Source organism: Phaeodactylibacter xiamenensis (assembly GCF_000759025.1).
GTDB lineage: Bacteria > Bacteroidota > Bacteroidia > Chitinophagales > Saprospiraceae > Phaeodactylibacter > Phaeodactylibacter xiamenensis.
Window position 1 is genome coordinate 57,672 of record NZ_JPOS01000012.1, and the last position, 57,671, is coordinate 115,342.

A 57,671-nucleotide genomic window follows, 5' to 3' on the forward strand; every position below is an offset into this window, starting at 1 on the left:
CCGGATTTGTTTCCAACCAGGGCATCACGCTCAATCTGGTCGGCAAGCCTGTAAGCACGGATGAGCAAATGCTTCCTTTAGATGCTGTAATGGTCTTCCCGAATCCAGTCAACACAGGTGTGCTGCACGCACAGCTCCGCAGTGATCAGCCGGGAATGATCAAACAAATGGAACTCTTCGACCAAGCTGGGCGTCTTGTTGACAGCTATGCCCCCAACGCACGCAGTGGGCAACTTAATGCAAGCGCACTTCCTGCAGGACTTTACCTGCTGAAAGTGAAGACGGACAAGGGCTTGCAGGTGATGAAGATACAAGCAACACGATAAAGAGCCAAACAGGTACAAATGAGTACCTTGGAAATATAGAAAAAGAGAGCTTTGAGAGACTATCCGATTCTCATAATAAGGGGGGCTGGGAAGCCAGCTCCTTTTTTTGAGCCGGATCCGAACTATAGTTCTCCAAGGCGAGATTAATGCATTTTGACTTGCTCTTTTTTCCGCTCGCTGCGTTGAAAAGCCTCGCCGTCCGTACGGATGCCTGCGTTTTTCGCCTTGCGAGCGAAAAAAATACCTGCGTCAACTTTGCACAAATCCTGCCTTGGAGAACTATAACTTAGTTTTACACGCTTCTTGTTTAAAATACTCTCCGGCACAATCCGGAGAGTACTTTCTAGGAAATCTGATACCTTTTTGGAACCTACCCCACTGTTTTTACCCTTTTCGGTTCCAAAATACCTAAGAATAGACTGTTTAAACCTGGAAACTTAGACATTTGATTAGCTGACCCCCAGAGGGTCAGCTTTTTTTTTGCCCCCACTTTACCCTTACTGATAATACCCTTATCTTCCCTCCTGTCCCAATACCCAAACTACCACAAAGCATGAAGTATTCTTTTTTTCTTGGAGCACTCCTCCTGCTGACTCATCTCGCATTGGGGCAACAACGCTGGGCTATAGGGGGAGTCACAGGGACCACCGTCCTTCAGGGAGATTTGTCTGGCTCCAGGTTTGGCGACTTCGACAAAATGGGTGTGGTTGCAGGTGGACAGTTGCGTTACCAGTTCCAGCCTCATTTCGCCCTTAGGCTTCAGGGCGTCTCAGGCGACCTCGTTGGCAATGACAGGAACAACAGAGGTATCGCATTCCGCACACTGTTTACAGAAGGCAGCACCTTACTGGAGTGGCACTTCCTGCAGCACGAATACCATACTTCAAGGTGGTCTCCCTATCTTGGGCTGGGCATGGGGCTAATCTTTTTTGAACCAAGAGTTGATTTTCTTACAAACCGGCCGGAGGGTAGTCTTCCTGCAGGTGCAGAGGCTGATATACAGGCCGACAAAGGGAGTCCGCAGTGGGTTATTCCCGGTTGCCTGGGGTTTACTTTTGCCATGAATGATCACTGGGAACTAGGGGCCGAAGCGAACCTGCGCGCCAGCTTTTCTGACTACCTGGATGGGGTCAGCCAGGCTGCCAATCCGGAATTCAGCGACTGGTACTTAACCACTACCCTGTCACTGACCTACACCTGGGGCGAAACAGACCGCGATGGGGATGGAATACCAGACGAATCCGACCGTTGCCCGGACCAGTTTGGAAATGCAAAATTCCAGGGATGCCCGGACACCGATAATGACGGCATACCCGACCCTGATGATGCCTGCCCCAATCAGTCCGGTTATCTTGACGGATGCCCCGATAGTGATACAGATGGGGTACCGGATTTCATTGATCAGTGCCCCTACCGCCCGGGGCCACCGCAGCAGGCGGGGTGTCCGAATACGGATACCGATGCCGATGGTGTGCCGGATGAAGAAGATAAATGCCCGGAACGCCCCGGGCCATCGTCAAGAGCGGGGTGCCCGCCGGAAGATATCGACCACGATGGCATTACCGATGAGCACGATCAATGCCCTAAAATAGCAGGCACAAGAGCTCATTTCGGATGCCCTCCGCTCTCCCCTCCTGAAGCTTACACCCTGGAAAGCCTCTTTTTTCCAGAAGGAGATACTCAGCTCAACCAAAGCCAGCAGCAATACCTGCGCGAAGTAGCCAGCAAGTTGATGGCACAAACCGGCCAATTACTCCTGTTGCAAGGTGTAGCAACGGGATCGGAAGGTCTGGCAATTGCCCGAAGCCGCACTGAGCAAGCCTATAATTACCTCTTATCCTGGGGTGTAAGCAAAAGCCGCATCAACTACGGTGTTTACCTCATTACCCCCCAAGCTGGAAGAGAAACAGCAGCCCGAAGAGTGAGCCTGCAATTCATCAAAGAATAGCGTGCACTGAACCAATCAAAAACTCATACTGTTTCTTTCCATCAAAACAGCGTATATGCCACTAAAACCTAATCAGCGTTCCAGAGCCCAGGAATCACGGGCAGCTATCCAACGGCTTTATATTGCCATGCGCCATCTCTTTATCCGGGGGAATTACAAACCTCTGGGTGTTTCCGGCGAAGCCATTATTGAGGCACTTACACAGTTGCGGCCGGAGATTTACGGCTCTATTAATGACCCTGAGCGAGTGGAACTTGATGGGCTGCTGTATGTCTTTCAACGATTGCCCAGGGGCATTGAGGAATGCCGGTACATCAAACTCATTTCCCGGGAAGGATTTGAGGATAGCAATTTCGAACCCATCGTCCCCAGCAAGCGCCGCCGCAACAGCTACCGGATTGACGACGCACAGATGTACATCGAGATGACCAGGGGGCGAAGCGATATCTATGACATCCTCACTCATCTGACCTTCATGTATATTGAAGCTGAAAAGATCAGGCGCAACAGTGAAGACCATAGACAGCGTAAACGCCGCGAATGGGAAATGCTGGAGAAAATTGTAACCAAGGAGGAAAAAGGAGAAGAATACAACAAAGAAATTGCTTATACCTACCTCAGCACCCTGCTGGGCCGCACCTACGAAGAGACCGTGGATGCCTGCCAGCGTTTCTCGAGCGCCTCTGATGTCAACAGCGTTTTCCACATTACCTACTGGCTGGGCAAGCTCGCCACCGAAGAAGCTATGGATGAAGGCGACCGGGAAATCAGCTTCTCCTCCGCACTTCGCGAAAAAATCGGCCACCACTATTACGGTGACCTCTGGGCCCGAAATGTCAAGTCGGCACTATTGGAGCGCAACCTGCTCAGCCGACCGATCCATATTATTAGTGCCAATCTGCATAGCGTAATGAACACCCTCTATGCCAAGGCTGCACTACGCACGAAGAATGAAATTGAAGACCTTGCCCGGGAGCTGAGTGAGCCCGTCAACAAAGAAATGCGCCAGCGCGTACAAAAATATGCCGTACGCAATGGAATGATACAGATTGATGACACCAGCGGTACCAACATATCCGTACAAATTATTGATACCGCGCAGCTCAACCTCTCCGGACTGCCTGCTGAATTGAAAAAAGACGAATCACACATCTCCAGCGAAAAGCCGGTTATCCTGGTGATGGATTATGCGTTTGGCGAACAGGCCTACGAGACGATGGACGAGCTCCTGAAGCCCTTCGAAAAAGAAAACGGTGAGGAATTCCCCCTAAATGTACAATCGATTTCCATCATGGGAAAGGCCGGTATTTTGGAAGGCGGCAAGGGGGACATTATGATCCCGGATGCCCACGTTTTTGAAGGGACTGCCGACAACTACCCTATTGAAAATGAGCTAAGCCCGGAGGACTTTCAGGGCAGAGGGCTACGTGTCTTCTCCGGGCCAATGATCACCGTGATGGGCACATCGCTCCAAAACCGGGATATACTGAGATACTTTCTAAAATCCTCCTGGAAAGCAGCTGGCCTGGAAATGGAGGGCGCTCATTACCAAAAAGCGATACAGGCTGCCTCGAAAATCCGAAAAAGCATCAATGAGCAAGTCTCTTTACGGTATGCCTACTACGCTTCAGACAACCCGTTGATCTCCGGGCAAACCCTGGCTTCAGGCAGTCTCGGTGCGGATGGGGTCAAACCCACCTATCTTATTACCATTCAATTCTTAAACCGGATTCTGAGCCCGGCACCTGGTCAGCCTGAACCTAAAGATCAGGCTTTGTAACGGCGGCTCCACCAATAAGAGATAGCCCCGACCAGAAGATTTGCAACCCCCATAAGGCTTTCCCCGGGTTGGTCATGAATCAGGACTGCAATCACCCATACACTGATTGCTAAAAAGATGATTTGTACCCAGGGATAGCCGGGGCTGCTGTACCCGACCTTCCCATCACGCCACCGCACCCATAGCAACCCGGCTACAGCCAGCGTGGTAAATAGCTGCAGCACAAAACCACTGTACAAAAAAACCCGGTCAAACGGGCTGCTCAGTACCATAAACAAGCTGATACCAGCCTGCATCCAAACTGCTCGTACTGGTACCCCACTTAGGTTATCCTTTGCAAAAAAGCGCCAGATGGTGAAATCATCAGCCATGGCTCGCACTACTCTTGGGCCTACCCAAATATTCGCACTGATGCTCGAAATCAAAAACATGGATATGAACAAAGATATCAATTGCCCGCCTGTAGAACCGAAAAGAATGTGCGCAACGATTTTCCCCACCTCAATTTGCCCATCGAGCTGCTGCACGGAGGCCTGGTACAGGAAGCCGGCCTGCAGCAGTACATAAAGCAGACTTACTACCAACGTACCGAGGATAAGCGCTTTGGGAAGATTGACGGCAGGCGTCCTGATTTCTTCTACAATATAGGCAGCCGCATTCCAGCCAGAGAACGAATAGGTCACATAGACCAACCCAACCATAAAGGCAGAGGTGCCAATTTCCAGCTCTAAGGAAGCCTCCGAAAGGGCAGTACCTTCCGGCGCAGGCAACACGAAACAAGCCACAATAAAAACCAACATCAACAGCAACTTCACTGCTGTAGCTCCATTCTGAAAATTGCTGCTCTGCCGGATACTAAAGGAGTGCGCCAGGGAAATCAGCACAATCACGCCTACCGCCAGGAATTCTGGGCTGACCGGCAGAAAATCCTGAGCATACTGCCCCATAGCCATCGCTGCCAGTGCCACCGAAGCAGCAAAACCAACCGTAAGCGATACCCATCCGGCAAGGTAGCCTAAAAATGGGTGATAAATATGGTAAAGGAAATTATACTCCCCGCCCGACTTGGGCAGCCGGGTCCCTAATTCTGCATAACTGAAAGCGCCCATCAGGGCGATTAGCCCTCCCAATACCCACAGCAAAAGAACAGACCACACACTATCGATCTTTTCGATTTGCAACCCAAGGCTGGTGAATACCCCAGTCCCAATCATATTGGCCACGACGATAGCCGCAGCACTTACCCATCCTATTTTCCGACCCTTGGAGGCGTGCATTTTTATTGCGTTCGATATTGAACAATGATCATAGTCCGGTTGCTGTAAACAAATAAAGGTATCAATATTAGCACCAGCAGACTTACTTGTATTTCATCCATAACGAAATGATAACATATTACCAACCGATGCAATGGTTAACACCCAAAACATCCTCCCTGCTGCACTATCCGGAAGCAGAACACCTTACCTTTAGCTGTCAGCCCCGATTGGCTGCTCGCCATTGGTGCGAATGCAGGGAGGCGCAGGTTTCTCTGTCCCGGACTACTTACTGACCAACGATCTTAAAAACAGTTCACGATGTCTCCACAAAATCTGACTTTTGAAAATGCAGAAGGAGTTTCCCTTTCGGCACGGCTGGAGCTGCCGGCCCATCAGCATCCGCATACCTATGCCCTGTTTGCCCATTGCTTTACCTGCAGCAAGCAATTCACGGCTGTTCGTAATATCGCCCGGGCATTAACCCTTGAAGGCGTTGGAGTGCTTTCCTTTGACTTCACAGGGCTGGGAGAAAGCGAGGGAGACTTTGCAGATACCAATTTCTCTTCAAATATTGAGGATTTAGTGCAGGCAGCTGCTTTTTTAGCCGATGAATACGAGGCCCCTGCCCTACTGATCGGGCATTCTCTCGGGGGCGCAGCTGTACTACGTGCAGCCCATGAAATCCCCTCCGTAAAAGCCGTGGTAACCATTGGTGCGCCGGATGCCCCCGACCACGTGCAGCACTTATTCAGTGAACAAACAGACGCCATAGAAGCTGATGGCCTGGCTGTAATCAGGATCGCTGATCGCCCGTTTACAGTAAAAAAACAGTTTCTGGAAGATATCCGGACGCATAACCTGGAGCCCTACATCAAGCGGTTAGACCGGGCGCTGCTAGTGCTCCATTCTCCTCAGGATACGATCGTGGGCATCGAAAATGCCAGAAAGATATACGAGGCAGCTATGCACCCTAAAAGCTATATCTCACTGGATGGTGCTGACCATCTGCTCACGGAGAAAAAGGACAGCCGGTATGTTGGAAATGTCATCGCTTCCTGGGCAGAACGCTACCTTGACTTTGAAGAACGCCGCGCACTCCGTTCAGATAAAGATGTGGCAGCCCGGCTGGGGCAGGCGGATGCATTTACTACAGAGATTACCGTACGTAAGCACGGACTGACCGCAGATGAGCCCCCGGAGGTTGGGGGGAATGATTTTGGCCCCTCACCTTACGAGTTTTTGTCGGCTGGTTTGGGTGCCTGTACGGCAATGACGTTGCGCATGTATGCCAAGCGAAAAAAATGGCCTCTGGAAGAGGTGATTGTTCACCTGGAGCATAGTAAGAATCATGCCGAAGACTGCCAGAACCCTGACCAACCGGACAGCAAGATCGACCATTTTGAGCTCATCCTGGAACTCAACGGCCCGATTTCTGAAGATCAAAAAGCACGGATGCTTGAAATTGCTAAAAAATGCCCCGTTCACCGTACGCTACATGACCCCGTCAAAATAGCCGCAAAGCTAAAAAAATAGCGATCTACAAAAGTGCAGGGCCCCGGTACCAAATGGCTACCGGGGCTCTGACATCCAGTTACTGGCTTTTAATGACTGGAATTACCGGAGCAGCGTGATATTGCCCTGACGAGTAAAAACCTGATCGGGCTCGCCTTCCTCTCCGGGACAAACTATTCTCATATAGTACCCGTAAACGTCAGGTGGCAGGTCTTCTCCCCCAAAGAATCCGTCCCAGCACAGATTCTGCATATCATTGCTGCGGAAAACCTCTTGCCCCCAGCGGTTGTAAATCATAAGTTCTATTTCGGAGAACTGATCCATCACTTCGCTTTGTACGCATACCTGATCATTGTTCTGATCACCGTTCGGTGTGAAGGCATCTGCGATAAAGACCTTGTCCACTTCACAGCGCTCACAGGTCCCTACGTCCACTGTGGTCGTTAGGGTATCCCGGCAGACTTCACCGGTCACAATCACCTGAAAAGTCGATGGGCGCAGTGGTTCTGCATCGGTTATTGCTGCATCAGGATTGGTCAACCGGTCTTCCGGTGTCCATTCATAGGTACAGTTGTCACATCCAACGACCTCAAGCGTGGCAAAGTCCCCTGTACAAATTGAGGTGTCACCACCAACAATCGCGAGGTCGAGGGCTTCCACTTCAATTTCTATACTGGCCGTATCCATAGCACAGGCATTTTCCGCTATAGCAAAATAAGATACCAGCCCTGCACGGGTCGGTGTTACCCCAATCACCTCTCCCTCTCCTATGAATACAAAGGCTTCGTCATACCAGGAAATGGTAGCAGCCACATCCTCAGGGTCCAGGGCTGCTTCGAGGCTGGCTTCATCGCCCAGACAAATCAGCAGGGAAGGCGTATTGATTTCCAACATCAAATCTTCAGGTACATATTCCACGACAATCGTATCGCTGCTTACGCAACCCAATTCAACTAGGTTGGCGATGTAAATGCTGGAGCCGGGCTGAGGCATAATTTCTATAGAAATGGCCGTATCAATCACATTCCCCTCCCCATCGGTCCACACTACAGCTTGCCCAAGCGGTGCCAGGGCATTCAGCTGAATGGCAAAGGAATCGCAGACCACCAGGGTGTCCACGGAAGGAATGATTTCAATAGCAGCACTATCGATCGTCACCTGAACCAGTGTGTCAGCAACTACGCCACAACCATTAGTTGCCTCAAAAATGAATGATGCGGTGCCTGCTTCTGCCCCAACGAGCACAAGACCTTCGTTAATGGCTACCGTATCTCCATTTTCATTCTCCCAAACGAAGGGATAATCGTAGTCGCCCACCGTCACACTAAGCGTGTCATTCAGGCACATGAGTACCGTATCAGGCAGGCTCGGTGGCAGTACCGGTGGAATCGTATCCACCATTACAGTTACGGTATCTGAAATAGTGCAGTCCAGACCGGGAACACTTGCTATGTATTGGCTGATACCTACAGGTGGGGTCACACAAAGCTCACCGCCCGTACCCAACAGCGTACCTTCAAGGTCGGTCCATTCTATGCATTCATCCGGCAAACCGGTAACCGTAGCCGTCAGGCAGGTATCCATTTCTACCGGAGTACATAACAAGACATTTACATCTGGCTGCACATCAACCGTCTGCTCCGGCACCACGTACACAATCACCTCGGCCGAGGTCATGCCGCAAGCATTGGACGCGCCGAACTCGTAGCAGAACTCGCCGGCCTGGTCGCCCAGGATGATTATCTCGTCATTGGCGACCGGGATCTCCGCGCCGCCGCACGCTGACCACGTGTACGGGAAGCCGTAGCCGCTCAGGTCGATCACCGCTTCGTCGCCTACGCACAGCTTTAGTGTGTCCGGCAAAGCGACCGGTGGGGGCGGCGGAAGCGTCTCCACCACAATCGTTACCGTATCGGACGTGATGCAGCCCAGCCCGGGAACGCCTGCGATGTAGTAGCTCGTGCCTTCCGGCGGCGTCACGCATAGCTCGTTGCCCGTGCCCAAAACGTTGCCGTCAAAGTCCGTCCATTCTATGCAATCGCCCGGCAGGGCCGTTACTGTTGCCGTCAGGCAGGTGTCGGTAGCCACTGGCGCGCATAGCTCGATTTCTAAGTCTGGCTGGGCATCAACCGTCTGCTCCGGCACCACGTACACAATCACCTCGGCCGAGGTCATGCCGCAAGCGTTGGACGCGCCGAACTCGTAGCAGAACTCGCCGGCCTGGTCGCCCAAAATGATTATCTCGTCATTGGCGACCGGGATCTCCGCGCCGCCGCATGCTGACCACGTGTATGGGTAGCCGTAGCCGCTCAGGTCGATCACCGCTTCGTCGCCTACGCACAGCTTCAGTGTGTCCGGCAAAGCGACCGGTGGGGGCGGCGGGAGCGTCTCCACCACAATCGTTACCGTATCACTCGCGCTACCACATGTCAACTGTGGCGTACTCGCAATATATTGGTTTACGCCCTCCACTGGCAGTACAGACAAGGTAGTCCCTGTACCCAAAATAGCCCCATCTTCACTTGTCCAGGTAATATCGCTATCTGCGAATCCATCCGCAGTGGCAAAGATGTCAATGGCAGTGTTGACCGGTCCGCATAAAGCAATGGTAGAGTCTGGTTGTGCATCTATTACTGGTTCCGGAACAACGTACACAATCACGTCCACTTCCACCGTATCACAGGCATTAGAAGCGTTAAAACTATAACATGCTTCGCCTAAGGCAGTGGCATTAATTTCAATTTCGTTGCTATTTTCCTGAATCAACTGACCATCACAAGCAGACCAGCTGTAAGGGAAACCGTAGCCGCTCAGATCAAATACGGTATCCTGCCCAATACACAGGGTAAGGGTATCCGGCAGTGCAGGAGGCGTCATCGGCAGATTATCCACGATAACCGTTATGGTATCGGGTGTCACGCAAGTAAGGCCCGAAACACTGGCAATGTAATGGTTTAAGCCCACGCCCGGTGTTACACAAAGCTCGCCTCCGGTCCCCAGTATATTCCCATCCAAGTCTGACCATTCTATGCAGTCATCAGGCAAATCGATGACCGTAGCCGTCAGGCAGGTATCCGGAGCCGGCGCACAAAAGCGCAAGGTATCATTAGGTTGTGCATCAACCTGTTGTTCCGGAACCACATAGACGGTGATTTGCTCTTCAATCGCCCCGCAAGCGTTGGATGCGCTGAACCGGAAGCACTGTTCTCCTGCTTCGTTGCCGCTGATTTCAATAGTATTATTATTCACCGGGATTTCCTGCCCCTGGCAGTCCGACCATACATAAGGGTAACCATAGGTACTGAGATCTATGAGGATGTCATTACCCACACAAATCTTCAGCGTATCCGGAAGCCCAGGAGGCAGCGGTGGCACGAAGTCATCCACTACAATAGTCACGGTATCTGTGGCGGTACCACAAGCTGCACTAATACTGGCGATGTAGTGGCTGGTCCCTGTGGCAGGCAAAACGCTAAGCGTACCTCCTGTACCCAATGCGTCCCCATCTTCGCTAAACCATGCGATGGCATTCTGAGCAAAACCTGGTGCGGTAGCCGTCAAAATTAAACTGTCCGTTACAGGGGCGCATAACTCGATCGTAGTATCCGGCTGGGCGCTGATTTCAGGGGCTGCAATTATAAAAACGATTACCTGCTCTTCTACCTCACCGCAAATATTAGAAGCAGAGAAGGTATAGCAATCTTCTCCTGGTTGGGTACCGGAGATTTGGATTTCGCCATTATTGGTAGCTATAACCTGACCATCACAGCTGGCCCAGGTGTAAGGGTGACTGTAGCTACTCAAATCCAATAGAGTATCCTGGTTGATACAAATGGTCAGTGTATCAGGCAAATCAGGTGGCGGCGGCGGCATCGCTTCCACAACTATGGTAACGGTGTCAGCCGTGATACAATCCAGACCGGGTACATTTGCGATATATTGGCTCGTTCCCTGCGGAGGCGTCACACACAATTCGCTACCGGTCCCTAAAAGGTTTCCACTAAGATCCGTCCATTCTATACAGTCGTTTGGCAGACCAATTACCGTTGCGGCCAGGCAGGTATCCGGTGCGGGTATGCAAAATTGAATAGTATCGTTAGGCTGTGCATCTGCAACTTGTTCAGGTACAACGTATACGGTCACTTCGGCTTCTACCGTGCCGCACTCATTAGAAGCGCTAAACCGGAAACAAGTCTCTCCAACAACATCGCCTGAAACGATAATGCTGTCTCCTGATACCGGAATGGACTGACCGTCACAATCGGACCAGGTGTAAGGGAATGCATAATCGCTTAGTTCAATAACAGCTTCATCGCCTATACAAAGCTTGAGCGTGTCTGGTAATGCCGGAAGTGCAGGCTCAGTATCCACCTCGATAGTTACGGTATCACTTACCTCACCACAGACAGCAGACAACGTAGCTACATATTGGCTCGTTCCTGCTTCGGCTTGCACCATCACCATTCCACCATTGCCTAAGACAGCGCCATCGGAGGCTGTCCATACAATCATGCTATCAGGATATCCTGTGGCGGTGGCTGTCAGTTCCACCAGATTACCCTGATCCGTAATACACAAGGAAAGTACACCATCAGGCTGTGCATCAATACCCGGAAGCGGGAGTACCGTTACCAGAGCGTTGGTTTGCGTGATGCCCACCGGGCTAAATGCAGTAGCCGTGTAGGTGTAGCTGCCGGGGGATAAGCCACTAATTAGAAGCCCGGAGCCCTGACCCGCTGTTTGGCCCTGCGCATCATTCCACACGATACTGTCAATTAGAATAGTATCCGGGATAATAGTAGCCATTAGTGTTCCCTCTTCCCCCTCGCAAATTTCAACATCTGGCACGCTGATGGTGTAGTCCGCCTCAGGTGGTGGCAATACCGGGAAGGTGAGGGTATCCGGGCAACCGTTGACTTCGCCTACAACCGTATAAGGAGATGCGAGGTCATCAGCAGCCAATATAAAGGTGTCATTCCCATCGTCATCAACGACAGTGCCATCATTTTGGAACCAGGTGTAAATCGCCTCATCGCTATCGGAAGAAACGGTGATGGTGATTTCATCCTGTCCAAACTGGAAAGCATTCCCATCCACAGACAGATTCAACCCCGGGACGAAATCGATCACCAAGGTATCTGAAAACGATCCACAGTTGGGATCGGTAATATTTAAGACGTAGGTAATATCTTCTGTAGGTGTAATCACAGGATTGCCAATCGTGGAGTCGCTAAGCCCCGTAGTGGGAGACCAGCTAAATATCAGGTTAGGGTTAGTTGCATTCTCAAAAGAAGGCTGGAAAGTATCCCCTTCACAAACGACTACTTCCTGCTCCTCTATACCTCCGGACAAAGCGCCGCCTTCCACTGCAACAGTATCAGAAAGTGGGCAATTGTTGGCATCCCGTACTGTGGCAATGTAGCTGCCCTCGTTCAGGTTCGATGCGTCAACAGGATTGCCGTCCAGATCGGTCACTTCCAGGGTGTAGGGAGGCGTTCCACCTGTGGCTGCGTTCAGGGTAATGCTCCCGGGGATGATGTTCCCAGGCTCGCAGCTTCCGTTAAGGACAGTCAATTGTGCTTCCAGTGTTACCGGTTCCACAGACAACATAAATTCACAAAAGCAATTATCCGCCGAACTGATGCGTCTTATTTCGTAGTCTCCATATTGTACTTCGATGAATACGGCCTCATTTCCGGGTACCGAAGCCAGCAGGAATCCGGCATTGACCTGCCGGACCTGATAAGTCTCATTTGCTGTGCCGCTGCCATCAAAGTACAGATATGCCGGATCACCCGGGCAAACCGGGTCAAAGACTGACCAGCCTTCGTTGCACTCAAAGCCGGGCGTATTCAGCTCGATCGAGGCTTCGGCCTCACATACAAACCCATACTCCACTTTTACGGTATACAAGCCAACAGGAAGCCCCTCAAAAGTGTAAGGGTTATTATTGGTAGTAATTTCCAGTCCATCATTCAAGATAATGGTGTACGGAGGGAAACCTTCTTCCATCGTCACCGTGATTGTTCCATCATCGCTACTGCAAAGGGAAGGTGGCGTAGCTGTGAGGGAGATGGGCTCCTGCGCCTGCGGAATGGTAACCGGCAGGGAGGTAAGGCAGCCTGCTGCATCTCTGACTATAAAGGTGTAATCGCCAGGGGCGAGGCCTGAAATACTGACCGTACCATCTGCGCTCAATGTGTTGCTGCCGCCATCGCCCCAGGAAATTTGGTAGGGCGGTGTGCCTCCGCTTATATCCAGCTTGACGCCGCCCGAAAGCGTGGCACAATTGCCTGCCGTTATGCTTCCGACCTCTACAGCTGGGCCTTCTTTGGTGTCAATGACTACTTCTGTCTCGATGAGGCAATCCCGTAGCGCCTGATCTTCCAGCAATTCACTAATCCCAATGGTCACTTTGTAAACACCAGGTGCCAGGTTTTCAGCAGTGGGGCCAGTGCTGACGCCTCCTTCCCAGTTGTAAACAAACTCCGTTCCCGCAGGCAGGCCTACCGGTGTTACGGTAGCTGACCCATTGCTTTGTCCGCAATCTGCATCAATGGAAATCCAGGTGACCTGAAAATCCGGGCAAACGGCATCGCAAACAAAATCAGGAAGGGCGGGAGAAATGGTATCTTCCTCTATACCATAAAACGGCAACTGCAGGCTATGCGAACCTGATGTTGCCTGCCATTCACAAAGTGCACTGGCATCATTCCAGGGGTACAAAGACTTACTCCACCCGGAGGTACTGCACCCTATGGCAAGGAGCAGCACCAAAAGCCAGCTTCGGTTAAGGTTTACTAATCCGATATGTATCATTGTTCGGGATTTTTTCGCGTTTCGTTATTGGTTTGGGTACAGTCTTCGTCAAGGTCAAAAAGGGAAAGTTTTGGGGCATTTTGCTCAGGCAGTACCACCTTGAGCTCTACCCGACGGTCAGTTGCCGCCGCGATATTATACTTTCCGTCTTCATCTCCTCCCGGTACATTTCCACTGGCTTTGGACTCGCCCAGGGGCTGCGGGAGGATCCGCACTTTAGCATCTGAGCCTTGAGGTCCCATCAGGTCACCAAGTATTACACCATTAAACTCTTGTTTCTCCATGTATTCCTGAATGCACTGTATCCGCCGTAGCGCAAGGCTGTCATTGTAAATTTTGTTGCCCCGGGCACTACAGAGACCTTGTATTTCAACCTGAATATGCTGGTCTGCCTCAAGTTCAGCAGCTGCCACAATCAATGTTTTGGACAGCTCAATCAGTGCATCCCTGCCTTCTTCAATATCTCTTTCAAAGAAGAGGCGGATCCGGCTTTGTACTGTATCCCTGTCGGGGTTGTTCTCAAAGTAGGTGGTGGCTAAAGCCAGATATTCATCGATGGCGTCATCAAAGGACTGATCTGTAACGCTTGTATATCCCCTGAAGCCGCCTTCAACACGGCCGGCGCGGTCTGGTTTGTCGTTATGGAAATACACCCGGACCTCCCGGCGCTGATCGGCAGGCAGGGGTATGTCAATTTCCTGATAGCAAACTTTCTGGCACTGCGTTTTGGGGAAGTAAATGCCTTCAAGCGTATCTGGGTATAAAGTGACAACTCCGGGAAGCACCCCCGGAATGGTGCGCTCAGCAGAATCCACTGAAATACCAATATTATAAGCCCGATCAAAAGCCAGCCGGTAAAGGCCAGACTGCCCTTCGACTGTACTGAGGAGATTGCCGCTCTGGTCTTCAACGGTAACATCGCCAATTTCAATTAACTCTCCATCCAGAAAGAAACCCGTGGAAACCGCCAACTCCACATAATCAGGCAGCAGATTTATAATGACACTAGCGGTCTGAGCCGTATCGAAGTGGGCAAGCCTCAGGTCAATAACAGTATCCATCATGGCTCCAATAGATGGGTTGGAAGCAATCACCCGGTACTGCCGGTATTGCCTGACAGCCAGCGTTTCCGCTATATCATCCATCGTGGCCGTATTGAGCAGGGTATCCAACTGCCGACAATCTGAAATATCAATTACTTTCAGCTGTGTCTCCTTGTACCCTCTGGGTTTTTGGTCGCACTGTATGACTTCTACGTACAGTTCCCGGTCCAGCTTTCTCTGCCCGGTAAATATATCCTGGCAGCAGGCATCAATAGCTTCATCAAAGCGCCTTGACCGCGGCCGGTCAGAAGACAAATATACAGTGCTACCTTCCCCGGAAGCAAAGAAGTACATATCATTGAAGCCAGAGTTGTAAGGTGCGCCCAGGTTGTCCGGCTGCGACCAGCCCTCCTCCGTTTTCAGCGATTTAAACAAATCATACAACCCATAGCCCGGAGGGGCATCAGAGCTAAAGTACAGTGTACTGGACAACTGATGATAAAAGGGCGTGGATTCATTCCATTGAGAGTTTACTGGTTCACCAAGGTTGGTGATAGTACCTGCAACCCCTGAGGACTCATCGAAGCCTGCCTGCCAGATATCCAGCCCACCCAGCGTACCGGTACGGTCAGAAACGAAGTAAAGCACTACGGCATCTGTAGCACAGTCATAACCAAAGGCAGGCTGTGTGGTCGTAAAACCACCGCCCTGATTAATGTCCATCAGCTGTGGGTCTCCCCAAATGCCGGGACCTTGTGACTGCCGCTTGTAGAGCTTACAAAGAATCGAGTCTTCGACTGATTCGCAAACAGAGAAGACCATCCATTTACCGGAAGGGCTTATGGCCCGGTGAAGGGTGAACTGGTCTTCTTTGTTGAATGGTTCGGTAGTTGGGAGAATCGTCAGCAGGGTATCTGTCCCGCCTGTGTCCAACGGAGCAAAAACGGCCCGTAAATTCTTGGCATAAGTAGTGGACTGCCGCTTTCGCCTTAAGGGGTTACTGTCAAAACGCAGGGAGGAAAAATAAAGGGTATCTCCCTCCAGGACAGGAGCAAGGTCGGAGTAGCCGGAGTTGATTCTATCGCTTGTCAGCCGGTGCAACGTATCTCTTTCCAGCCAGCCATTACGCTCAATACTATATTCGACTTTTTCAATGCCAGCGGCGGCAGCTACGCGGTACCGGTTCTGTAAAACCGGGTCTGCGCTTACTATTGAGCTCAATTCGGTTTCCACTTTCTCAAAGAGTTCTTTGGCAAGTTGGTAATCCGCTTTACGCTCTCCCTTGGACAAGAGCAACTGCGCACGGTAAAAAACGGTACGGGCATAGATGGAATCTATACGGTTGTTATCCTCAGAGGAAACCATCAGGTTAGCGAAAACCGAATCTGCTTTGGAGAAGTAGTTGAAGCGCTGAGCCGAGAGTCCGTACTGAAAAGCAAGAAGCCGCTGCGGGCGGCTGTACTTCTCATCATCGTATTCCAATACGACCTCATAGCATTTGAAGGCCGTAAAGTAGTCGCGGTTTTGGTAGGCCTCGTCCCCGGCTTCAAGCACCTTTTCCAATGACTGGGCCGCTCCCCAAAGAGGCGGGAGCAGAAGCGTCAACAGCAGGGACAACATTTTGATATTCATAAGTCAATAATTGTCTTCATCTTTTAAGTAATCAAAGCCAGCCAACCACCTCAATATACAGCAACCGGCTTCTCATAAAATGCAAGCCAGCGTGATGCTTGATGCTGATCTGGCACACTTGGAGCCTGTAAGCAGATCGCACCACGATTAGGTTCTTTGCAGGTACAATGATGAAACGCCTTAACCATCGTAGTTGGGGGGATGACAGGGCGCCGGTTGCATTTTGGTCGTTCTTATTATTCCGGCACCGCCGCCTTGCTGAAGACAAGTGCGGCCGGGTTTACTCATAGTACCTGTACAGGCGCAATGCGCCGTTTTTAGTTTATAATAATGGACAGAAATAATTGTCCAGGCAAATCTGGCTCAGGGTATAACGCACGGTCAGCTCCCAGCCACCCCGGTTGCGGGTAGCCACGTCAAAAGCCGAAATATTGATATCATACGAAAACCCTGCAAAGATATCGCCATACTGCATACCAATTGTTGGGTATACCACATCCCCCAGCTCATTATTGAAGCGATAGCCACAGCTCAGCTCAAGGGCAGTGACACTCCCGGGGGTCTTATCAAAAAATACCCGCCCGCCAAAATTGGTCAGCCATTCCTTATAGACACCCTGAAACTGAAAATTCAGGTTAGCGAATACATCAACAATAGGGTCAACCTGCTTATTAGCCAGAATATACGGGCTAATCCGCATGGGCAGCTCTGCTCTGGGCCCTCTTACCTCATCGAATGCCTGATCCGGCCGGTTGAGGTGAAAAACACCTACACCTATGTCTATGGAAGACCGGTTTTTGAGGGTATTTACGATCTCACAATTGCTGAAGTCCTGAATGCGCAGATTGATACCCGCGCTAAAATCTGCGAAGTCGTTTTGAAGATTTTGAAAAATTTCGTTGCTGGGCAGATTAGAGTTACCGCCACTTATGGTGGGGTCGTATTGATTATCAAACAGCAAAGGGTTGATATCAAAATCTCTGCGGGCAATTCCTGACTGGGCGCCGGCAGTGATGAACACCTTTTCGGCCAGCCGGTGCGTGTAGGAAAGATTAAAATTAAGATTGGTATTTTGCAGCCGGGCCAGTCCTGCACGATCGTAATTGAAGGAAGCACCAACGGCCCAGAATCCATTTCTCATCTGGTTACGGTTAGGCAACTTCACATCCGCGCTGGCAGAAAACGTCAGGTAATTCACAGGTACTGTCCGCCACTGCTGCCTCGAGTTACTGATTGCTCGAAACTTCCCCCTGAATATACCGGTGAGCCCCGGATTGGTCGTGGCCGGCGCATATCCGAACTGAGAATAGTGGATATCCTGAGCGTTGACCCCGGGAATAGCCCAAAGGGCTAAAAACGCAACGTATAGTAACTTTCTCAAAATGGACCGTTTTTAACTTAGTTTAATTCTTTTTCATCACGCTTGGGGGGCTGAGCATTCCACTATGAGTGCCGTATGTAAGCTAGTCAGCACATAAACACTCATAAATATGTACCGGCAACAGGAAGGCAGGAAGCTCCAAACCACCCAATCATCCGTAAAAAAGCTGCTATTATTCCGGGTCCGTGCCCAATATACAGAAAAGAATCCGCTAGTGCTTTGTTAATGCTAAAACAACGGGCAATCTGTGATATCTTTTTGACAGAAACCGCGGCAGGCAGCTATTCAGAAGTATCGGTGCGCGGAAAGCTCGTACCCGAGCAGCTCAACGGAGAAAACCAACGGCCTTTTCCGAAGAATCCAGTTTTCCGGCAGTTTATGCTGTACAGCAAACGGACAGGCACCCGCCCATTCACTTAGAGGAGCCATGCGCTCAACAGCACAAAACCTGCTTAAGCCATAATCCACTTCGCCTGCCTGCTTTGCAGATCGTAACAGGACCACTTAACTTGTATATCATGAGGGGGGAATTCTTTTGGCAGGAACTTTAGCCTGCCAATACAAAATAGAAATACGAGCAGAGGGCTATTTCGTTACATAAAACCCTAATATAATTAAAAATATTTCAGTTTGTCACTTGTTTTTTTGGCAGTATTGCTTTGGTTTTACTAACTTTATCCTATAACTGCAAAGATACCTTATCTCATTTTTTCAATCACTATGTAACATTTTGGGCCTCGTGCCCGTTAGCCACTAAGTTTTTCCAAAGGAAACGGCGGTGCACTTCTGTACCTAAGAATCCTGGTAAAAACCTTAGATATATTTTTTTCTAAATTGAACTTGTTTTTATTAGAAAAAAAGTTATATCTTGTGACTAAATTCGAATATAGAGAATCCCAATCTCTAGATTCGAGAAAGTAAAGGGGTGACGCCCTTTATTCCCAATATCCTAAATTTTGTTCTTCGTTTGACGCCTTTTAGGATGGGGTTTCTTCAATTAGTTTCCCAGCTTTTGAAAGTAACTCCAGCCTTACGTAACCTAAGGTATTTCCCATACCCCGGTTATTTACCAACTTCAAAACTTCATTAGGCGTGAAACAAGTAACATTTTTACTCATCATGGTCATGGCTATGGGCCAGCTACATGCGGGGAATATTTTCTTCGTAAAGCAAAATAGCCAAGGAAATGGTACGTCCTGGACGGACGCATTCGGCTCCCTTCAACAAGCATTGGAAGTTGCCAGGGCAGGTGATGCCATTTGGGTAGCTAAAGGCGAGTACTTCACAACTTCAGGTAACAACCGTAACCTGTATTTCAAAATTAAGGATGGTGTGAAGCTGTACGGAGGTTTCGCAGGTACCGAGTCTTCTCTTGCACAGCGCAATATTGGCGCAAACCGTACGATCCTCAGCGGTGAGATTGGCACCTCTTCACTTGAGGATAATGCCTACACCGTTGTCTTCACGGAGAATGTCAGCTCAAACACGGTTGTGGATGGCTTCATTATTACAGGCGGAACCGCAAATGTCGAGCAGGATGGTTCGAGCCGGGTTAAGGAATCTTGTGGTGCCGGCTGGTATAACCTGGCAAACGGTGCTCACTCTTCTCCGGTCATCCGTAACTGCAAATTCGTCGACAACAAAGCCCGCGAAGGCGCTGGCATGTACAATCTTGCTATCAATGGCGGAGAATGCAGCCCAACCATCGAAAAATCTCAATTCATTCAAAATACTGCAGCCCTTGATGGCGGTGCAATTTACAACGGCACACTGGGCGCAAAAAGTAAAGCCGCTCCAAAGCTGACCAATGTTCAATTTGAATACAACATCGCCACCTATGGAGGCGGAATGATGAATCATGCCCATGACGGGCAGGTAGCTCCGCTTGTAAAGCAATGCCGTTTTATCTCCAACAAGGCGCACTTTCAGGGTGCAGGTGTTTACAACGACTATAAAGGAGAGGGTTCTTCCAAAGCAGTCATGATTGCCTGCGTATTGCAGAAAAATCTTTCTTCCATTGGTGAGCCTGTTAGCAGCCGTACCGGCTCTTTCAAAGGTGGCTCCATCAGCAGCAACGGACTTCGTTAAACAAATAAGTATAACGTATTTTGGTCCTTTACTCTGCTAAATACTATACAAAGCAGATAAATGACTTCGAAGCCTAATGATAGAAACAGGGGGTTTGCGCTTTGCAAACCCCCTGTTTCATTTTATACCTGACCTTTCGTTCGGCGCCTCACTTTTGCACTTCCTCTATCCGTACTCTTCCTTTGACTTCAGGCAGGTTTCAATGTCACAAATCACTCCATCTATTCATTTTATAATCTTTTTAATATAAGATATTGTCATTTGAATAAAATGGATGCGAACGGAACTGAGCGTTAAAAATGAAAAAGCAGGATTCCGATCGCAACCTAAACCAAGGCGGCGTCGTACATATAAAAAAACGTTCGATATAAAATTTTTAAATAACTGTTGCCGTTACTGTAACAGTTATTCCAAAAACCGACACGATGAAGCCTGCTAAGCATGCTGTCACAACTGGCAGAAACATATCTTTCCTGATACCTTTCCTGAATCTTGCTTCCTTTTGGAAGAGTAAGCTTCTTTTGTATGCCATATCGCCCCCTCCTGATAAGTAAAATGGGGCTGACCTGGCTTAACGGGCGTGTTGATAAAAATACAGAACACATACGTATCAAGGTGGCGCATGCTGCCGGTATGGCTCTGATTTGAAGTACGCCCGGCTGCTGCAAACCCGTGGAGGGATTGATAGCCTACAGGGTAGCCTGTCCCACTACCTTTAGCAGCCCCTACTTACAGCAAATTCAGTATCGGAAAAAAGCATTCATCATAACCCAAAGCAAGTAACAAATCATGAGACGAAACACATTTACAATTATTGTCTTGGCAGTCTTCTGGAGCGTGCATTCGCTCTATGCCCAAACCTGTATAGAAGGAGACTGCGAGAATGGAGAAGGGACGTTGATTCTTGAAAATGGCATCAAGTACGTTGGCCAATTTCAAAACGGAGCCTATAATGGTGTTGGTATATGCTACTGGCCCAATGGTGGTGGCCGGTACGAAGGCGAATGGAAAGATAACCTGCCTCATGGCAAAGGCTCCCGCCTCTTGAGTACGGGCAAAAGACAGGTAGGCTGGTTTGAGAAGGGTATCTTTCAGGGGCATTCCAAACCCGGTGAAGGTATACAAGCCAAGGGCAGTGATTACCACATCGACCGGTATTCGGTGGGGTGCATTTCCGGCACCTGCGAAAACGGACGGGGCGTCTACGTTTACAGCAACAAAGCTATGTATACGGGGTGGTTCCGGAATGGCAACCGGGACGGGCAGGGCATTTGCCACTACCCCAATGGAAACACCTACGAAGGCGACTGGAAAAACGGTCATCCACATGGTTATGGCACTATGACTTATGCCAACGGACAAGAGTGTTATGGACAATGGGAGAATGGCCGATCTGTTGAAGGGTGCCAAAACACCATGAAAGCAGGCAATGAGGTACAGTCCGGTTGTGTTTCAGGCAACTGTGTTAATGGAAAAGGGCGTATCGTTTACCTTGACCGCTCCGAATACGAAGGGTGGTTTAATAAAGGCAAGCCTAACGGCCGGGGCGTCATGTACCGGGCCAATGGCAACCGTTATGTTGGAGAATTCAAAAACGGATTCTACCATGGGGAAGGCGTGCTTTACCGCCCCAATCAACCTGCACTGGAAGGCCAGTGGATGGATGGTGAATTCATTGGTCATCAGAACCCAGTTTCAAAAGGATGTATTTCGGGAGACTGCCGCAACGGCACAGGCACCTATATCTTTAAAAACGACAATAAATACACTGGCACTTTTAGAGATGGGTATCCTCATGGAAAAGGTACCATTATCTACGCCAATGGGGAGCGCTACGAAGGTGAACTTAAAATGGGCTACCTCAGCGGGCACGGTGTGCTGTTTACCAACACAGGCGAACAGAGGTCCGGTATCTGGCATAACGGCGAGCTGGTGCGGGAAAAGGTAGAGGCACAAACGCCCTCTCCTGAGGCATTACCATCGCCCCGCATACCTGCATCCGGGAATAAAAACCCGGAGCTCGAGGTGTTCGCTGTTGTGATTGGCATTTCCACCTACACCCATATGCCTCCACTCAATTATACGGATGACGATGCTTACCAAATGTATGCATTTTTGAAAAGTCCGGAAGGGGGAGCCTTAGACGATGACCACATCAGTATTCTTATTGATGAAGCAGCCACACTCAACCGCATAAAGTACACCATGGAAGAGGTCTACAGCCGGGCCGGGCCTGAAGACCTGATCATGCTTTATTATTCCGGCCATGGTTATGACGATGCTTTCCTGCCCATAGACTTCAATGGCTTCCGCAATAAATTATTCCACAAGGAAATTATTGGCATCCTGGAGCGCAGCCCGGCCAAGTACAAGCTTTGTATTGCCGACGCCTGTTACAGTGGTGGACTGATGGCAGCCAAAGGCGGAGCCCCCAGTCAGCTTACTCAGGATTTCTACGACCGGCTCGCAGAAGCGGCCCCCGGTACTGCGCTGATCATGTCTTCCAAGTCCAATGAGACCTCTCTGGAGGCCAAAGGCTTGCGGCAGGGTGTATTTAGCCACTATCTGATTCGCGGGCTAAAGGGAGAAGCTGATCAGAACGGAGACCGCTATGTGGATATTTCTGAGCTTTTCCGCTTCGTAAGCCAAAATGTGCAAAATTACACCGGCTCCAAACAATCACCGATGATAGAAGGAGACTACGACCGGGAGATGCCGGTTTCCATCCGCCGGACTAACGGAAATTAAGCTTAAATCAGACGATATAAATACTTTCTGCCGGGGGGGATATAAACCGCCCGGCAGATTTTTTATTTTGGGGCATGCCAGCAATTTTCACACTTTTTCAGCACTCCCCGTCTCCTATAGAACGCCTTACGTTGCCCGAATTCGAATCAGCGGGTTTATCCATATGGATAAAAAGAGATGACTTGCTCCGAATGGGCCCCGGCCTGGCGCTTTGTGGCAACAAATGGCGCAAGCTTAAGTATAACCTTGCTGCAGCCAGGTCTGCCGGGCATGCTCAGCTACTTACCTTCGGTGGGGCTTTCTCCAATCATATTGCAGCCGTTGCCGGAGCAGGGGCTTCCTTTGGCTTTAAGACTATTGGGGTCATCCGCGGGGAAGCCCCCGCTGGTTTAAATCCCACGCTCAGGTTTGCACGGGAGTGCGGTATGCATCTGCACTTTGTGGACAGATCTGCCTTCCGGCAAAAAGAGGAGGATGGGTTTATCCGTAAATTAGAAGAGCGGTTTGGAGCCTTTTACCATTTACCGGAGGGCGGCACCAATAGCAAGGCCCTCATCGGAGCCCGGGAGATCATCCGGGAAAGCCAGGAACAACAACCTGGCCTAAATGCGGATTACTGGTGCGTGAGTGCAGGCACAGGTGGCACCGCTGCAGGCCTAATCATGGAAGCCAGCCCTGAAAGCAAAGTGCTTGCCTTTTCAGCCCTGAAAGGTGACTTCCTGAAAGCAGATATCAATAGCCTCCTTTCCCCCTCCTGCACTGACGGCCCAAAACCATGGGAACTCATTACAGACTTTCACTTTGGTGGCTATGCCAGGTACCGTCCGGAACTGATTCAGTTCCTTAATCATTTTTACCAACAGCACGGCATTGCATTAGATCCCATCTATACCGGCAAACTCTTTTTCGGACTTACAGCAATGGCTAGCGCGGGCTTCTTCCCGGGCGGGAGCACCATAGTAGCCGTACATACCGGAGGGCTGCAGGGCATAGAGGGGTTCAATGAGCGGTATGGCTCCCCGCTTCACTACACTGCGTAAATCAAAAGGGTCATCAGGCTGATCTTACTTTGCCTGATGACCCTCAGTAGTCAGGATGTGCTCTGTAAAGAATCGGTTCTGACCTTAACGCACCCGTCCGTAACGCTCCCCATTGATATACTCAATGAGGTAGGCGCCGCTGTACCCTCTCGCTTTTACTTTACTCAACACTGCCCGGGCATCCGGCAGAGAGAAAAAGTCAGCAAGCATCACCCGGTTGAGGTTCCGTTCAATAATAAACTCCGTCTGAATGGTACCGAGGTCGGCAATATTGCCAAACCGTGCCGAATCAAAATTACCTACTGCGGCAATCTGCACCTTATAATAAGTCCCGTTGTGACGCGGAGCGGTAGTTTCGTACTCGTAATTGTCATTAGGGTTCTGGCTTCTCGTACGGTAAGGTGCGACGGGGGCCATGCTATTGGATGTCGCCGGCCCTGTAGGCGGATAAGACGACACAGGTTCATCCGGTTCAAGCGGTTGGGTGCGCCCGGGGTTAATATTGCCCGGATACGGGTCATTGCCGTTGTCCACAACGGGTGGCTCCGGGATATCCGATGCCTGTCCCTCTTTTTCCAGAAAAATAGGCTGGCCGTAGGAGTAAGTGTTTTCGTCATTGGCATTTACCCTGTAGGAACCCGGCTGATAACCATAAGCACTAATCTCTACCCGGAACTGGCGATTAGGCAGGATATCAAAAGAATAGCGCCCATCATTAAAGCTTTGGCTGCGCAATTCTGATTCCCCACCCGGGCCAACTTCAAAAAGCCGTACGGTAATGGCCCCAATGGGGTCTCCGGTCGTCCGGTCGTATACATTCCCTTTCAGAACGACACGGCGCCCACCTTCTGAGAATTCAAAAATGTCTTCGTGTGAGGTTGTAATCTTGCTGCCCGCATCAACCCGGTTAGAAGTAAAAAAACCTCCATTGCGGGAAGGATTGAGGATATAGAAATAGTCGTCCGCACTAGAATTAAGGGGCATGCCCAAATTAGCAGGTTGCGACCAGCTCACCTCATCCCCTATAGATTGAAAGATGTCAAAACCTCCCATAGACACATGCCCGTTAGAGCCGAAATACAGCGCCTGATTTTCACGGTCATAAAAAGGCGTAATTTCGTCTCCCAGAGTGTTCACTACCGGGCCCAGGTTAACCGGGAAGCTAAAATCATTATTATCGATGCCAAGGTCACGGGAAGCGTACCAGAGATCCATACCGCCCAGGCCCCCTTCGCGGTTAGAGGCAAAATACAGGATTTCGCGCCCCCTCTGATGAGTAACAAATGGATGGGTAGCGGTCACTCCCTGCGTGTTGATGTAATCCGGCAGTCGTTCCGGCTGTGACCATTGGGAGCCTACTCTTTTGCTGACAAATATTTCACAGCGGTTTTTAACGTCGCTCCAGTTCTTATCATCATCGTTGCAAACTGTAAAATAGATGCGGTTCCCATCCGGAGACATAGCGCTGTTGCAAAAATGCCCCTGCTGAATCACCGGGAAATTGCGTGGAGCCTCGCCTTCTGTCCACTTATTATTTTCCCGTTCTGATACAAAAATGCGTGCACGCCCTCCCTGATTAGAAGAGAAGTAAAGCTCATTATCAGATATAGGGAAAGGCGCAAAATCTTCCTTTTCAGAATTGACACCGTCACCAGGCAGTGCAATATTGAGTTCACGGTTTGCATTAGCCGGCGCTTCCATACCAAACCGGCAGCCCGCAATTTCGACCCGGATTATCTCTTCCAGTATTTCTTTGCCATCCCCGGTATAACCTTCCAGAAACTCTTCAAAAGCAGTGATTGCACGATCGTACTGACCATCCTGCTTGAGGCAACGGGCGAACTTCAACCCGACCAATGGGAAGTCATCGTTTTTATCCTTCACCGGGCGATAAGCCTCCACGGCTTTGCGATAGTCCCGCATTGTAAAGTAGATCTCGCCTGCTTTATAGGTAAGTTCTTCTTTTTTGCGCTTTTTGCTGTAAGCTTCGCTGTATTTTTCAGCAGCAGTTTTCAGGTCTCCCTCTTCGAAAGCCTGCTCGGCATCTTTGCGCAGGCTCCTCCAGCTCTGCGCCTCTAAGGCTGGCGCCAGACCGGTCAGAAAAAGAAGAAGTAATAAGTAATTGCGGATCATGACTTCGGTATTATGAATTTAATGCTTTAATGTATTTCTCAATAACAGGTGCAAAATGCTCATGTTCCAGCTGATGCACCTTGCCTGCAATCTGCTCAGGGGTATCTGAGGGCTCCACAGAACATTTAGCCTGATAAAGGGCATCGCCCTCATCGTAGGCTTCATTTACCAAATGTATGGTAATCCCGGTTTCCGGTTCACCGGCATTCCTCACAGCCCTGTGCACATGCATACCATACATACCTTTGCCCCCGAATTTTGGTAATAAAGCCGGATGTATATTGACCATGCGCCCGCGGTAGGCATTGACCAGATAGGCAGGGACCAACCACAAGAAACCGGCTAATACAATGAAGGTAATACCGGCACCTGTCAGTTGTGCCAACAAGCCCTCTGATTGGTAAAACCCTGACCGGTTGATACGAAGGGTTTCTATGCCCAACTCCTCAGCCATTGCCAGAACAGGGGCATCTGGCTTATTAGCAACGACGAGCCCGACTTCAATATTAGGATGTGCCCGGAAATATTCAATAATTTTTTTTGCATTGCTGCCTGTACCGGAAGCAAAAATGGCGATTCTTTCCATGGTTTTTCGGTCGAGAATAATACGATGTATGGATTTGTATTACCACATTGCCCAAATTACGCTTTTTTGTGATATCCTAACGATTTGGCAACAGTGCTTCAGAACATCAAACAACAGGGAGGAGCACGAATACCGACTTGTATTCCACTTTAGCCAATCAAATCCTGCATTCATTTAGCTCAGGTGCCTGGAACCTGCTCAAAGCAGACCACTATACGGCGTGAGCTTAGGGGTCACTGAAACTGAAGCTCCCCGAGACGGTAGGAACGGCCGCGTTCTCCGTAAACGATCATTTTCCGGCTTCCGGTTTGTTTGCAAATTTTTGGGCGGGTGATTACTCCTGCATCCCGGTTATTGAAAAGCGGGTACATCTCAAGTTCGCCGCCTTTACGAATTTCAGCCAGCGTAATGATAGAGTTTCTGCCGTTGAAATTATACAGGAAGTTGTCGTTATCCGAGGTATAATTGCGGCTGTTATCGTTAAAAATGAAGTAAAGCCGGTCCCGCACAACCGCCATTGCATAAGAGGAGTAATAGCCGCCATCGTTCACGGTTTCCTGCCGTTTAGGGATGCGCACGGACCACTCCATGGAGCCGTCCGGCCTGATGTTCACGACAATAATATCGTTGTAGTTGTAAAACTCATCAAACTGAAGGGTGCCATCCCACATGCGGTAGGTACGCTGGTATACAAAGTACTGTTCAGCCACAATAACGGCACCACCGTCACTGCGCAGGATCAGGTCATTGAGGGCAAAGCGGTCGAGCTCTGCCTGCTGATTCGTATTTCCGGATTCCTCAGCACGCTCAGCCCGTCGCTGCTGACCTGCGCGCATAAAAGCAGTCCGAAAGTCAAGGTCAAACTCCTGGAGGCTGATATTGAAGGCTTCCTCGGTCTCCGGGTCTACCCGGAAAAAGCAAGTCCCTTTGATACTTGTGGTGCCCCTGTCGGAGAAGAAGCCCGCGCAGATCAGATCTCCCTCATTGCCAATACGGAAAGTCATGTCTGTAATAAACTTATCCTTTACGGCGATGCGGTACTCCTGCTTATTTTCTCCATTATTGGTGTAAGCCAGGATAACGTATTGGTAATTGGCCAGCCCACGCCGAACCGCCTGCGCTGAGCCATCCAGGAACTGAATACAAAGCAGGTAGACATTACCGTTCTCATCGATTCGGTAGTCCTCCACTGCAAATTGCTGTTCGCTGTAGGGCAGCCGGATATTCTTAGACCAAAGCTCCTGCATTTGATTGTCAAATACACGTATGGCAAAGCGCTCCGGCTCTTTGCGTTTGCTGTCCAGCTGACTGTAGAGCAGCACCTTGGAGCTATCCTGAGACAAAAGCAGATTGAATGCACCGGTACGAGCCCGGTTGGCAGCTGGAATTTCTGCGATTTTTTTCAGGCTGCGCTCGGGTTGCAGGCGGCTGTTCAGTTTTTGATAAAAGAGGTAGTTGGTCTTTTGAGCTTCGTTGTTGAAGCTGGTAAAAAAGTAGAACTCCCCGCCAATTTTCACCAGATCCTCAAACTCGCGCCACTTCCGCTTGTACTTGAGGGGCAGCTCCACGGAACGCTTCAGCCGCTGCTGATTATCGTATTGTTCGATAAAGACCTCGCCACGTGCGATCGCACTGGGCCGGCGTTCCCGCAGAACATAGTAGGCCTCGGGAGCAACCTCTACAACTTTGGTGATCCCCGACCTTGAAGGCTCTGTAATATCCGGCCCCCAGGATATTTCACCCGGGACACGGTCCTGCTGTGCAAGCAAATCTGCATTAAAGGCCAGCAAAAAAATAAGCGAAAGAAGAGTCTTGAATGGCATAGTCCGGATTGAATTTGGGACGTCTATTTCAACGATCTGAACTTGGTAGTATTAGAGGCATCGAGGCGGGTCATGGTCTGCACCACTTTGTTCTTTTCCTGAGGCGTTCCTTTCTTGAAAATCTCCATAATTTCATCGGCTTTGGTATCCGAGAAGGTCTGTATGATCATAGAGTTTGGATAGGCCTGGTCTACATCGCGGAATTGTTCCATAGAAGCGGCAATAATAGCCCGGCAGGTTGCTACATCATTGGCAGCCACATCCAGCCCCTGCCGGTGGTACTCATACCAGGCCTGACGGAAAGGACGCACCCTTGGTGAAAGGAGGTTCTCAATCAGGAAAAACCGGCTGGGGTCCCCATCGATGGCACGCCAGCCCGGGCTTGCCGCCGCTGCTCCATCGGGCACCATATTGACGATCTCCTGAGCCGCCTGGAAGTAAGGTTCTCCTCCGTAGGCAGCGAAGCTGTCATAATCGAGCCCCAAAATAATATAAGCGTAGAAAGCCAGGCAGGAAGACAGGTTGTCGTTAAATCGGTTCTGGCTAAACTGGATAGGCTGAAAAGGCTCATAACTGAATACGACGCCTTTGTCGATGTAGTTCAGCAGTGGCGTATCGTAGTTGCTGTTGTAAACGGGCCGTGAAGCCTGAACGGCAATATCTGCCTTAAAGGCAACCTGAGAAAGTTCTTCCTGAATCGTAATCAGAATATTGGCTTTGATCCGCTCTTCGGGCTCGAAGACGTCATTCGTCCACTTTTGATTGTTCATAAACTCTGCAATGGAGTTGACCAGCGTCTCAAAGATTTGCGGATCTGCCTGTTGCAGTTTCTGAGTATTAGTACGGACAATGACTTCCAGCTCCTGCGCCTGCATAGCGAACAGGCTGCACAGCAATATTCCGGATAGGATCAATTTTCTCATGGTACTTATGCTTTTCGGGTCAGCCCCATAGTTCCTGAAGGGCATCGACGATGTCAACAGCTACAGCTGCCTTGGTTTTTAACTCAAATTCGCGCTTCTTATTGCCCCGATCCAGGATAGTGATTTTGTTCGTATCATGGTTAAAGCCTGCGCCACTATCCGTCAGGCTGTTCAGGACGATGAGGTCCAGGTTCTTATGCTCCAGCTTGGACTGTGCGTTTTCCAGTCCGTTTTGGGTTTCCAGAGCGAAGCCGACCAGCTTTTGATGGATCGTTTTGCTTTGACCGAGCGATGCAGCGATGTCCGGGTTTTTGACCATAGACACCTGCATTTCATCCCCTGATTTCTTTATTTTTTGTTCGGCAACTTTGGCTGGCCGGTAGTCTGCTACAGCGGCTGCCAGTACAGCAGCATCGCAGCGGCCAAACAACGTTGTAGCGGCTTCGTGCATTTCTCTGGCAGTGCCTACCCGGATCACCTCAACACCTGCCTTTCCGGGCGATAGCGCCGAAGGCCCAAGGATCAGATGAACGGCCGCACCGCGCGCGCATAGTTCGTCTGCAATAGCAATACCCATTTTCCCACTTGAGCGGTTACCGATAAAGCGGACCGGATCGATGGGTTCATACGTTGGTCCAGCTGTGACAAGTATGCGTTTGCCGCTCAGGCTTTGCGCTCTGCTGAAGTGCCGGTCCAGAACGGCTAAAATGGTTTCCGGCTCTGCCATACGCCCCTCTCCTACCAGTCCGCTTGCCAGCTCGCCGGTTCCTACAGGAATCAGCTGATTGCCAAAGCGCTGCAACCGGCTGACGTTCTCCTGCGTTGCCGGGTGTTTCCACATATCCAGGTCCATAGCCGGAGCAAAGAATACGGGGCAGCGTGCAGAAAGATAAGTAGCGGCGATGATATTATCACAGATGCCCTGCGACAGCTTAGCCAGTGTGGTGGCAGTCAGGGGAGCGAGCACCATAGCATCAGCCCAGAGTCCCATCTCAACGTGGTTATTCCAGCTATCACCGGATGCCACATCGGTATGCACTTTGTTCCGCGAAAGAGTAGCCAGGGTAAGGGGGGTAATAAAATCGGCAGCCGCAGCAGTCATGAGCACCTGTACTTCAGCACCTGCCTTGATCAGCAGCCGCACCAGCGAAGCAGCCTTGTAGGCGGCTATGCTACCAGTAATGCCCAGTATTATTTTTTTGCCGTGGAGTGCGGACATGCTCAGGACGGTTGATTGACCATGGATACTATAAGAATAACGAAGAGCAGGGGAAAGGGCGCGCCTATCCTCTGCTCTCCGGAAAATCAGTGTGCACAGACAACGCTAGAGGTCGTCTTCCTGCTTTTTGTTGTAACGGCTGTAAAGCTCGCCATTGATGTACTCTTCAGAAGCGATAACCACAGGGTTAGGCAAGCGCTCATAGAACTTGGAGATTTCAATCTGCTCCTTGTTCTCGCTAACCTCCTCGATGGCATCAGAAGACACTGCAAATTCTTCAAGCTTTTGGTGCAGCTCGTGCTTGAGTTCTATTGCCAGCTGACGAGACCGCTTCGTGATGATCGCGAGTGCTTCATACACATTGCCCGTATTGGCAGCCAGGCCGTGCACATCACGCGCCTTAACATTAGGATCTAGCCCCTGTACTTTGGTCTTGATATCTGACATTCTCTAATTCTTTTAATTGATCGGTTGACTGTTCATACATCTTCTGAACTTCATCGGCATAACGGCTGTCGCTGTACCTTTCCAGAAACTCAGAAGCACGCTCTACCGCATCAGTAAAGCGTTCTTTTTGTTTTTCGACAAAGCTGTTCTTTGCCAGCAGGTAAGACGACCGAATGATCATGTAACCGATTTCAACACGGTTTTTAGTATCCGGAAAGTCTTTTAGTACATTTTCGAACGACTGAATAGCCGCCTGATAATCCTCCAGGTCATAATAGAGCTCCGCCGCATTATAAGCTTTGAGCTCCAGTTTGGCCCGCATGGCATCAATCAGTTTATTGCATTGTTCTACCCGGTCGCTATTGGGGTAGGTATTGACAAATAACTGAAAGCCTTCGATCGCTTCAATCGTATACTGCTGGTCCAGACGGAACGTGGGAGACAGCTGATAGTTGGCATAAGCCGACATAAAATCTGCTTCTTCTCTGAGTTCGCTGGTACCGTAAGTGGTCGAGAAGTTCTTAAAGTAGTAGGCAGCAAGGATGAACTGCTCCAGATGGTAGTAGGTATAGGCATACTTGAAGTAGATATCCTCCGCCTCTCGTTTACCCCGGTAGCTGCTGATGATGATCTCAAACAGAGCCTGCGCCTTTTGGTACTCCTCTGCCTCGTAATACGCCATCGCTTTGGTGTATATACGGTCCACATCGCCGCTCGTACGTATTTTTTCAAACTCGCTTTTACAGGAAGCCAGGCTTATACTGATGATCGCGAGTAACAGTAGTCGTTTCATAAGTTTGCAAAATTACAGCATTTTAGACAATAGTTCAAACTTTGTGCTGCTCAAGGAGGATAAAAAGCGTGTTAAGGTTGGCTGAGCAGCCCGGGAGAATGATTTTTGACCTATTTTAGCCTGTATGAAACGGATTGAAGAGTTCCGAATGTACTACAACCATACCATTCATCCGGAATTACTGCGGATGGAACGGCGGCGGCTTCGCCTGATCCGGTTGTTTGTGCTGTCCGGTCTCATTCTTGCGGGCATCTTCCTGCTCGAATTCTACCTTGATATCTGGGTGCTTACCCTTGCGCTTGCCATTCCCATCGGGCTTTTCCTGTTTTACCTGGCCTACAGAATTCAGCGGTTCCGGAACACCTTCAAGCCGAATGTCATCAACCTGGTCCTTGATTTTATTGATGATGGTGTCAATTATGATGTCAACTACCCGTTGGAATATGATCCCAAAGGTTTTATTGACCGCCAGCGCTTTCTGGCCAGCCAAATCTTTGCCACCCCTGCTGAGAGCTATCACGGGGAGGATTTCATCACCGGAAAGGTAGGCAACCTGGAGTTTGAAATGTGTGAGTTGTTTGTTTCAGAAACCTCTCCGGTAAAGAACGGGCTACAGCAGTTGTTCAAGGGCGTGTTCATGCACGCTACTTTTCCGGAGGAAGCAAAAGGCAGGATCATCATCTGGCCAAAAAGGTACCGCCACCGGCACTTCCGGGCCATCCGGGACTTCACCTGGATGGGCGGCGTTGATGTAAGTGAAGAAATCCTGAACCCTGAATTCCAGGAAGCATACCTTGTTTATGCAACCAACAGGACGCACGTTATCGGCATCCTTTCCGAACCCATGCAGCAAGCCATCGTGGATTTCAGAAAAGCAACAGGCAAGGAAATTTATATGTCGTTCATCAACCGGGAAATCTATGCTGCCGTGACGGAAGACAAAGATTTGCTGGAGCCCCATATTCTGCGGTCCAATCTTAGCTTTGAGCTGATCCGGGAGTTTTTTAGCGATATCCACATGCTGCTCGAAATTGCCGAAGACTTTGACCGGACCCATTAGTAGGGCACCGTTTTACCCCTCTTTCAGAACCAGCAGGGGTACAGGCGTATTGAACACCTTCCTGGTCGTGGCACTTACGTGGAAAACTTCCTCCAGAAAGCCCCGCTGCCGCCGTACCATCACCAGCAGTTGCGCACCGCAGTCTATTACAAAGTTATTGATGCTCTCATTGACGTTTTCTTCTTCGAGCTCGTAGTGGAAGGAATGGTCAATGCCGCTAAGCGCCTCATCCACGCTGGGGTCAATGCCATCCTCTTCGAAGGCAGCCGATTGGTGAAAAACACAGACCGGTGCATCAAATGCTTTGGAAATCACCGACAGCGGCTTTACCATTTCGCGATCTTCCAGCCCTTCTTCATCGATGGCCAGCACAATCTTTTCCACCGGAGTATACCTGTAGCCGGCAGGGACCGCAAGTACCGGTACGTCAGCCTGCTTTAGCACGGCATTTGTGGTGCTGCCAAAAAATATCTCCTGCAAACCTGAGGCACCCTGCGTGCCCATCAGTATGAGATCGTAACGGTTGCGGCGGGCAAAGTCGGTGATCAGGTCTACAGTAGGCCCCCGAAGGATTTGGCTATCAATCGTGACACCGTTTTGCAGCCTGGGCTCTACAGCTTTTATAGCCTCAAGGGACTGGTCTACGGCATCCTTTTTCATGAAGTCGCTGACCGAGACGAACATGCCTGCGTTGCTATGCACTTCGTAGGTGTGCAGCAAAGTCAGCTCCACATTGCCTATGGCATTGGCCAGCCCAACCCCGTACTGAAGGGCGCCCATGGCATTGGAAGAGAAATCAGTTGGAATGAGGATTTTTCTCATAAGTATTGGCGTTTTGGAAGGATTCAACATCAATTTAACAGGGTCTCATCAAATCAGGACATGACATCAATCACGTCAGAGGGGTGACATTTGTCATCCTTTACCACCGGGCTTACCTGTTAACTTGCCTGCTGATTTTGCCCTGACTAAGCCATTATCGCAAATACCAATTTCACGTACAAGCATTTTGAGCCAATTATTCAAATCTTTAGTGCCCGAAGAAGCAGCCCTTCAGTTGGAGGCCATTATTCAGTCTGCAACAGATGGCATCATTTCTATTGATACCAGGGGGCGTATGGTTTTAGTCAATCAGGCCGCTGCTCAACTTTTTGGATATTCAAAAGTGGAAATGCTCGGGCAAAGCATCAATATGCTCATGCCCGCGTACCATGCCCAACAGCACGACAACTACATTGCGCGCTACATGAAAACCGGGGAGGCCCAAATCATTGGGATCGGCCGTGAAGTAATGGCACAACGCAAAGACGGTTCCCAATTTCCGATCAGGCTAAGCATTAGCGAAGTGGAAATGGGGGAACGCCGCTTATTCACCGGCATCGTCCACGACCTCACCCAGCAAAAGACGGCAGAATCGGCACTCCAAAGGGAAAAAGAGCGTGCCCAACGGTACCTGAATATCGCTAATACGATCATTGTTATTCTGGACCGCGATGGCAAAATAAAACTGCTCAACGAAAAGGGCCGGAGAATCCTCGAGGTGGAACCCGGCGAAGCTATCGGCAAAGAATGGGTGGACCATTTCATACCCGACAGCTACCGGAGTGAGGTCAAAGTGGTCTTCCGGGCCCTCATGGATGGCAGGGACATTGAGTACTATGAGAATTATGTGCAGTCTGCTTCCGGAAAACAACACCTGGTGGCCTGGCACAACACTCTACTAAGAGATGACAACGGAGAGATCACCGGCACTCTAAGCTCCGGTATTGATATCAGCGCGCAACGGGAAGCAGAAGACCGGATCATCCGGCTCAATCAGGAGCTTGAGAAGCGGGTCGCTGCCCGTACGGAAGAGCTTGCCGAAGTGGTCAATCAGCTGCTTGGCATCAACAAACAGCTAAAGCATGAGATCAAAGAGCGGGAAACCGCCGAGGCTGCACTGAAAACCAAAGAGAAACAGCTGACCACCGCCCTGGAAAAGGAAAAGGAGCTCAACGAGCTCAAATCCCGGTTTGTCTCCATGGCTTCTCATGAGTTCCGGACTCCGCTGAGTACGATCCTGTCCTCTGCTGACCTTATCGAAGCTTACCAAAAAGAAGAACAGCAAAAGAAACGGCTTCGGCATACCCAAAGGATCAAGACCTCGGTAGCCAACCTGACCAGTATTCTCAACGATTTTCTGTCGCTGAGCCGGCTCGAAGAGGGCAAGCTAAGCTTCAACCCTTCCGAATTTGAACTTACAGCAGTCTGGAAGGAAGTGGAAGAGGGCGTACAGGGCATGCTTAAGAAAGGGCAACAGCTAAATATCAAAGGTCTTGATCAAATTCCCGACCTGAATACAGACCGGAGAATACTCCAGAACATTTTCTACAACCTGCTTTCCAATGCCATCAAGTACAGCGGTGAGGGGCAGCCCATAGATTGCAGGGTACATTGTAAAAACGGAGATTTGAAAATCGCCATACAGGACTATGGCATAGGCATTCCTGAATCCGAGCAACAGCATTTATTTACTCGCTTTTTTAGGGCTCACAATGTAGAAAACATACAGGGCACGGGGCTCGGGCTCAATATCGTCAAAGGCTATGTGGATCTCCTGGGCGGGCATATCACTTTTGAAAGCGTACCCGAACAAGGCTCAACATTCAGGGTAACGATCCCCTTAGAGCACCACTAAAAAACACTCAGCTAGCTGTATGCCATGATTACTGGTACCCGCTCCATTTAAAGAACGGGTATTCTAACTATATTTGAGGACTGTAACCAGATAAAAAACAGCGATGAAAAAGATCCTAGTCATTGAAGATAATGAGGAAGTACGTGAAAACCTGGAAGAAATCCTCGAGCTTTCCGGCTATCAGGTGACAACCGCCGAAGATGGCAAAGTAGGGGTGGAAAAAGCCCTGACCAATCCGCCTGACCTCATCCTGTGCGATGTGATGATGCCCCACCTCGATGGGTTTGGCGTGCTCAATATCCTTAGCAAGAAGAGCGCGACTTCCAATGTGCCCTTTATTTTCCTCACGGCAAAAACAGAGAAAGCAGATTTCCGCCGGGGCATGAATCTTGGAGCAGACGACTACGTCACTAAGCCTTTTTACAAGGACGAGCTGCTTGATGTCATCGAAACCCGCCTGGAAAAAAGCGAACGGCTCAAAAAGCAGTTTGACAAAACCGAGCAGGGCCTCACGGCTTTCATCAATGAGGCGAAAGGGTACGAAGAACTCCGCAAACTGTCGGATGAGCGGAAAATCAAACACTACAAGCGGCGAGACCTCATTTTTGAGGAGGGCGACTATCCACGCTATCTCTACTTTGTCAAATCAGGGAAAGCCAAAGTCTTTAAGACCAACGAGGACGGGAAGGAATACATCATTGAAATCTGCAAGGAAGGGGACTTCTTCGGCTACCTGGACCTGCTGAAAGAAGAAAAATACACAGAGTCAGCAGCTGCCATGGAGGAGACAGAGATCAGCCTGATCCCCAAGGAGGATTTCTCAAAGCTGTTGAATGCCAACCGGGATGTAGCTTCCCAGATGATTAAAATGCTGGCCAGCAACGTCACTGCCAAGGAGGAACAACTGCTCAACCTGGCGTACAATTCCGTGCGGCGGCGAGTAGCGGATGCCATCCTGCTCCTTCATGAAAAACAGGGCGAAGGCAACATCAGTATTCTGCGGGACGACCTGGCGCGGATCGTAGGAACCGCCAAGGAGAGTGTTATCCGTATGCTCACAGAGTTCAAGGAAGATGGCTACATAGAAGTGATTGACGGTGCGATCAAGATCGTTGATCCGGAGGGGCTTCGCAATATGCATGCTTAAAAAACTCCGGCAGGCCACGGTGGCCCACCTAACAGAAGAAGCAGCTGAACGTACGCTCAGCTGCTTCTTTTAGTTTGGTCTGAAATGTTGGAACTATTGCCCCAGGATGTAGCGTATGCCTACATTTCCATAGCCAGCACCGAAGCCACTCCCGTAGCCGTTGATGAAAACCGTTGGCACCCAGTCTACGCTTATGTTAACCGGAGTGCCCCTAAATGCATAGTCCAGCCCCAGGTAGCCTTGTATACCGAAGGACGCGGCCGAATTGTTGTCATCAAGAAAGGGATCATTGAAGTTCCAAAAGAAGACACTAGCTCCGCCACCATAGTACCAGTACAGTCCTTCAAGCCCTTCAATGTCTAACAGGTTGTGGACCTGATAACTCGCGCTGAGGTTTACCCAACGTCCATACCCCCCTCCACGTGTCCCAACGTAGGCTTCTACGGCGTGTCCGTTATCATTCAGAAAATGCTTGATAGAAAGGGAAAGTGGATAACCAAGCCGGGCACCCACAGCAGTACGGTATTCTTGTGCAGTAGCAGAATTAGTAATCAGCATAAAGCTGAATAGCAATGGCAGGAAAAACAATAGTCTTTTCATAGTAAAAAGTTTATGGTTAATTAGGAGTAAACTTTTTATCCGATTCACATAATACGTTGTAAGACTATCCCTTTATTCAAACATCAAATATAGACGTTTCATTGGAATAACGATAAATCAGGTACTTTTTTCTCCCTATCATTGCATAAAACTGACGAGCTGCTCAATCTCATACAGGTCGGGAATACTCTCCAGAAAGTTAGCATCCTTGCAGGATAACTCCAGGTGAATGACCGTCCGTCCATCCTCCGACAAGCAGTAAATATGCTTCCTGAAAAAATCATAATAGCGTACCCGCTCCCGCTCCGTATAGGTTAGTGCAGGTTGCCCGCCCAGAGTGGTTGCAGCAGTGGCTTTTTCCAAATTAGCGCCCGCCCAGTCTTCCAGCGATAGCCCATCGGAAGGCAGGAATTCGTACACCACCCGGGACTGCCCGTAGTCGCCTTGCTTGTACAACTTTTGAATGCTTCTTTCCAGTTGCCAGCCCTTTGGATAGATCAGAATGAGTCCATGCTCCACCGTATCTGCCTTGTAATCCGCTTCAAGTTCCGCAGGCGAAGGCAATACCGGTGGATGCGCCTGCCCCCGGGCATCGAGGTACCCGAAGCGGTCATCGGATACGAATTGCGCCACGGCATTATTTTCCGCCAGTATCTGACAAAGTTCCTGCGTGGTGGTGTAATCCCCGCAACCTTTAAGCATCCGGTACCTGATGGGTGTCAGCAGCTCCCCTGTCGTCTTTAGCAGGCCAAAGCGCCCCTCCTGCTGCCCTACGAGCACACCCTTTGCCAGTGCCCGCAAATGCCCATAGACGGGCTCAATAATCAATTGCCCCTCCCGGTTGATAAAGCCCCAGCTATTGTCCTGCGTTTGTACCAGGTAGCCGTCCAGGTTCACCGGAATGAGACCGGCGTATTTGCCCGGGCTAATGACCCACTGCCCTTGGGTATCAATAACGCCGGTTTGCCCGTTTTCCAACGCTACGGCCTGATGGCCATGAAAGGGGTGTATGCGGTCAAACTGTGGCGACAGGAGCATGGCGGCGCGATCGTTGATCAGGCCCATTTCCCCACCTGCAAAAGCCCAGTAGGTGGTGTCATCACGTGGGATCAGGCGTTCATACACGAAAGGCACCAGCGTATCGCCTGAAAGATGCAGTATCCCCTGCCCTCCATTGCGTTGAGCCAGCAGCAGGCTGTCGCCTAAATATTCCAGCTTTTCAAAGTAGATGGGGAACAACGTTCTGCCGTCCGTTTGTACCAAACCATACCGCTCTTCCAGTTTGACCAGGGCAAGGCGGGGGTGCACCGGCTCAATCGCATCGTATTGGGCGGGGAGCGTCGCACGGTTCTCCCCATCACGCAGCCCGGTCCGGCCTTTTTCTGTGAAGGTTTGAAAGTGTGAGGCATTAGCTGCGTCACGCCAACGCCTAAGTTTGCGGGGTACTTCCTGTATGGCATTTAGCCAGACCCAGTCTTCCTGAGCACCGTCCGCTGTAGCGACCTGCCAGCCCCAGGATTGCCTGGACTTAATCTGGTACACCAAAGCTTCCCGCTGATCGGCACGCTGAATACTTAGCGCCTCTCCTTTTACCTGCCACCTTGCCGTTGTTGATTGTGCGCTACGCCCGTCCCAGTAACGGGCATGCCCATTATCTGCCAGCAGCCAGTATGCGGCTCCGCCCTGCACGGCCATCCAGCCAGAAGCATCTTCCGTTGCCTGCACCATCCGCCGCTCTACAAGCTGCTGCTGTCCGGATAGCCGGTTGTGTACCAACTGCCGGTCCCAATGACCAGACTTATCCCAACGGTATTCATAGGTCCGCCAGGCGGCCAGTTGCCCCTTATCGAGCAAGGCTTCTGCCACAGGCCAGCCTTCCGCGTTGAGCAAATAAGCAAACGCCCGCTGCCCATCTATGCTGACCAACGAAAGGCGACTAGCTTCAGGCGTACCGGAAAGCTCAGGCATTACGGCGAGCAGCGTATCCATAGCTGCGGTCGGGGTCGCTGCGGGTCTCAGGGCGGTGGTGTCATAAAACAACCCGGCCGTGCCTGGAGCTCTGTACCACTGCTGACCGGTGTGAAGCCGGGCATGCATTGCACCCTCTTCGCCCAATTCCAATGTCCACTTTTGGGCGGCCCCGTAAACGGGCATACGGGTTACCTGTAGCTGATCCACGCCATCGGGCCGGCTGCATTCGACCTCAGACAAGGTAGCCTGCTCAAAATCCCATGCCCCGGTCTGCTCACTGACGGTGTAAGTCAACAGATAGGCACGCGTACCGGGCGCATCAGCCGGAAAGAGCCATTGAGGAGCAGTCTGCGCTAAGACACCTGTGACAGACAGGTAAAAAACGGTGGCGATAAAAAGGCCCGCCCGAAGCGAATTAATCATATGCTCAAAATTTTCTCTTACCAAAATAAATCGGCAGCAATGCCGTCTGCCATAAAACGGTGGGTACCGGGCAGCCAGTATTTGCCATGCGCAGAAACCACCTGCCCCGCCGCCTCAAAACGGGCAACTTCCCGCTCAAAGTGTGCCGCATATTCCACTCCAAACCGGCTCCGGATAGTGTGCAGGCTAACCCCCCAGATGGTCCGAAGACCGGTCATCACATATTCATTGTACTGATCGGCGGTGCTGAGGCCCTCTTTTTCAAACAGCCCTAAGCCGATAGCCTGGCCCAGATCAGAGGTTGCCATCGCTTTGAGGTACTTCGCGTTATTGGCCACGTTCCACTGCCGGCTATGCCCGTTGAAGCTGTGGGCAGAGGGGCCAATGCCGAGGTAGGGCTCCCCTTTCCAGTAGCTGCTGTTGTGCAGGGCGTAGCGCCCGGGCAGGGCAAAGTTGGACACCTCGTACTGCTCATACCCTGCGGCGCTTGTCATTTCTACCAGCATCTCAAAGTGGCGGGCAGCGGCGGCTTCCTCCACCGGGGGGACTTTGCCTTTTCTGACAAAATAGTCGAGGGCGGTCTGCGGCTCTACCGTCAGAGCATAGGCGGAAAAGTGGGGTACTTCGGCCTCCAGGACAGCCTTCAGATTGGCTGCCCAATGCGCATCAGGCATGGTGGGCGCGCCGTAGATGAGGTCGACGGTAAGGTCGCGGAAACCAGCGGCGCGGGCGCGTTCCACACACTGACGGGCTTCAGCCGCATTATGTGCCCGGTTGAAAAAGGTGAGGTCTTCTTCGTAAAAAGACTGAATGCCAATGCTCAGCCGGTTGACCGGCGATGCGCGGAGGGCTTGCAGCTTTTCCGGTGTGAGGTCATCGGGGTTGGCCTCAAGGGTGATTTCGGCATCCGGCGCAAGTTCGAAGTGCCGGGCAACGGCGTCGAAAAACGCAGCCAGTTCCTCCGCTTCCAGCAGGCTGGGTGTCCCCCCGCCAAAGTAAAGGCTTTGCAAAGGCTCCTGTGGCAGGTAGCCCGCGCGCCAGTGCAGCTCCTTCAGCATGGCTTCCACTACCTGCGACTTGTACTTTAGCGAGGTGGAGAAGTGGAAATTGCAGTAGTGGCAGGCTTGCTTGCAAAATGGAATATGAAAATAAATACCTGGCATGTACCGTAGTTTAAGCCTCTAAAAACGATTCTAAGGCTTCCAATAGTGCCTTCGGTGCCTCGGCGTGCACCCAGTGCCCGGCTTTCTCAATAGTCTTAAGCTGATAGTTAGGGAAGTGGGCTTCCAGGTCAGGCAGGTCGCTGTCCTGAATGTAATCGGAGCGCCCGCCGCGCACAAACAGCGTGGGCCCTTCGAAGGGCGCGTGCTGCCCGGGCAAAGCATCCAGGATATCAGCATAGTGGTTCCACAGGGCATCCAGGTTCATTTTCCAACGGTAAGCACCGGATTTGCTGCGGGTCAGGTTTTTTAACAAAAACTGCCGGATGCCAAGGCTTTTGATCTGCGCTTCCAGCATATCCTCGGCTGCTCCCCGGCTGTCGATCGCGGACAGGTCCAGGCTTTGCAGGGCTTTGAATATCTCCTCATGCCCGCCGGTATAGGCTTTGGGGGCAATGTCCACCACAATCAATTTGTCCACCATGTCCGGGTAATGTTGGGCGAAGGCCATGGCTGTTTTGCCGCCCATGGAGTGCCCCAGGATGTGGGCTTTGAAAATCCAGTGAGACTCCATAAAGTGGTGCAGGTCCTCGGCCATGGCGGTATAGGTATGTGCCTCATCGTGGGGCGAACGTCCGTGGTTGCGCTGGTCTACCAGATAAACGGTGAAGTGCTCCGCCAGTTTTTTGCCAAGGGTCTGCCAATTATCGAGGGTGCCGAACAGCCCGTGCAGTATGATGAGCGGTTCGCCTTGTCCGAAGCTTTTATAGTTGAGTTCGAGCATGGGTGAATTTTGGTTTGTGCTAAGGTAGCACAAACAATCAGAAGGTATGCAGCTGCAAAAATTAGCATTTTTAGACAAACCAACTCACATAACGAACACAGAGGTATATGGTTTATTCCGTTCCCCCTGAAGTCTACTCTTATCTCACCAGATGTACTTCCCCCGACTCAGTCTGCTGAAACGCAGCCAATCCATCCCGAAAAGTAATCGAAAGAAAATAAGTATATACACCACCTACACAAGGCTCGCCTCTACAAACCCCATCCCAGCTATTGTTAATATTATTACTGATAAAGACTTGACTACCCCAGCGATCAAAAATTTCCAAATGAAAGGACTGCACCTGACATTGCCCTTGCACCAGAAAACGGTCATTCGCCCCGTCCCCGTTGGGTGAAAAGGCATTGGGGACATAATAGCACGAACCCTGCTCTACCTGACTACAATCTAAACCGTTGTAAACAGCACTATCCAAAATACCACAGTAGGTATGTACGGCATAAACATAGCTCTCTCCAAGCGTATCCAATGTAAGCGTGCCAGCAACCAACTGTTGCCCAATGTAATATTCAACCTCTTCTGCAACAGGCAAAACAACGGACAGTCTATCCCCTGCGCAATAGTCTGTCGATACCAAAGCGCTGTCGTCAAATCGGCTGACCACCCCCGAGCAATCCTGCACCTCTATCGTAAAAGTGCCAATCTGCCCGCATTCATCCAGAAAAACAACAGCCTCATAAAAACCTGGGACTTCAAAGACCCGTGAGCCACCTGAAACCAGACTTCCTTCCAATTCATACGAACGGTAGGCAGTGGTATCAAAAAAGTACGATTGCCCGGCTAGCAGGATCGTATCTGCCGGGACTAACGATGCCACCCGGTAAAGGCTTACATCATCAATAAAGTGAAAATCCGTAAAGCCAATAACTGTATCAAGATAAACGGTAGCTTCGTCCGGGGTAAAATTGCCCAGCACCAGCATATCTTCGTCTCCATCTGCCTCAAAACACCCCCCTATTTTCACCCACTGCCCTGTAGGAAGGAACTCGGTATTACTCAGGTCAGGCACTGCCAGAAGGATATCGTCATCAAAGACAAGACCGGCACTGTTGGTCAGAAGAAGCTGATAATTTTGGGTAATGACCTGAAAAGGCAAGGTGTAAATCCAGAAAGCTCCATAGTAACGCTCAGGGCGAAGTGGCGCTTCAAGCGGATAAGCCAAATACTCCCGCGTAACATTAGGCGGTGTAGGATCACTGTCAAACCATACACAAGAAGATAAACCTGTACCGCTGTGAGGAGCAGGTAGGATCGCAGGGTTCTGACCAAAATAATCACAATTCATATAGTTTGGCGTGCCAAAAAAAGTCACCCAGTCCGTAGCATACCCTTCGAAGTGCCCTTCGTCTGTAGGGCACTGCTCGAACGATTCGAAGTCACCATTAGGAATCAGGTTCTGCCCGGGTAATTGGCCCGGGCAGAACGATGCTATCAGAAAAACATATAGGATTTTAGTGCTTGACAAATCTCAGCGGTTTGATTTGGGGATGGTTGACCCGAATAAGATAAACCCCGCCGGGTAACTTAGATACATCTAACCGGGTTTGAACATCATTCAGCTGAAAGGATGTGATCGCACGGCCATTTACGTCCAGCACCTCAGCCGATAAGCCCGGCTGCAGACCACTTATATTGACATACAGCTCTGATTGTACAGGGTTGGGGTAAACCCAAGCCCCATTCGAACCATTGGTGCCTACCGGAACAAATTGCCTCGTCTCTCCTCCTCCTCCTTGAAAATTTTCATTGGGATCTATTGTGAAATAGCTGTAGGCAGACACTTCCCCACAATTATTAGCAGCTACGCATTCTACTTTGAAACATTTCCCGAGATGATTATTGTCATCCAGGAAATACTCGTCCCCGTTCGCATCCTCAAAGTTTGCAAAACTATAGGCGGCAGGCTGGGTTAAACCGTTTAATGATTCCGTATTTGAAAGCACCAAAAGCTCATCTGAACCTGTAGTACATTCTACTTCATAAATATTATAAGTGATTTCATCAAGTGGCTCACTGGAGGAGATTACAGGCAAAATTGAGGTGGTGATTTTTCCAAGAGCAGGCCCATTGGGTGTTAGGGCAATCGCCTCTGACCCATCGTTTGGGGGATCAGTTCCGTTATTACTGTCCACATCAAAAGGGACACCGAATTGAAAATCAACACTGGCGTTTGAAATCCCATTAATGTAGAGGTAGTGGCTCCAGGTATTGGTTAATCCCCTATTTTGGATACACCCAACTTCTTTTTTATTACAGCAGCCCTGTGTAATTTCAAGTTCTACCAAATCACCAACTACACCTTGAACAAAGGGGTCAATATCAAAATGGTAACGCTCACAACCTTCCGAAAGACCAACACTTGGCCGACCTCCAATCCGCAGACAATTAGGCGAACCAAGGAGGCTAACCCGATTCCCAAAACGGTCCAGTCCAAACAATTTTGCGCTGAAACACACCTCTTCTGTTGTCCCCCAATAATATGTTGACGCAAAGGGTTCACTGATGTTTATACAATTCCCACTGTTCACACAATATTCCTGAGGACTGAAATCAATATCAAAGGGAGCACTATTGGGATCTAAAACTACATTATTGTTTTGTGGCCCATAAAAAACCTCAGGCTGAACCAGCAATTCGAAATCAACCGAAGACTGATTGCCCTGGCTTGGAAAATAAATGTAAGAAGTTGGATCGGTTATCCCCATCGGAGAAATAACTTTTATATTCCAGAAACTATCCGTACCTGAAACATTAAATGAATAGTCTCCATTAATATCGGTAGTTGTTTGGTATGTCAGGAACATAGCGCCTACACTACCTCTAACCTGAACCGTTACCCCCTCAAGAGGAGTATCTGAACAAGCTAAATAAACTGTTCCAGAATATTGAACCCCATAAAGGAATACCAAATTTGTGAATAAAAAAGCGAAGGTAATAATTGTTCTCATTGTCAAAGGAGCGTTTATAGTTTACAGGAGTATTCAAACTTGGCCTTACTATTGTCTACTACGCCACAAATGTCGTGTAGGATTGCACCCGTTTATATATTCCCTGTTTTTGAATTAATGCCTACTCTTTCAGAGGTTTTCAGCAACCCCCTCTGTAGCTACTTTGCGAAAATAAACTCCTTCACTGCAATTTTTTTGCAGTGAATCAAAATCCCCCCCGCAGGACCAGACATTCCTTTGGAGTCAGGTTTTAAGAACCCAAAATGCAACTGATGGTTTGTAGTGCTGTAGAAATAACTGCCGCGTATGGAACAATATTCAATTTCCGCACCCAACTCCTTAAGCACTGCAAGATAATTATATATAGTACGTTCAGCGATTCTCGGTTTAGAATATTATTCTAGCAAAGGGAAATCTAAAGAAGGTCCTTTTGCGATAAATTTATAAATAGCGTTCATTGACAAAGCAGGCATAAGATCAAAGACTTGTCGGACTTTTTGCCACAGGTTCTTTTTGGAACCACTTTTTTGCCAGGCTTTTCGAAAAACAAAATCCAAAGCCTGACTAATTTGGTCGACCAAAAACGCCAGTAGCATGAGTAGGGCAAAATTGGTAGCCAGATATTTTTTACCATGCCCATAGTTATGTTCCAGATGGTACCCTTGATTTTTCAAGGTGTTGAAAGTTTCATTTTCAATTTTCCACCGCGAACGACCTACGGCTACGACCTCTTTGACATTGGCTTTAGTAATTGGAATATCTGTAATCCAGCTATTGGCATAAACGGTTTTACCCGTTTTGATGTCTACTTGCTGGTATTCCACATAGTTGACCAATTGTTCCTGATGCTGGCCATTGAGAATCAAGCCATTGACAAATCGAACGGTGCTCTTCGTTTTTCCGTTTGACCAGGAATGTTGCTCCAGCTTATTTTGCTCAGCCAGGCGCTGAGCCTGGGCCAAGACATAGCCCTCTTTGATGGCAATAACAAAGCTGGCCTGATGTTCTTTGATCAGTTTAACCATGGGGCCAGTAGCATAAAGCCCATCCAGCACAAAGAGCAATTTATCTTGCTTTAGCTCTTTGCATATTCTTGGAATAAGGCGTTTTGCTGCATTTTGCTCGCAATCATTTTTAGTGGCTCCATCTTGACGGACAATGGCTTCGCCGCCTACAGGAAAAACGGTCTTTACATCTGGATGCATTTGTACGGCACCCAACATCTGGTGATAATAACGTTTTTCTCCGTTGCGTAGGGTTTTAACCAAACAATGAGGACAGGACTTTTTACCAGAGCAAAAATAGCCGGTGCCGTCGATGCTAATAGAGGTATAACCATCAAGAACCTGACGAGATTCCCAAAGGCCCTCGCTGCGTAACTCATCAATGAGTACAGGGAAGGCCGGATGCAATTGCGTCGGATTAACCCCGTCAATAGTTTCGCGAAGAGCCGTGTCTTCTGGTATTTGCTCAACACCATAGACCGTGCGCAGGTTATGCTTACGAACTTCACACTGGAAATTCTGCCGAAACATCAGCAACGAAGGCGATTTGAGCGAAAACATGGCAAATGCACCTTTTAAAACGTCGGCCAGCATATAGCTCGCATTTGAACGCCTGTGGTCTTTAATCTGGCCAAAAAATTGGCCCAATTGTTTTGTCAAGTAATCAAACATCCAACTTTTTGGATGCAGCTTAATATTTTTTGACTTTTTAACCAAATTTTATTTCAAACCGAGAATCGCTGTAGTACGTTCACTTACATCAAACTTTCGTGCCAAGTCTATCGGACGACCAGTACCTTTACGGCGGATGAGTGCATCAAGTCGTTTTAATTGGTTTAATTGTTCGATGAGTTTCATAGAAAGCTTGGCTGTAAGAATACTAAAAATACAAGAAAAAATATAATTATTCAAGCAGACAATGACTTTTAAGTCTTAATATCTTTTGACAACCTTCAACATGCGCTATGTTAAAATTAGGCAGTAAGATTCGGAGCAACACGAACAAATCTTTTTGAGATTGTTTTAGCGGTCTATCTAACCAACATAAAATCAATAAGAACAGGAACAAACTTTCAAAGCACAGAATTACTTCTTTACCAAAAATCCTAATTTCCATAAAAATGCTTTAGTACACATAAGCCGATGCCGGCGTACGCCCCTCCTCCCAGTCTCCCTCCGTACGGTAAGGGTGGAAACGGCAGAACAGCTCCTCTTTGTACCAGCCCAATTCACGGGTACGGCGCACCACCTCTTTGTGGTATTTGCTGCGGTAGGCGTAGGCGGTCATGAGTTCACTGTTTTGCCAGAGGCTGAAGGTGGCCTGCTGTACAAGGGGTAGCTCACCAATGCCTACAGAAAAGAGTAGCCCTTCCTTATCCTCCACCGAGCGGCTTACCGGGGGCACAAAACGCCAGAAGCGCCAAAGGTGGTGGGGGTAGATAGTCGCCCGGGTGATCACCGCCACCGGACGGGCGGGGTCGTAGTCTGTAGTGATGGGGAAAGGCATTTCACCTTCCCATTCACCATGTGCCTTAGCGGCCTCCATGTAGACCGTCCACCAACCGGCGCAACGCTCCCGGAATTCCGCAAACAGCGCATGTTTTTGAAAGAAGCGCGCGGCCGCACCTTCGTTTTCCCATACTCCAAGCAGACCATAAACGCCGAAGTTGGGCCAGATGCTAAAGCCATTGCCCGCCCCGCTGCCCAGCATTTTGTGGAAACGCAGCCCCTCTACCTGAGCCAGCGCCTCGCCGGCCAGCCCCATTTGCTTGAAGCCCCACCACCGGTCGGGCAGAGACTGATACCGGAAAAAAGAAATGGTGGTAATGGATTGAGATGCAGCCATAGTTGTGTTGTATTGATGAGTACAACAGCAGCAACCGGGGCAATTGTTGCGCCCACGTTAAAAAAGCCTTTGTGCGTTAAATCGAGGTTAAACAACGGGCTATTGAGGCACCCAAACATAAGGATGTTGCGTTATGGTGTTGTGTTCCGTACATTCGTCAAAAAATCAAAAACAACGAAAATATGAACCAGTTATCACTAAAGAAGGCGCTGCTGACCCTGACCATCGTGGCGGCCGGCACCTTCACCACCTTCGCCCAGCGCATTGCCTATGTGAATGTCAATACCATTCTGGAAAGCATTGACGAATACCAGGCAGCGCAGCGTGACTTGGACAAAACTGCGCAGGTATGGCGGCAGGAAATCGCTCAGGAATACGATAAAATCAAGGGGATGTACAACCGCTATCAGGCGGAGCAGGTCCTTTTGAGCGAAGACGAGCGTCAGCGCCGTGAGGAAGAAATCATGGGCAAGGAGCAGGAAGTGCGCGACCTGCAGAAGTCCCGCTTCGGCCCGGAAGGCGATTTATTCAAGCTGCGGCAGGACCTGGTGCGCCCCATTCAGGAACGCGTCTACGCTGCGATTGAAGAATATGCTCAGGAGCGCGGCTATGACTTCATTTTTGATAAATCCAGCGGTGCCGGCATGATCTTTTCCAACCCGTCTTACGACAAAACGGAAGACGTCATGAAGAAGCTGAAGTAATAAGGTGCAGGATTTCAGGCAAAAAAGCGCGAAATTCTTATTTTTGCACCCGCAAAAAACAAAGATCAACCATTTGATCCAATACAAATTCAAACCGCATACGAATGAAAAGTTTGTTGAAAATCACTTGTCTTGTAGCCCTCTTTGCAGCGACCGCTGGTACGCTACAGGCCCAAAAGTTTGGCTATGTCAACTCTGCAGCTATCCTGGCTGAAATGCCGGAGGTAAAGCAAGCGGATGCCAACCTTGAAGCCCTGCAAAAGCAGTTGCAGAAAAAAGGCCAGAGCATGCTGGAGCAGTTGCAGCAGGACTATGGTGCCTTGCAGCAGAAAGTTCAGAGCGGCGACTTGTCTCCTAAGCAACAGGAGGAAGAAGCACAAAAGCTTCAAAAGCGCGAGCAGGAAATTGCTGCTTTTGAGCAGGACATGCGCAAGCAGGTTTCCGATAAGCGTGAAGAACTACTGGGCCCGATCTACGAGAAGGTCAATCAGGCCATCAAGGATGTGGCAGAAGAAAATGGCTTCCAATTCATTTTCGACCAGAACGTGCTGCTTTACGCTGAAGACTCTCAGAATGTGAATGATTTGGTAAAGGCGAAGCTGGCCAACTAAGCCTGCCGGCAATGCCCAACCTACCCATCGGTATATTTGATTCTGGCATAGGCGGCCTATCGGTCGCCCGTGCCATTATCGATTTACTCCCTTCTGAGCCCCTCCTCTATTTCGGCGATACCGCCCGTATTCCCTACGGCACTAAGCCTGCCAATACCATCCGTCAGTACAGCCTGGATATTACCCGTTACCTGATCGAGTCAGGTGCTAAAGCTATTGTGGTGGCTTGCAATACCGCCTCTGCTGCTGCATTGGGCACCTTGCGGTCTGCCTGGCCAGACATACCCATTGTAGGTATGGAGCCGGCCGTCAAGCCTGGTGCCAACGCCACACAGACCGGTGTGGTGGGCGTACTCGCTACCGCCGGCACGTTTAAAAGTCAGCGCTATGCGGACCTCATGCAACGCTACGCCAGTGGCATCACGCTGCTGGAAGACCCTTGCATTGGCCTGGTGGAACAAATCGAAGCCGGCGAGCTCAACACCCCCGCTACCCGGCAACTCCTGGAGGCGATCCTGTTGCCTATGATCCGGCAGCAGGCCGATACCTTTGTGCTGGGCTGTACCCACTACCCTTTCGTGGCACCGCTACTGCAGGACATCATCGGCCCGGAACGAACTATCATCAACCCGGCTCCCGCCGTAGCCCGCCAACTACAGCGAGTCCTTACCGAGCATCGCTTGCTCGCCTCCCCTTCTGCGGGAACCAACCACCAACTCTTCTTTTCCGGCCCTCTGCAGGGCACCGAAGCCCTCGCCCGGCATATGATCGGACCTGATTTCACCGTAGAGCGCCTTTCAATATAAAAAAAGCCGGCAGTGACGTGCACTACCGGCTCTGATCAATTCTCCATTAACTAATTAAGCGCCTTTATTCGACGATGAACCGACGGGTTGCGACTTGCTGCCCTTCTACGATGAGGCGCAGGAAGTAGGTGCCCGCAGGCATCTGCCGGACGTCAAGCTGCTCAGTTGTAGTACCGGAAGACAGCTCTACAGGCACAATGCTTACCGCCTGCCCGTTGCCGTTATGCACCATCAGCTGACCTTTCCGGGTTTGCTGACTGCTCATTTCTACGGTCAGATTATTGCGGGTAACCGTTGGGAAAGCTTTCAAGCCCAAACCGGCTGCGGCCACATCCAATGTGGAAGTAATCATCCCACGGGTCACTTCTACAGTTGAGAAGCCGCCCGGGGTGGCTACACTACCATCTGAGGCTACTGCACGGTGGTACAGCGTTACGGTTTGGTTAATGGCAATGCCGCCATCTTCCAGTATTTGGTCCACCACGCCAAAGGTGGTCTCAAAGGTTTGCTCCGCGCCCACGTTTTGCTGTACGAGCACTTCGGTAAAGTCCTCCTCTGAAGCGAGCTGCCAAATATACACCAGGTCATCGCGGTCGCTTGCTTCAGACCAGGTGGCTGCAAAGGGCGTTTCCGGATCGCCCTCAATGGTCAGTGCGGCACCGTCCATGGGAGCTGTAATCTCTGCTTCATCCGATGGGAAGCGGTTGATTTCCGGAAGTACCTGCCCGCGGAGTTCTCCGGCGGGTTGCTCCTCAGTGTGGATATTCACATAGTAGCTGCCACTGCGGATTGCTTCCACCTGTTCTGCTGTGAGGGCGTAGGTGTTATCGGCAGCAGTAAATGCTCCACTTGTTTGATCGGCATCTATCGTAGGCATCAGCCCAAGGTCAACATCTCCATTCATACCCGGGCCACCGAGGTGGAGGTGTGCACCACCGGCTACATTCTCATCGAATGGGCTTTCCAGTCCGGAAAAGGCACCGGTTAGCGTCAGGATCTCGCCGGTCAGTTCGGCCTTAATGCCGCCCACTGCTTCTGATCCGATCGGCTGTACTTCATTGAAGCCACTCAGGCTGCTGGTGAAGTAGGTGGTAGACAAGGGTAGCAGCTGGCCACGCACTTCGCCCGATGGGAAATCCATCGAGTGTACGTTCACGTAGTACTGGCGCATGCGCAAAGTGTCTATCCAGCCTTCGCTTGCCGCAATGGTGTTGTCGGCGGCGGGGAAGATGCCGTTGGTGCCATTGGCGTCAGCCAGTACATCCAGTACATTTTGAACACCACCATTTTCACCGGCGTAACCCAAATGGATGTGCGCGCCACCGGCAATATCGGTTTCCAGCATGCTCGACAGGGCGTTGAAGCTACCCGTTGCGGTAATCCGTCCGGGGTTGACTTCCAGTGCAAGCGCACCTACTGCTTCTGTATTGACAGCCGGCACCTCACTGGCACCACTCAGGGGCGCATAGAAGTAAGTCCGGGCTTCGGGCAGCACCTGGGCGCGCAATTCACCCGACTGAATATCGGTACTGTGAATATTGACATACAGACCGCGGTCTTTCATCAGTTCGATCTGATCTTCTTCCAGCTGATAGGTATTGGGCATAGCTGCAAAAGTGCCTCCAAGGTTATCACTATCCAGATCAACAGCCAATGGAATCACGACATCACCCGTCTGTCCGGCATAACCGGCATGGATATGTGCACCGCCGGCAATATCGGTAGCTACAGGGCTGCTCAGCCCGGCGAAGGTACCTGCAAGGGTCATCCGGTTACCGGACAATTCTGCCTGTACTGCACCAAGGGCTTCAGTAGCCGCTTCCGGTACTTCAAAAATACCTGACAAATAGCCGGTAAATACCGTTTGGCTTTCCAGCATCAATTGTCCGCGGATTTCACCCGCTGGCTGATCTACAGAATGGATGTTGACATACAAGCCACGACTTATCATAGCTTCCAACTGATCAGCGTTAATGGTAAAGGTATTTTCGGATGGCAGGAAACGGCCTGCATTTCCGCCCTCATCAGTAACGTTGAGCGGGAAAATGACATCGCCATTCTCACCCGGCAAGCCCATGTGGATATGAGCGCCACCGGCAATATCCGTATTCAATGCGCTTTCCAGTCCGGAGAAGGTACCGGATACCACAATGGTCGTATCGTTCATCAATTCCGCGACTACGGCACCACCTGCCATACTCGTAACGGCAGGAGCTTCATTGGCACCAGACAGGTGCGCACGGAAGACCGCTCTTGGCGTACCTGCAAGTTGACCGCGCAGCTCACCTGCCGGAAAGTCTGCCGTATGGATATTGGCATACAGGGACCGGTTATTCAGCAGTTCCCGCTGATCATCAGTTAGGGTAAAGGTATTGTCCTCCGCGCGGAAGACGCCACTTCTTAGTTCAGGGTCCGTATCGGCATTGAGTATAATTTCAATCCCTCCATTTTCACCCGCTTGTCCAATATGCAAGTGAGCACCGCCGGCTACATCTGCGTCAAAATCACTCTCCAAACCAGAGAAGGCACCACTGACCGTCAGTTCGCCATTTGCTACTTCCAGCACCAGTGCGCCCTGACCAGATGTCACGGCTGATGGTACTTCATTGCTACCCAGGAGGGACATGGTATAAATGGCTTCAGATACCGGCGTGAGCTGACCACGAAGTTCACCGCCACCGAAGTTATCAGAGTGGATATTGACGTACATTTCTCTGTTACGCAACATGGCTACTTCTTCATCACTCAAGGTGAAGACGTTGTCGTCAGAAAGGAATGCTCCACTGAGTGAATCCGTGCTGACTTCAATATTTAGCGGATAAAGTACCGGTCCATTCTCACCGGCAAAACCGGCATGCAGGTGGGCACCACCTGCAATTTCTTCTGCAATCTTACTGCTCAGGCCTTCGAAACCACCGGAGACGGTCAGTTCGTTGCCAGACAGGGAGGCAGAGACAAAGCCTGTTGCTGTGCTTAGAATGGGCAGTGCCTCATTATGCCCTGAAAGCGTGGCTTCAAAGAGGTCTTCCATTACTTCTCCACGCGTAATGTTGACAGCAGAAGCCGCACCCGCTGTAGCTACGGCACCGTCCGTGGCTACCGCCCGGTGGTAGACCGTGACCTCTGTGCCTACGTCTACGCCAAGGCTGCCTAAAAGACCATCCACCGTTTCAAAATCTGTTACGAATTCGGTGTTATTGCCTACATTTTCCTGGAAGACAATATCTTCAAAGTCTGCATCCGTAGACAACTGCCACACATAGGCGAGCGGACTATCATCAGTAGCCGCACTCCAGGTGGCCGAGAAATCCGTCGTTGCACCACCTTCCAGCAGGAAGTCAAGCCCATCGGGTGGGAAGTTGATCATAGGGGCGGAGACCGGGAAAAAGTTGCTCTGTTGGAGGATCTGCCCGCGCAGTTCGCCACCGGGGTATGCCATCGTGTGGATATTGGCGTAGTAATTTCCGGCGATAAGGTCTACGGTTTGCTCTTCTGTAAGCGTGAAGGTGTTGTTATCGGCGGTAAAGGTACCAGACAAGTTGTCGGAAGCCGGAGTTGCGTTGATCACAATATCAACCCCTCCGTTTTCGCCCGGAGCGCCAAGGTGCAGGTGCGCGCCTCCGCCAATGTTCGGATCAAATTCATCAGTAAGGCCACTAAACGCGCCGGTTACAGTCAGTTGGTCACCGTTGAGCTCCAGTTTAAGGCCACCAACGGCAGGGCTTATAGCTACCGGCACTTCATTGAAAGCGTCCAGTGATGTGGTGAAATAAGCCGTGGCGAAAGGTAAGGTCTGTCCGCGCAACTCACCGCTTTGAAAGTCCTCTGTGTGTATATTCACATATAGCCCGCGGTTGCGCAGGCTTGACCGCAGTGCCTCCGTGGAAGGCACGACGTTATCAGCAGCCGGGAAAGTGCCACTCAGCCCATCTCCGGCAATATCTGAAGACAGGTTTTCTTCTATGCCTCCATTGCTTCCGGCTAGTGCGCTGTGCAAGTGTGCGCCACCCGCTACAGCAGCATCAAAGGGAGAGGAAAGCCCGGAAAAAGAGCCGACACTGATAATATCATCAGATCGAACCTCCATCAGTACCTGACCGGTGGCGGGCGTATTTACAGCAGGCACCTCACTTGTTCCTGACAAAGCTGCATTCATATAATAGCGCGCTTCGCCAAGTAGCTGCCCGCGCAGTTCTCCGCCACCATTAGTTAAAGTATGGATATTGACGTAATAAGACCGGTTCATGACAGCCATGACCTGTTCTTCTGTCAGTTCAAAGGTATTATCAACGGGGTCGAATGTACCACCGTTGAGGTCATCGTTGAGGTCAATGGCAAGTGGGAATTCCACCGGACCGTTTTCGCCCGGCAGCCCCACATGCAGGTGGGCACCACCGACGATACTTACATCGACGGCACTGCTCAGCTCACTAAAGGAACCTGATACGGTAAGCATATTGCCCCGGAGTTCGGCTTTCACTGCACCGAAGGCGCGGGTCGTGACCGGAGGGGCTTCAAACCCACCGCCGAGGACAGCAGTGAGGTATACCGGCGCTTCAGGCAACAGTTGCCCGCGGATTTCGCCGGCTTGCTGATCAACGGAGTGAATATTGACGTAAAAGCCGCGGTCGTAAATGGCGGTCAGGTCATCTGGTGTAAGGGCAAACCGGTTGCTTGCCGCCTCAAATGTACCCTCGGTCATGTTGCTTTCCAGGTCACTTGTCAGCGCAAAGGTGACGGGCCCATTTTCACCAGCCAGACCGGTATGAATATGGGCACCACCAGCGATATCGGTGGCCACTTCACTTTCCAGGCCAGTAAAACTACCGTAGACAATCAGGCTGTCTTCAATGACTTCTGCCTGCACCACGCCCGTTGCATAGCTCGTTACCCCCGGCTGCTCATTGCTGCCGGAAAGGTGTGCCCTCAGGACGGTTGAAGCCGCTGTGGAGGCGACCTGCCCCCGAAGTTCGCCTGCACCGTAGGCTGTCGTATGGATGTTGGCATAATAAAGGCGGTTTTCCAGCGCTTCGATCTGGCTCTGCTCCAGCCCGAACGTATTATCTGCAGCGGTGAAAACGCCTCCTTTCAAATCAGGATTAGTCGTGGCATTCAGCTGAATGTCTACATCTCCGTTTTGCCCTGGCAGGGCAAGATGCAGATGTGCGCCTCCCAGTACTGAGGCATCAAAATCGCCTTCCAGATCCGCAAAACTACCGGTAACGGTTAGTTGATCGTTCACTACATCAAGGGCGAGGGCACCGTGACCATCGGTAGAGACAGAAGGCACCTCATTGCTACCGGAAAGGTTGATCAAGTAATTGTTACCTTCTGGTAAAAGCTGTCCACGGATTTCTCCACCGGGATAAAGAGTCGTATGGATATTCACATACATCCGGCGTTCCATCAGGGCATCCATTTCTTCGGCAGACAGCGTAAAGGTATTGGAGGTGGCTTCAAACGTACCGCTCTTAAGCAGGATACCAAGATTGGGGCTTAGCTCGAAGGTAATCCCTCCATTCTCTCCGGCATAACCGGTGTGAATGTGAGAACCGCCCGCCACCGTGACGTCGAAGTTGCCTTCCAGCCCGGTAAAGCTGCCTGATACAGACAGCTCATTGCCGTCCAATATGGCAGTTATTTCGCCAAAAGCGCGACTTACTACCGGAGTGGCTTCGTTGCGCCCACTGAGTTCGGCGGTAAATGTCATCTGCGCACTACCTGCAAATGGCAGGCTGCAAAAGATGAGCAATAGAATTAAGTAATCTCTGATCTTCATAAATGAATGTCGTTGAATTTTAATAATTGATGATTGGCTGAGCGAGACATAGCATTGAAAGGCTTCGGAAGGACCGAAAGCAGCGCTAATTCCCAAAACCAGCCTTGTTTTTTGTTTCTTGCTTGTAAGACTACGCATCAGTTGCGTACGAGCCTGAGTTTGTTTAGTGACTGATCAGGCTTTCCTGGAATGCTAATGTTTCCGTTTTGCTTTTACTTACGGAAGTACATCGGGAAGCGGATTAAAACAGATCCATCTTTTTTCTTTATCTTTCAAAAACTTTCAGAAACCGAAATGGAACTACGAAGCTTTCGTTGTCAGAAAACTGTTATTTCGAAGATCAATTTCCATAGATTTTGATTGCTTTGCGGTGCAACGAAAAGCACTCCTCATTGTTCGAATTTGGAAAGCACAACATTTATTAGTCCATTCGACGCATTATGCCAAAACCAAAACCCAGAACTGCACTGGAAACGGAAATCATCGATTTGCTTTCCAAAAAACAACAGCGGGGAATTACATTATTGTACGAGCATTACTCACCTGCCCTGTACAATATCATTCTCCGCATTGTACAGTCAGAAGAAGTGGCTGAAGAAACGCTTCAGGATAGTTTTTTAAAAATATGGGACAACTTTTCAAAATACGATGCCGACAAGGGGCGGCTCTTTACCTGGATGGTGCGTATTTGCCGCAATTTGGCAATCGACAAAATCCGCTCCAGTCAATTTAAGAAAGGAAATCGAACTGAAACGATCCCCGACTCCGTATATAATAGTGATTCACTCAGCGAAGAGCTGAACACCTCCGACCCGGGCTTACGGAAAGTCGTTAGCAAAATGGATGACAAGACCCGGGTTCTTATCGAACTCCTATATTTTAAGGACTATACCCAACGGGAAGTGAGCGATGCGCTCGACATTCCCCTGGGCACAGTCAAGTCACGGTCGAGAAAAGCGATTCAGGTCCTACGGCAAGTCCTGGGCAATGAGGGCTTTTTGTCGGCTATTTTCATCACCATGTTCGAAACGATAAAGCGATATTTTGGATCCTAAAGCATACATAGCGTCTGGTATTCTTGAGCAATATGTGCTCGGCAAGCTCACGCCGGAAGAAATGGCGGAGGTGGAGCAGAATGCAGCGCAATACCCGGAAATCAAGGAAGAAATTGAAGCCATCGAACTGGCATTAGAGGAGTATGCCCTGCTGCACGGGCAAACGCCACCGCCCGGTGTGCTGTCCACTATTCTCCAAACCCTCGATGAGCGGGGCACGCAGGCTCAGCTGAAAGGCCCGCGCAGCAGCCGTACCCTTTTGGCGATAGCCTGGGTATTGTTTTTTGCAGCGGCCCTGGGCTGGCTTTACGCCTATCAGCAAAACCAGGAAAGCACAGCAACGATTGCAGCACTGTCGGAGGAAATCAATACTATTGAAAGCAGCTGCGACAGCGTGCAGGCTACTAACGACCGCCTGCAGGCAGAACTGGAGTTCCTGCGCAACCCCGATACCCGCAATACCCGTATGAACGGTACCGACCTTTCACCGGAAGCTATTGCCTCGGTTTTTTACAATCCGGCATCCGGGGCTTCCCTAATTGATGTGGGCAGCCTGCCTGTGCCGCCTTCTGATCAGCAATACCAGCTTTGGGCTATTGTAGACGGGGCGCCGGTCAGCATGGGCGTTTTTGAAGTCAATACTGATACCTCAGGGCTTCAGCCGGTAGCCTACGTGGAAAATGCCCAGGCTTATGCGGTCACCCTTGAGCCCCGCGGCGGCAGCGAAACGCCTACCCTGGAGCAGATGTACGTAATTGGAGAGATTTAAAGGGACGAACCTGCCTAAACAAAGAAGGGGAATAAATCCAATGCCGGACTTATTCCCCTTCAGTTTTATGGCAAACATGGTATTAGCTCAGGCGGCTAATAGAATAGTCATCCTTGACCGTGCCTTAGCTAAGCCCGGTGACGAGCAGAGACACTTCATTATTCAGTACTTCCACGAAGCCGCCTTTGATGGCGTAACGGATCTTGCGCCCGGCTTCGCTTGCCGTTTCCAGTGCGCCGGTCTCTTCATTGAAGAAACGGTATTCCCCACTTTCTGTAGTGATGGTAATGTAGCCCGCATCCAGAGAAGATACAATTGGCGCGTGGTTTTTCAGCACCTGAAATTCACCATCCGTGCCAGGCACTTTAACTGAAGAGATCGCACCTGAAAAAATCTTCCGGTCCGGAGTCAGTACCGTAATATTCATAATGACTTAGTTTATAAGGCGGTACCGGAAGGCAGGCTTCCGGCACCTAATACAATCGTTTCAGGATGTGGGAGGTAAAGAGATTAAGCTTCTACCTCTGCCAGCATCTTCTTACCTGCTTCAATTACCTCGTCGATGTTGCCTTTCAGGTTGAAGGCGGCTTCCGGATATTCGTCCACTTCACCATCGATGATCATGTTAAAGCCGCGGATGGTCTCCTCAATAGGTACCAATACACCTGGCAGGCCGGTAAACTGCTCTGCTACGTGGAATGGCTGAGAAAGGAAACGCTGTACGCGGCGGGCACGGTGTACCACCTGCTTGTCTTCATCAGACAATT

39 protein-coding genes (2 of these 39 cut by a window edge) are annotated in these 57,671 nt (G+C 50.3%); 15 read left to right on the forward strand and 24 right to left on the reverse strand.

Going from position 1 to position 57,671, the window contains the following annotated elements; all coding sequences use genetic code 11:
* The 3 genes from IX84_RS03910 to IX84_RS03920 all read left to right on the forward strand — a co-directional run.
* Positions 1-326, forward strand: the 3' end of a protein-coding gene (locus tag IX84_RS03910; protein ID WP_081968599.1) for a T9SS type A sorting domain-containing protein. 880 nt of this gene lie to the left of the window's left edge; 326 of the gene's 1,206 nt are visible here — the last part of the coding sequence; its start codon lies off the left edge, out of view; the stop codon is at positions 324-326.
* A 553-nt stretch (positions 327-879) separates the two neighbouring features.
* Positions 880-2,274 carry a DUF6089 family protein gene (locus IX84_RS30665; protein ID WP_052515749.1) on the forward strand — a complete coding sequence of 465 codons (1,395 nt, stop codon included), beginning with the start codon at positions 880-882 and terminating at the stop codon, positions 2,272-2,274.
* 55 nt (positions 2,275-2,329) lie between these two features.
* Positions 2,330-4,054 carry a DUF6909 family protein gene (locus tag IX84_RS03920; RefSeq protein ID WP_044216737.1) on the forward strand — a complete coding sequence of 575 codons (1,725 nt, stop codon included), beginning with the start codon at positions 2,330-2,332 and terminating at the stop codon, positions 4,052-4,054.
* On the opposite strand, the gene IX84_RS03925 is transcribed toward IX84_RS03920, so the two are convergent.
* Positions 4,042-5,331, reverse strand: coding sequence for an APC family permease (locus IX84_RS03925; protein WP_044216738.1), 1,290 nt, complete (start codon positions 5,329-5,331; stop codon positions 4,042-4,044). The genes IX84_RS03920 and IX84_RS03925 overlap by 13 nt on opposite strands.
* 300 nt (positions 5,332-5,631) lie before the next feature.
* Between IX84_RS03925 and IX84_RS03930 the strand changes: the two genes are divergently transcribed.
* Positions 5,632-6,846, forward strand: coding sequence for a bifunctional alpha/beta hydrolase/OsmC family protein (locus tag IX84_RS03930; RefSeq protein WP_044216739.1), 1,215 nt, complete (start codon positions 5,632-5,634; stop codon positions 6,844-6,846).
* An 81-nt stretch (positions 6,847-6,927) separates the two neighbouring features.
* Here IX84_RS03930 and IX84_RS03935 read toward each other — a convergent pair whose 3' ends face one another.
* The 3 genes from IX84_RS03935 to IX84_RS03945 form a co-directional block, all read right to left on the reverse strand.
* Positions 6,928-13,644 (reverse strand): gliding motility-associated C-terminal domain-containing protein, encoded by a 6,717-nt coding sequence (locus IX84_RS03935; protein WP_044216740.1) that lies wholly within the window; start codon positions 13,642-13,644, stop codon positions 6,928-6,930.
* On the reverse strand, positions 13,641-16,319 hold the full coding sequence (locus IX84_RS03940) for an OmpA family protein (RefSeq protein WP_044216741.1): 2,679 nt from the start codon (positions 16,317-16,319) through the stop codon (positions 13,641-13,643). The genes IX84_RS03935 and IX84_RS03940 overlap by 4 nt, the downstream gene beginning before the upstream one ends.
* Positions 16,320-16,641: 322 nt before the next feature.
* Positions 16,642-17,700 carry a PorP/SprF family type IX secretion system membrane protein gene (locus IX84_RS03945; protein ID WP_044216742.1) on the reverse strand — a complete coding sequence of 353 codons (1,059 nt, stop codon included), beginning with the start codon at positions 17,698-17,700 and terminating at the stop codon, positions 16,642-16,644.
* A gap of 1,092 nt (positions 17,701-18,792) precedes the next feature.
* On the opposite strand from IX84_RS03945, the gene IX84_RS03955 reads away from it, so the two are divergent.
* The 3 genes from IX84_RS03955 to IX84_RS03965 all read left to right on the forward strand — a co-directional run bounded on the left by IX84_RS03955 (position 18,793) and on the right by IX84_RS03965 (position 23,576).
* Positions 18,793-19,788 carry a DUF1565 domain-containing protein gene (locus IX84_RS03955; protein WP_044216744.1) on the forward strand — a complete coding sequence of 332 codons (996 nt, stop codon included), beginning with the start codon at positions 18,793-18,795 and terminating at the stop codon, positions 19,786-19,788.
* A 789-nt stretch (positions 19,789-20,577) separates the two neighbouring features.
* Positions 20,578-22,536 (forward strand): caspase family protein, encoded by a 1,959-nt coding sequence (locus IX84_RS03960; protein WP_081968601.1) that lies wholly within the window; start codon positions 20,578-20,580, stop codon positions 22,534-22,536.
* A 74-nt stretch (positions 22,537-22,610) separates the two neighbouring features.
* A complete protein-coding gene (locus IX84_RS03965; protein ID WP_044216745.1) occupies positions 22,611-23,576 on the forward strand; it encodes a 1-aminocyclopropane-1-carboxylate deaminase/D-cysteine desulfhydrase in 966 nt (321 codons plus the stop codon).
* A gap of 84 nt (positions 23,577-23,660) precedes the next feature.
* On the opposite strand, the gene IX84_RS03970 is transcribed toward IX84_RS03965, so the two are convergent.
* From IX84_RS03970 to IX84_RS04000, 7 genes are all read right to left on the reverse strand, one after another.
* Positions 23,661-25,709, reverse strand: coding sequence for a carboxypeptidase regulatory-like domain-containing protein (locus IX84_RS03970; RefSeq protein ID WP_044216747.1), 2,049 nt, complete (start codon positions 25,707-25,709; stop codon positions 23,661-23,663).
* Between the two features lie 10 nt (positions 25,710-25,719).
* Complete coding sequence (purN, locus tag IX84_RS03975) at positions 25,720-26,295, reverse strand: phosphoribosylglycinamide formyltransferase (RefSeq protein ID WP_044216748.1); 576 nt, start codon at positions 26,293-26,295, stop codon at positions 25,720-25,722.
* Between the two features lie 233 nt (positions 26,296-26,528).
* Positions 26,529-28,118, reverse strand: coding sequence for a hypothetical protein (locus IX84_RS03980; RefSeq protein WP_044216750.1), 1,590 nt, complete (start codon positions 28,116-28,118; stop codon positions 26,529-26,531).
* Between the two features lie 23 nt (positions 28,119-28,141).
* Complete coding sequence (gene porD, locus IX84_RS03985) at positions 28,142-29,041, reverse strand: type IX secretion system protein PorD (protein ID WP_044216751.1); 900 nt, start codon at positions 29,039-29,041, stop codon at positions 28,142-28,144.
* Positions 29,042-29,060: 19 nt separating this feature from the next.
* Complete coding sequence (coaBC, locus tag IX84_RS03990) at positions 29,061-30,260, reverse strand: bifunctional phosphopantothenoylcysteine decarboxylase/phosphopantothenate--cysteine ligase CoaBC (protein WP_044216752.1); 1,200 nt, start codon at positions 30,258-30,260, stop codon at positions 29,061-29,063.
* 105 nt (positions 30,261-30,365) lie between these two features.
* Positions 30,366-30,707, reverse strand: a complete 342-nt coding sequence (locus IX84_RS03995) for a DNA-directed RNA polymerase subunit omega (protein ID WP_044216754.1) — start codon at positions 30,705-30,707, stop codon at positions 30,366-30,368.
* Positions 30,667-31,500 (reverse strand): outer membrane protein assembly factor BamD, encoded by an 834-nt coding sequence (locus IX84_RS04000; RefSeq protein WP_044216756.1) that lies wholly within the window; start codon positions 31,498-31,500, stop codon positions 30,667-30,669. The genes IX84_RS03995 and IX84_RS04000 overlap by 41 nt, the downstream gene beginning before the upstream one ends.
* A gap of 124 nt (positions 31,501-31,624) precedes the next feature.
* Here IX84_RS04000 and IX84_RS04005 point away from each other — a divergent pair, with 124 nt between their 5' ends.
* Complete coding sequence (locus IX84_RS04005; RefSeq protein ID WP_081968603.1) at positions 31,625-32,560, forward strand: DUF3137 domain-containing protein; 936 nt, start codon at positions 31,625-31,627, stop codon at positions 32,558-32,560.
* 12 nt (positions 32,561-32,572) lie between these two features.
* Here IX84_RS04005 and IX84_RS04010 read toward each other — a convergent pair whose 3' ends face one another.
* Positions 32,573-33,382, reverse strand: a complete 810-nt coding sequence (locus tag IX84_RS04010; RefSeq protein WP_044216760.1) for a universal stress protein — start codon at positions 33,380-33,382, stop codon at positions 32,573-32,575.
* Between the two features lie 211 nt (positions 33,383-33,593).
* On the opposite strand from IX84_RS04010, the gene IX84_RS04015 reads away from it, so the two are divergent.
* Positions 33,594-35,237, forward strand: a complete 1,644-nt coding sequence (locus IX84_RS04015; RefSeq protein ID WP_160213655.1) for a PAS domain-containing sensor histidine kinase — start codon at positions 33,594-33,596, stop codon at positions 35,235-35,237.
* Positions 35,238-35,340: 103 nt separating this feature from the next.
* Positions 35,341-36,384, forward strand: coding sequence for a response regulator (locus tag IX84_RS04020; RefSeq protein WP_044216761.1), 1,044 nt, complete (start codon positions 35,341-35,343; stop codon positions 36,382-36,384).
* Between the two features lie 93 nt (positions 36,385-36,477).
* Here the strand turns inward: IX84_RS04020 and IX84_RS04025 are convergent, their stop codons facing one another.
* The 9 genes from IX84_RS04025 to IX84_RS04060 all read right to left on the reverse strand — a co-directional run bounded on the left by IX84_RS04025 (position 36,478) and on the right by IX84_RS04060 (position 47,180).
* Positions 36,478-36,984, reverse strand: coding sequence for a hypothetical protein (locus IX84_RS04025; RefSeq protein ID WP_044216762.1), 507 nt, complete (start codon positions 36,982-36,984; stop codon positions 36,478-36,480).
* 138 nt (positions 36,985-37,122) lie between these two features.
* On the reverse strand, positions 37,123-39,378 hold the full coding sequence (locus tag IX84_RS04030; protein ID WP_044216764.1) for a WG repeat-containing protein: 2,256 nt from the start codon (positions 39,376-39,378) through the stop codon (positions 37,123-37,125).
* Positions 39,379-39,395: 17 nt separating this feature from the next.
* On the reverse strand, positions 39,396-40,541 hold the full coding sequence (hemW, locus tag IX84_RS04035) for a radical SAM family heme chaperone HemW (protein WP_044216765.1): 1,146 nt from the start codon (positions 40,539-40,541) through the stop codon (positions 39,396-39,398).
* A 10-nt stretch (positions 40,542-40,551) separates the two neighbouring features.
* Positions 40,552-41,322, reverse strand: a complete 771-nt coding sequence (locus tag IX84_RS04040; RefSeq protein ID WP_044216766.1) for an alpha/beta fold hydrolase — start codon at positions 41,320-41,322, stop codon at positions 40,552-40,554.
* 139 nt (positions 41,323-41,461) lie between these two features.
* Positions 41,462-42,847, reverse strand: coding sequence for a gliding motility-associated C-terminal domain-containing protein (locus IX84_RS04045; protein ID WP_044216768.1), 1,386 nt, complete (start codon positions 42,845-42,847; stop codon positions 41,462-41,464).
* Positions 42,834-44,330, reverse strand: coding sequence for a T9SS type A sorting domain-containing protein (locus IX84_RS04050; RefSeq protein WP_081968606.1), 1,497 nt, complete (start codon positions 44,328-44,330; stop codon positions 42,834-42,836). Before IX84_RS04050 ends, IX84_RS04045 begins: the two co-directional genes overlap by 14 nt.
* A 395-nt stretch (positions 44,331-44,725) precedes the next feature.
* Positions 44,726-46,006 (reverse strand): transposase, encoded by a 1,281-nt coding sequence (locus IX84_RS04055; RefSeq protein ID WP_052515752.1) that lies wholly within the window; start codon positions 46,004-46,006, stop codon positions 44,726-44,728.
* Between the two features lie 48 nt (positions 46,007-46,054).
* A complete protein-coding gene (locus IX84_RS33270) occupies positions 46,055-46,192 on the reverse strand; it encodes a hypothetical protein (RefSeq protein ID WP_160213656.1) in 138 nt (45 codons plus the stop codon).
* 268 nt (positions 46,193-46,460) lie between these two features.
* Positions 46,461-47,180 carry a hypothetical protein gene (locus IX84_RS04060; RefSeq protein WP_044216774.1) on the reverse strand — a complete coding sequence of 240 codons (720 nt, stop codon included), beginning with the start codon at positions 47,178-47,180 and terminating at the stop codon, positions 46,461-46,463.
* Between the two features lie 182 nt (positions 47,181-47,362).
* Here IX84_RS04060 and IX84_RS04065 point away from each other — a divergent pair, with 182 nt between their 5' ends.
* The 3 genes from IX84_RS04065 to murI all read left to right on the forward strand — a co-directional run bounded on the left by IX84_RS04065 (position 47,363) and on the right by murI (position 49,301).
* The gene (locus IX84_RS04065) at positions 47,363-47,884 is read left to right on the forward strand and encodes an OmpH family outer membrane protein (protein ID WP_044216776.1); all 522 of its coding nucleotides are present in this window, start codon (positions 47,363-47,365) and stop codon (positions 47,882-47,884) included.
* Positions 47,885-47,988: 104 nt separating this feature from the next.
* Positions 47,989-48,495 carry an OmpH family outer membrane protein gene (locus IX84_RS04070; protein ID WP_044216778.1) on the forward strand — a complete coding sequence of 169 codons (507 nt, stop codon included), beginning with the start codon at positions 47,989-47,991 and terminating at the stop codon, positions 48,493-48,495.
* Positions 48,496-48,506: 11 nt separating this feature from the next.
* Positions 48,507-49,301, forward strand: a complete 795-nt coding sequence (murI, locus tag IX84_RS04075) for a glutamate racemase (RefSeq protein ID WP_044216779.1) — start codon at positions 48,507-48,509, stop codon at positions 49,299-49,301.
* Positions 49,302-49,365: 64 nt separating this feature from the next.
* Here murI and IX84_RS32375 read toward each other — a convergent pair whose 3' ends face one another.
* Complete coding sequence (locus IX84_RS32375) at positions 49,366-55,080, reverse strand: CHRD domain-containing protein (RefSeq protein ID WP_044216781.1); 5,715 nt, start codon at positions 55,078-55,080, stop codon at positions 49,366-49,368.
* Positions 55,081-55,520: 440 nt separating this feature from the next.
* On the opposite strand from IX84_RS32375, the gene IX84_RS04085 reads away from it, so the two are divergent.
* A complete protein-coding gene (locus tag IX84_RS04085; protein WP_044216783.1) occupies positions 55,521-56,135 on the forward strand; it encodes an RNA polymerase sigma factor in 615 nt (204 codons plus the stop codon).
* Positions 56,125-56,904 carry an anti-sigma factor gene (locus IX84_RS04090; RefSeq protein WP_044216785.1) on the forward strand — a complete coding sequence of 260 codons (780 nt, stop codon included), beginning with the start codon at positions 56,125-56,127 and terminating at the stop codon, positions 56,902-56,904. The genes IX84_RS04085 and IX84_RS04090 overlap by 11 nt, the downstream gene beginning before the upstream one ends.
* Positions 56,905-57,028: 124 nt before the next feature.
* Here IX84_RS04090 and IX84_RS04095 read toward each other — a convergent pair whose 3' ends face one another.
* Both IX84_RS04095 and atpD read right to left on the reverse strand, forming a co-directional pair.
* The gene (locus IX84_RS04095; RefSeq protein WP_044216787.1) at positions 57,029-57,331 is read right to left on the reverse strand and encodes a F0F1 ATP synthase subunit epsilon; all 303 of its coding nucleotides are present in this window, start codon (positions 57,329-57,331) and stop codon (positions 57,029-57,031) included.
* An 83-nt stretch (positions 57,332-57,414) separates the two neighbouring features.
* Positions 57,415-57,671 carry the 3' portion of a F0F1 ATP synthase subunit beta gene (gene atpD, locus IX84_RS04100; RefSeq protein WP_044216789.1) on the reverse strand. The gene runs 1,261 nt beyond the window's last position, so only the last 257 of its 1,518 coding nucleotides appear in the window; its start codon lies beyond the right edge, outside the window; it ends in the stop codon at positions 57,415-57,417.

Coding starts and splice junctions, on each gene's coding strand:
- IX84_RS03960 (WP_081968601.1), top strand. CDS start 20,578: ATGAGACGAAACACATTTACAATTATTGTCTTGGCAGTCTTCTGGAGC.
- IX84_RS03965 (WP_044216745.1), top strand. CDS start 22,611: ATGCCAGCAATTTTCACACTTTTTCAGCACTCCCCGTCTCCTATAGAA.
- IX84_RS04050 (WP_081968606.1), bottom strand. CDS start 44,330: ATGAGAACAATTATTACCTTCGCTTTTTTATTCACAAATTTGGTATTC.
- IX84_RS04095 (WP_044216787.1), bottom strand. CDS start 57,331: ATGAATATTACGGTACTGACTCCGGACCGGAAGATTTTTTCAGGTGCG.
- IX84_RS04055 (WP_052515752.1), bottom strand. CDS start 46,006: ATGTTTGATTACTTGACAAAACAATTGGGCCAATTTTTTGGCCAGATT.
- IX84_RS04040 (WP_044216766.1), bottom strand. CDS start 41,322: ATGCTCGAACTCAACTATAAAAGCTTCGGACAAGGCGAACCGCTCATC.
- IX84_RS33270 (WP_160213656.1), bottom strand. CDS start 46,192: ATGAAACTCATCGAACAATTAAACCAATTAAAACGACTTGATGCACTC.
- IX84_RS04020 (WP_044216761.1), top strand. CDS start 35,341: ATGAAAAAGATCCTAGTCATTGAAGATAATGAGGAAGTACGTGAAAAC.
- porD (WP_044216751.1), bottom strand. CDS start 29,041: ATGAGAAAATTGATCCTATCCGGAATATTGCTGTGCAGCCTGTTCGCT.
- IX84_RS03925 (WP_044216738.1), bottom strand. CDS start 5,331: ATGCACGCCTCCAAGGGTCGGAAAATAGGATGGGTAAGTGCTGCGGCT.
- IX84_RS30665 (WP_052515749.1), top strand. CDS start 880: ATGAAGTATTCTTTTTTTCTTGGAGCACTCCTCCTGCTGACTCATCTC.
- IX84_RS04000 (WP_044216756.1), bottom strand. CDS start 31,500: ATGAAACGACTACTGTTACTCGCGATCATCAGTATAAGCCTGGCTTCC.
- hemW (WP_044216765.1), bottom strand. CDS start 40,541: ATGCCAGGTATTTATTTTCATATTCCATTTTGCAAGCAAGCCTGCCAC.
- IX84_RS04085 (WP_044216783.1), top strand. CDS start 55,521: ATGCCAAAACCAAAACCCAGAACTGCACTGGAAACGGAAATCATCGAT.
- IX84_RS03940 (WP_044216741.1), bottom strand. CDS start 16,319: ATGAATATCAAAATGTTGTCCCTGCTGTTGACGCTTCTGCTCCCGCCT.
- IX84_RS04070 (WP_044216778.1), top strand. CDS start 47,989: ATGAAAAGTTTGTTGAAAATCACTTGTCTTGTAGCCCTCTTTGCAGCG.
- murI (WP_044216779.1), top strand. CDS start 48,507: ATGCCCAACCTACCCATCGGTATATTTGATTCTGGCATAGGCGGCCTA.
- IX84_RS03930 (WP_044216739.1), top strand. CDS start 5,632: ATGTCTCCACAAAATCTGACTTTTGAAAATGCAGAAGGAGTTTCCCTT.
- IX84_RS03970 (WP_044216747.1), bottom strand. CDS start 25,709: ATGATCCGCAATTACTTATTACTTCTTCTTTTTCTGACCGGTCTGGCG.
- IX84_RS03935 (WP_044216740.1), bottom strand. CDS start 13,644: ATGATACATATCGGATTAGTAAACCTTAACCGAAGCTGGCTTTTGGTG.
- coaBC (WP_044216752.1), bottom strand. CDS start 30,260: ATGTCCGCACTCCACGGCAAAAAAATAATACTGGGCATTACTGGTAGC.
- IX84_RS03920 (WP_044216737.1), top strand. CDS start 2,330: ATGCCACTAAAACCTAATCAGCGTTCCAGAGCCCAGGAATCACGGGCA.
- IX84_RS04005 (WP_081968603.1), top strand. CDS start 31,625: ATGAAACGGATTGAAGAGTTCCGAATGTACTACAACCATACCATTCAT.
- IX84_RS03995 (WP_044216754.1), bottom strand. CDS start 30,707: ATGTCAGATATCAAGACCAAAGTACAGGGGCTAGATCCTAATGTTAAG.
- IX84_RS04025 (WP_044216762.1), bottom strand. CDS start 36,984: ATGAAAAGACTATTGTTTTTCCTGCCATTGCTATTCAGCTTTATGCTG.
- IX84_RS04030 (WP_044216764.1), bottom strand. CDS start 39,378: ATGATTAATTCGCTTCGGGCGGGCCTTTTTATCGCCACCGTTTTTTAC.
- IX84_RS32375 (WP_044216781.1), bottom strand. CDS start 55,080: ATGAAGATCAGAGATTACTTAATTCTATTGCTCATCTTTTGCAGCCTG.
- IX84_RS04010 (WP_044216760.1), bottom strand. CDS start 33,382: ATGAGAAAAATCCTCATTCCAACTGATTTCTCTTCCAATGCCATGGGC.
- IX84_RS04065 (WP_044216776.1), top strand. CDS start 47,363: ATGAACCAGTTATCACTAAAGAAGGCGCTGCTGACCCTGACCATCGTG.
- purN (WP_044216748.1), bottom strand. CDS start 26,295: ATGGAAAGAATCGCCATTTTTGCTTCCGGTACAGGCAGCAATGCAAAA.
- IX84_RS04060 (WP_044216774.1), bottom strand. CDS start 47,180: ATGGCTGCATCTCAATCCATTACCACCATTTCTTTTTTCCGGTATCAG.
- IX84_RS03980 (WP_044216750.1), bottom strand. CDS start 28,118: ATGCCATTCAAGACTCTTCTTTCGCTTATTTTTTTGCTGGCCTTTAAT.